The sequence below is a fragment of the Pontibacter saemangeumensis genome (assembly GCF_039541895.1).
In the GTDB taxonomy this organism is placed as follows: domain Bacteria; phylum Bacteroidota; class Bacteroidia; order Cytophagales; family Hymenobacteraceae; genus Pontibacter; species Pontibacter saemangeumensis.
Genome location: NZ_BAABHC010000014.1, coordinates 344,936 through 402,606, shown reverse-complemented (window position 1 = coordinate 402,606; position 57,671 = coordinate 344,936). Strand labels below are relative to the sequence as shown.

49 protein-coding genes (2 of these 49 running past the window's edge) are annotated in these 57,671 nt (G+C 55.0%); 24 read left to right on the top strand and 25 right to left on the bottom strand.

Going from position 1 to position 57,671, the window contains the following annotated elements; genetic code table 11:
• The 3 genes from ABD920_RS12365 to recO all read left to right on the top strand — a co-directional run.
• Positions 1–366, top strand: the 3' portion of a protein-coding gene (locus ABD920_RS12365; protein ID WP_345159404.1) for a thymidine kinase. Its footprint begins 228 nt before the window's first position; 366 of the gene's 594 nt are visible here — the last part of the coding sequence; the start codon falls outside the window, past its left edge; the stop codon is at positions 364–366.
• Between the two features lie 61 nt (positions 367–427).
• Positions 428–2,758, top strand: a complete 2,331-nt coding sequence (porZ, locus tag ABD920_RS12360) for a type IX secretion system anionic LPS delivery protein PorZ (protein WP_345159403.1) — start codon at positions 428–430, stop codon at positions 2,756–2,758.
• A 157-nt stretch (positions 2,759–2,915) separates the two neighbouring features.
• Positions 2,916–3,629, top strand: coding sequence for a DNA repair protein RecO (recO, locus tag ABD920_RS12355; RefSeq protein ID WP_345159402.1), 714 nt, complete (start codon positions 2,916–2,918; stop codon positions 3,627–3,629).
• A 79-nt stretch (positions 3,630–3,708) separates the two neighbouring features.
• On the opposite strand, the gene bamJ is transcribed toward recO, so the two are convergent.
• Genes bamJ through ABD920_RS12340 form a run of 3 tightly spaced genes read right to left on the bottom strand, consistent with a single transcriptional unit; the run spans position 3,709 to position 6,257 of the window.
• Positions 3,709–4,233: a BamJ family beta-barrel-assembly machinery protein gene (gene bamJ, locus ABD920_RS12350; protein WP_345159400.1), complete on the bottom strand. Its 525-nt coding sequence runs from the start codon at positions 4,231–4,233 to the stop codon at positions 3,709–3,711.
• Between the two features lie 14 nt (positions 4,234–4,247).
• On the bottom strand, positions 4,248–5,213 hold the full coding sequence (locus tag ABD920_RS12345) for an FKBP-type peptidyl-prolyl cis-trans isomerase (protein WP_345159399.1): 966 nt from the start codon (positions 5,211–5,213) through the stop codon (positions 4,248–4,250).
• Positions 5,214–5,234: 21 nt separating this feature from the next.
• Positions 5,235–6,257 carry a DHH family phosphoesterase gene (locus tag ABD920_RS12340; protein WP_345159398.1) on the bottom strand — a complete coding sequence of 341 codons (1,023 nt, stop codon included), beginning with the start codon at positions 6,255–6,257 and terminating at the stop codon, positions 5,235–5,237.
• Between the two features lie 229 nt (positions 6,258–6,486).
• Between ABD920_RS12340 and ABD920_RS12335 the strand changes: the two genes are divergently transcribed.
• Positions 6,487–6,906, top strand: a complete 420-nt coding sequence (locus ABD920_RS12335; RefSeq protein ID WP_345159397.1) for a nucleoside-diphosphate kinase — start codon at positions 6,487–6,489, stop codon at positions 6,904–6,906.
• 420 nt (positions 6,907–7,326) lie between these two features.
• On the opposite strand, the gene ABD920_RS12330 is transcribed toward ABD920_RS12335, so the two are convergent.
• On the bottom strand, positions 7,327–7,638 hold the full coding sequence (locus tag ABD920_RS12330) for a LysM peptidoglycan-binding domain-containing protein (RefSeq protein WP_345159395.1): 312 nt from the start codon (positions 7,636–7,638) through the stop codon (positions 7,327–7,329).
• 216 nt (positions 7,639–7,854) lie between these two features.
• Between ABD920_RS12330 and ABD920_RS12325 the strand changes: the two genes are divergently transcribed.
• Positions 7,855–8,280: a lipocalin family protein gene (locus ABD920_RS12325; protein ID WP_345159394.1), complete on the top strand. Its 426-nt coding sequence runs from the start codon at positions 7,855–7,857 to the stop codon at positions 8,278–8,280.
• 69 nt (positions 8,281–8,349) lie between these two features.
• Here the strand turns inward: ABD920_RS12325 and ABD920_RS12320 are convergent, their stop codons facing one another.
• The 3 genes from ABD920_RS12320 to dxs form a co-directional block, all read right to left on the bottom strand.
• Positions 8,350–9,537 carry an MFS transporter gene (locus ABD920_RS12320; protein WP_345159392.1) on the bottom strand — a complete coding sequence of 396 codons (1,188 nt, stop codon included), beginning with the start codon at positions 9,535–9,537 and terminating at the stop codon, positions 8,350–8,352.
• Positions 9,538–9,618: 81 nt separating this feature from the next.
• On the bottom strand, positions 9,619–10,392 hold the full coding sequence (locus tag ABD920_RS12315; protein ID WP_345159391.1) for an alpha/beta fold hydrolase: 774 nt from the start codon (positions 10,390–10,392) through the stop codon (positions 9,619–9,621).
• A gap of 399 nt (positions 10,393–10,791) precedes the next feature.
• Complete coding sequence (gene dxs, locus ABD920_RS12310; protein ID WP_345159389.1) at positions 10,792–12,714, bottom strand: 1-deoxy-D-xylulose-5-phosphate synthase; 1,923 nt, start codon at positions 12,712–12,714, stop codon at positions 10,792–10,794.
• A gap of 393 nt (positions 12,715–13,107) precedes the next feature.
• Here dxs and ABD920_RS12305 point away from each other — a divergent pair, with 393 nt between their 5' ends.
• The 4 genes from ABD920_RS12305 to ABD920_RS12290 all read left to right on the top strand — a co-directional run bounded on the left by ABD920_RS12305 (position 13,108) and on the right by ABD920_RS12290 (position 16,893).
• A complete protein-coding gene (locus tag ABD920_RS12305; RefSeq protein WP_345159387.1) occupies positions 13,108–13,881 on the top strand; it encodes a segregation and condensation protein A in 774 nt (257 codons plus the stop codon).
• 117 nt (positions 13,882–13,998) lie between these two features.
• Positions 13,999–15,060 carry a lysylphosphatidylglycerol synthase transmembrane domain-containing protein gene (locus tag ABD920_RS12300; RefSeq protein WP_345159385.1) on the top strand — a complete coding sequence of 354 codons (1,062 nt, stop codon included), beginning with the start codon at positions 13,999–14,001 and terminating at the stop codon, positions 15,058–15,060.
• A gap of 70 nt (positions 15,061–15,130) precedes the next feature.
• Positions 15,131–16,273: an FAD-dependent monooxygenase gene (locus ABD920_RS12295; protein WP_345159383.1), complete on the top strand. Its 1,143-nt coding sequence runs from the start codon at positions 15,131–15,133 to the stop codon at positions 16,271–16,273.
• Positions 16,274–16,368: 95 nt separating this feature from the next.
• On the top strand, positions 16,369–16,893 hold the full coding sequence (locus ABD920_RS12290) for a hypothetical protein (protein WP_345159382.1): 525 nt from the start codon (positions 16,369–16,371) through the stop codon (positions 16,891–16,893).
• Between the two features lie 173 nt (positions 16,894–17,066).
• Here the strand turns inward: ABD920_RS12290 and ABD920_RS12285 are convergent, their stop codons facing one another.
• A complete protein-coding gene (locus tag ABD920_RS12285; RefSeq protein WP_345159380.1) occupies positions 17,067–17,426 on the bottom strand; it encodes a hypothetical protein in 360 nt (119 codons plus the stop codon).
• Between the two features lie 321 nt (positions 17,427–17,747).
• Positions 17,748–18,737, bottom strand: a complete 990-nt coding sequence (locus ABD920_RS12280) for an aspartate-semialdehyde dehydrogenase (RefSeq protein ID WP_345159379.1) — start codon at positions 18,735–18,737, stop codon at positions 17,748–17,750.
• 400 nt (positions 18,738–19,137) lie between these two features.
• Here ABD920_RS12280 and ABD920_RS12275 point away from each other — a divergent pair, with 400 nt between their 5' ends.
• A complete protein-coding gene (locus ABD920_RS12275) occupies positions 19,138–20,238 on the top strand; it encodes a polysaccharide deacetylase family protein (RefSeq protein WP_345159378.1) in 1,101 nt (366 codons plus the stop codon).
• Positions 20,239–20,345: 107 nt separating this feature from the next.
• The gene (locus tag ABD920_RS12270) at positions 20,346–22,892 is read left to right on the top strand and encodes a lamin tail domain-containing protein (protein ID WP_345159376.1); all 2,547 of its coding nucleotides are present in this window, start codon (positions 20,346–20,348) and stop codon (positions 22,890–22,892) included.
• 270 nt (positions 22,893–23,162) lie between these two features.
• Here ABD920_RS12270 and ABD920_RS12265 read toward each other — a convergent pair whose 3' ends face one another.
• Positions 23,163–24,380 carry an alpha/beta hydrolase family protein gene (locus ABD920_RS12265; protein ID WP_345159374.1) on the bottom strand — a complete coding sequence of 406 codons (1,218 nt, stop codon included), beginning with the start codon at positions 24,378–24,380 and terminating at the stop codon, positions 23,163–23,165.
• Positions 24,381–24,594: 214 nt separating this feature from the next.
• Here ABD920_RS12265 and ABD920_RS12260 point away from each other — a divergent pair, with 214 nt between their 5' ends.
• Entirely contained in the window at positions 24,595–25,434 is an 840-nt protein-coding gene (locus tag ABD920_RS12260) for a sulfite exporter TauE/SafE family protein (RefSeq protein WP_345159372.1), read from the top strand.
• A gap of 122 nt (positions 25,435–25,556) precedes the next feature.
• Here ABD920_RS12260 and ABD920_RS12255 read toward each other — a convergent pair whose 3' ends face one another.
• Genes ABD920_RS12255 through ABD920_RS12240 form a run of 4 tightly spaced genes read right to left on the bottom strand, consistent with a single transcriptional unit; the run spans position 25,557 to position 30,824 of the window.
• Entirely contained in the window at positions 25,557–26,996 is a 1,440-nt protein-coding gene (locus ABD920_RS12255) for a TolC family protein (RefSeq protein WP_345159370.1), read from the bottom strand.
• Positions 26,997–27,004: 8 nt separating this feature from the next.
• Complete coding sequence (locus ABD920_RS12250; RefSeq protein WP_345159369.1) at positions 27,005–28,372, bottom strand: HlyD family secretion protein; 1,368 nt, start codon at positions 28,370–28,372, stop codon at positions 27,005–27,007.
• 6 nt (positions 28,373–28,378) lie between these two features.
• Positions 28,379–30,118, bottom strand: a complete 1,740-nt coding sequence (locus ABD920_RS12245; protein ID WP_345159367.1) for a peptidase domain-containing ABC transporter — start codon at positions 30,116–30,118, stop codon at positions 28,379–28,381.
• Positions 30,111–30,824 carry a TetR/AcrR family transcriptional regulator gene (locus tag ABD920_RS12240; RefSeq protein WP_345159365.1) on the bottom strand — a complete coding sequence of 238 codons (714 nt, stop codon included), beginning with the start codon at positions 30,822–30,824 and terminating at the stop codon, positions 30,111–30,113. Before ABD920_RS12240 ends, ABD920_RS12245 begins: the two co-directional genes overlap by 8 nt.
• A 491-nt stretch (positions 30,825–31,315) precedes the next feature.
• Here ABD920_RS12240 and ABD920_RS12235 point away from each other — a divergent pair, with 491 nt between their 5' ends.
• The 3 genes from ABD920_RS12235 to ABD920_RS12225 all read left to right on the top strand — a co-directional run bounded on the left by ABD920_RS12235 (position 31,316) and on the right by ABD920_RS12225 (position 34,278).
• A complete protein-coding gene (locus tag ABD920_RS12235) occupies positions 31,316–32,581 on the top strand; it encodes a DEAD/DEAH box helicase (RefSeq protein WP_345159363.1) in 1,266 nt (421 codons plus the stop codon).
• Positions 32,582–32,899: 318 nt separating this feature from the next.
• A complete protein-coding gene (locus ABD920_RS12230) occupies positions 32,900–33,130 on the top strand; it encodes a hypothetical protein (RefSeq protein ID WP_345159362.1) in 231 nt (76 codons plus the stop codon).
• Between the two features lie 239 nt (positions 33,131–33,369).
• Complete coding sequence (locus tag ABD920_RS12225; RefSeq protein ID WP_345159361.1) at positions 33,370–34,278, top strand: SMP-30/gluconolactonase/LRE family protein; 909 nt, start codon at positions 33,370–33,372, stop codon at positions 34,276–34,278.
• A 72-nt stretch (positions 34,279–34,350) separates the two neighbouring features.
• On the opposite strand, the gene ABD920_RS12220 is transcribed toward ABD920_RS12225, so the two are convergent.
• From ABD920_RS12220 to ABD920_RS12200, 5 genes are all read right to left on the bottom strand, one after another.
• The gene (locus ABD920_RS12220; protein ID WP_345159359.1) at positions 34,351–35,310 is read right to left on the bottom strand and encodes a DUF4380 domain-containing protein; all 960 of its coding nucleotides are present in this window, start codon (positions 35,308–35,310) and stop codon (positions 34,351–34,353) included.
• Between the two features lie 177 nt (positions 35,311–35,487).
• Positions 35,488–35,964 carry a hypothetical protein gene (locus ABD920_RS12215; protein WP_345159357.1) on the bottom strand — a complete coding sequence of 159 codons (477 nt, stop codon included), beginning with the start codon at positions 35,962–35,964 and terminating at the stop codon, positions 35,488–35,490.
• 84 nt (positions 35,965–36,048) lie between these two features.
• A complete protein-coding gene (locus ABD920_RS12210) occupies positions 36,049–36,579 on the bottom strand; it encodes a dihydrofolate reductase family protein (protein ID WP_345159355.1) in 531 nt (176 codons plus the stop codon).
• 141 nt (positions 36,580–36,720) lie between these two features.
• The gene (locus ABD920_RS12205; RefSeq protein ID WP_345159354.1) at positions 36,721–37,080 is read right to left on the bottom strand and encodes a c-type cytochrome; all 360 of its coding nucleotides are present in this window, start codon (positions 37,078–37,080) and stop codon (positions 36,721–36,723) included.
• 4 nt (positions 37,081–37,084) lie between these two features.
• Entirely contained in the window at positions 37,085–38,542 is a 1,458-nt protein-coding gene (locus ABD920_RS12200; RefSeq protein ID WP_345159352.1) for a PQQ-dependent sugar dehydrogenase, read from the bottom strand.
• A 72-nt stretch (positions 38,543–38,614) separates the two neighbouring features.
• Between ABD920_RS12200 and ABD920_RS12195 the strand changes: the two genes are divergently transcribed.
• Together ABD920_RS12195 and ABD920_RS12190 are read left to right on the top strand one after the other, a co-directional pair.
• The gene (locus ABD920_RS12195; RefSeq protein WP_345159350.1) at positions 38,615–38,956 is read left to right on the top strand and encodes a DUF2752 domain-containing protein; all 342 of its coding nucleotides are present in this window, start codon (positions 38,615–38,617) and stop codon (positions 38,954–38,956) included.
• Positions 38,957–39,037: 81 nt separating this feature from the next.
• Complete coding sequence (locus ABD920_RS12190; protein WP_345159349.1) at positions 39,038–39,385, top strand: TM2 domain-containing protein; 348 nt, start codon at positions 39,038–39,040, stop codon at positions 39,383–39,385.
• A 219-nt stretch (positions 39,386–39,604) separates the two neighbouring features.
• On the opposite strand, the gene ABD920_RS12185 is transcribed toward ABD920_RS12190, so the two are convergent.
• The gene (locus ABD920_RS12185) at positions 39,605–41,563 is read right to left on the bottom strand and encodes a M1 family aminopeptidase (RefSeq protein WP_345159347.1); all 1,959 of its coding nucleotides are present in this window, start codon (positions 41,561–41,563) and stop codon (positions 39,605–39,607) included.
• Positions 41,564–41,898: 335 nt separating this feature from the next.
• Between ABD920_RS12185 and ABD920_RS12180 the strand changes: the two genes are divergently transcribed.
• The 6 genes from ABD920_RS12180 to ABD920_RS12155 all read left to right on the top strand — a co-directional run bounded on the left by ABD920_RS12180 (position 41,899) and on the right by ABD920_RS12155 (position 52,845).
• A complete protein-coding gene (locus ABD920_RS12180; protein ID WP_345159346.1) occupies positions 41,899–42,720 on the top strand; it encodes an MOSC domain-containing protein in 822 nt (273 codons plus the stop codon).
• A 581-nt stretch (positions 42,721–43,301) separates the two neighbouring features.
• Positions 43,302–46,421, top strand: a complete 3,120-nt coding sequence (locus ABD920_RS12175; RefSeq protein WP_345159344.1) for a SusC/RagA family TonB-linked outer membrane protein — start codon at positions 43,302–43,304, stop codon at positions 46,419–46,421.
• A gap of 30 nt (positions 46,422–46,451) precedes the next feature.
• Complete coding sequence (locus ABD920_RS12170) at positions 46,452–47,903, top strand: SusD/RagB family nutrient-binding outer membrane lipoprotein (protein ID WP_345159343.1); 1,452 nt, start codon at positions 46,452–46,454, stop codon at positions 47,901–47,903.
• A gap of 21 nt (positions 47,904–47,924) precedes the next feature.
• Positions 47,925–48,353: a hypothetical protein gene (locus tag ABD920_RS12165; RefSeq protein WP_345159342.1), complete on the top strand. Its 429-nt coding sequence runs from the start codon at positions 47,925–47,927 to the stop codon at positions 48,351–48,353.
• A gap of 283 nt (positions 48,354–48,636) precedes the next feature.
• Positions 48,637–50,313, top strand: a complete 1,677-nt coding sequence (locus ABD920_RS12160; protein ID WP_345159341.1) for an amidase — start codon at positions 48,637–48,639, stop codon at positions 50,311–50,313.
• A gap of 111 nt (positions 50,314–50,424) precedes the next feature.
• Positions 50,425–52,845 (top strand): prolyl oligopeptidase family serine peptidase, encoded by a 2,421-nt coding sequence (locus ABD920_RS12155; RefSeq protein ID WP_345159340.1) that lies wholly within the window; start codon positions 50,425–50,427, stop codon positions 52,843–52,845.
• A 205-nt stretch (positions 52,846–53,050) separates the two neighbouring features.
• Here ABD920_RS12155 and ABD920_RS12150 read toward each other — a convergent pair whose 3' ends face one another.
• Positions 53,051–53,860: a phosphatase PAP2 family protein gene (locus ABD920_RS12150; protein WP_345159339.1), complete on the bottom strand. Its 810-nt coding sequence runs from the start codon at positions 53,858–53,860 to the stop codon at positions 53,051–53,053.
• 265 nt (positions 53,861–54,125) lie between these two features.
• On the opposite strand from ABD920_RS12150, the gene metK reads away from it, so the two are divergent.
• On the top strand, positions 54,126–55,430 hold the full coding sequence (metK, locus tag ABD920_RS12145) for a methionine adenosyltransferase (protein ID WP_345159337.1): 1,305 nt from the start codon (positions 54,126–54,128) through the stop codon (positions 55,428–55,430).
• Between the two features lie 124 nt (positions 55,431–55,554).
• Here metK and hpf read toward each other — a convergent pair whose 3' ends face one another.
• The 4 genes from hpf to ABD920_RS12125 all read right to left on the bottom strand — a co-directional run.
• Positions 55,555–55,854 (bottom strand): ribosome hibernation-promoting factor, HPF/YfiA family, encoded by a 300-nt coding sequence (gene hpf, locus ABD920_RS12140; protein WP_345159335.1) that lies wholly within the window; start codon positions 55,852–55,854, stop codon positions 55,555–55,557.
• Positions 55,855–55,878: 24 nt separating this feature from the next.
• Positions 55,879–56,757 (bottom strand): tyrosine-type recombinase/integrase, encoded by an 879-nt coding sequence (locus tag ABD920_RS12135; protein WP_345159334.1) that lies wholly within the window; start codon positions 56,755–56,757, stop codon positions 55,879–55,881.
• 72 nt (positions 56,758–56,829) lie between these two features.
• A complete protein-coding gene (rpsU, locus tag ABD920_RS12130; RefSeq protein WP_345159332.1) occupies positions 56,830–57,024 on the bottom strand; it encodes a 30S ribosomal protein S21 in 195 nt (64 codons plus the stop codon).
• Between the two features lie 148 nt (positions 57,025–57,172).
• Positions 57,173–57,671: the final stretch of an acyl-CoA dehydrogenase family protein gene (locus ABD920_RS12125; RefSeq protein WP_345159329.1), read on the bottom strand. It continues 641 nt past the right edge of the window; only the last 499 of its 1,140 coding nucleotides appear in the window; the start codon falls outside the window, past its right edge; it ends in the stop codon at positions 57,173–57,175.

Here is a 57,671-nt window from a genome sequence, read left to right as displayed (position 1 = left end):
ATCGACTTTGCCCAGGACATGCTGCTGCTGGGCGGCAGCTGCGATGTGATAGGCGTGGACGAGGCCCAGTTCTTCGATGAGGGGCTGGCCGAAGTATGCGTAAAACTCGCTAACAGCGGCGTGCGTGTGATCGCCGCCGGCCTCGACATGGACTACCTGGGCAAGCCATTTGGCCCGATGCCGGCGCTGATGGCCGTGGCCGAGTACGTCACCAAGGTACACGCCGTGTGCGTACAGTGCGGCGATATTGCCACCTACTCTTACCGCAGCGCCGCCTCAGCGCAACAGGTGCTTTTGGGCGAGACCGACTCCTACGAGGCCCGCTGCCGCCACTGCTTCGTCGAAGGCATGAAAAACAAGAAATAAGCGTTACAGTTTGCAGCGTGCCGCCGTTTCGCGCAACGCCAAAAGCAGCCTATATAAATCCATGAGCCCAGCGCCCATCTTCCGTCAGCAGCTATATATGACCTGCATCTTTCTGATCGCAGTGCTGGTGCTAATTAGCGGGCAGGTATATGGGCAGCGCAACCTGGCACTCGGCAACTGGCAGGTGCACGTGCCGTACCAGCAGGCCATGGCGGTGGCCGATGCCGGAGACAGGGTGTATGTGGCGACCGCCAACGGGCTCTTTTATTACGACAAGGAGTTCAACACGACGCAACCCATTTCGAAGGTGGATGGCCTGCAGGAGCAGCAGATCAGCGCCATTGGCTATGATGCCGCTACCGGCACGCTTGTGATCGCTTACGCCAGCACGCAGGTCGATCTGCTGCGCGACAACACCATCTACACCATCCGTGACATCTTCCGGAAGGCCCTCCCCGGCGAAAAAAAGATCAACCACATCCATATAGCGGACAAGCTGGCTTACCTTTCCAGCTCCTTCGGGGTGGTGGTGGTGGACCTCCAGAAGCTGGAAATAAAAGACACCTATGGCAACCTTGGCCCGCAGGGTGCGGCCGTGGATGTGCAGGCAGCCGCCATCCTGCGCGACAGCATCTATATCGCCACCAACCTGGGCGTGCTGGCGGCGCAGCGGTCCGGGGCAAATCTGCAGGACTTCCGCCATTGGGCAAGCCTGAATGCCGGTTTGCCTGCCGCTGGTGCCGCTGCCAGCCTCGCGGCCTTCCACGAAAAGCTCTATGCCGGCACCGCGTCCGGCGGTTTATATACCCTGCGCGGCGGAAGCTGGCACCGCACCGCAGTGGATTCTACCACAGTTATCAACAGCCTGGCTGCCGCCAACGGCTACCTGACCATCGCGACAGCCTCCGGCGTTACGCTGCTGGACCAGCGGCGGCAGGTGCAGGCATTGGCGCACGAGCTGCTCCCCGCGCCGCAGGACGCCCTTGTGGGTGCTGACGGCAAGGTGTGGGTGGCGGATCGCGTAAATGGGCTGGTGCGGCTAAATACGGATGGCACTGCCGCCGCCGCTTTCGCCCCGAATGGCCCTTACTCGATCAATAGTTTCCAGCTATACACCCACAGGGGCAAAACCTATGTGCTGAGCGGAGGCTATTCTGAAAGTTACCTGCCCGCCCATATCCGCGACGGCTTTTTTGTGCATGAGAACGGCAGGTGGTCGAACTACAACCAGTTTCTGTACCCCGACCCGCAGGCGTATATACCCACCCGGGATCTTGTGACGGCGGTATATAACCCGGTCACCGGAAAAATGTATTTCGGGAGCTACGGCAATGGCGTGCTGGAATGGGGCGGCGTAGGCAGCGCCGTGCGCCACAACAACAGCAACAGCACCCTGGTGAGCGCGCTGTCACCGGAAGACCGGGAGAGCGTGCGCGTGACAGATATGGCGGTGGATGCGGCGGGCAACCTGTGGGTGGTAAACCCCAGCCAGCAGGCTGGCGCGCCGGGGCTGCACACGCTACACCCGGACGGCACCTGGGAATCATCTGTGCTGCCGGGAGTGGCTGACGGAAACAACCTGAGCCATATACTGATTGACGATGTCGGGCAGAAGTGGCTGTCCGTCTCGCGCCGCAAAAGCAACGGCGGCCTGCTGGTGTATGACGACGTGCAGAAACGGGTGCTTTCTCTTTCTGTGGGCGAGGGGAAAGGCGGTTTGCCGGACGGCTCCGTGCACAGCATGGCCAAAGACCTGAACGGGGATATATGGGTAGGCACCGCCAATGGCGTGGGCATCTACTACAATACTGACTTCGTTTTTGAGACGCAGCCATATGATGCCCACCTGCCCATTATTGACGGGCGCCCCCTGCTGAACGGGCAGACGGTGCGTGCGATTGCCGTAGACGGTGCCAACCGCAAGTGGGTGGGCACCGACAGTGGCCTCTGGCACTTCGGCCCGGACGGCGATGAGCTGCTACGGCATTACACCGCCCAGAACAGCCCGCTGCCTTCCGATAGTGTGCTGTCGGTGGCGGTGGAGCACCAGACGGGCGAGGTGTTCGTGGCAACTACGGCCGGCCTTGCCTCTTACCGCGCAGGCGCCACCGTTACTGAGGGGGAGCCGGAGTGTGCCACCGTGTTCCCGAACCCCGTGCGCCGCGACTATACCGGCCTGGTGGGCGTGTCGGGCCTGCCGAACAACGCCCACGTGCGCATCACCGACATCGCGGGCACGCTGGTATATAAAACCAGGGCCACGGGCGGCACCCTCGCCTGGAACGCCCGCGACTACAACGGCAAACGCGTCAGGGCGGGCGTGTACCTGGTGATGAGCTCGGACGAAAGCGGGAAGCAAACCTGCATCAGCAAAATCGCCGTACTGGAATAGGGGAGGGCCCGCCGCCAAAGGAGCTGATTGTTAGCTGCTGATAATTTTTAGTGGTTATTTATTTGCAAGCCGATACGTAAAACTCATGTGGTTCAATCATACAGCCAGTTAATATGCTATATAGCAAAGCGTTATCCTTCTTGCGAAAGTCCTCTATATGTTAGTTAAAACGCGGGGTATCGTACTCAACCACATCAAGTACCGCGAGTCGTCGGTTATTGCCCGGATCTATACCGAGGCGCTGGGGGTGCAGTCTTATATTGTGAACGGCGTGCGCAAGAAAGGGCCCGGCTCCCGCGTGGCCCTGTTCCAGCCCTTCACGCTGCTGGAGATGGTGGTGTACACCTCGCACAAAGGCGGCCTGACGCGCATCTCCGAATTCAAAATAGCGCACCCCTTTTCCTCCATCCCGTTTGATATCCGAAAGAGCAGCATTTTGCTGTTCCTCTCCGAGATGGTGTCGCGCACCATAAAGGAGGAGGAGGAGAACCCGGTGCTGTTTCATTTCCTCTACAACGCGATTATTTACTTTGATGCGCAGGAGCGGGGCTTCGAAAACTTTCACCTGGTGTTTCTGCTGCAGCTCAGCTACCACCTGGGGTTCGGACCGGGCTCCGGGGCGGAGATAGTGGAGCAGGTCGCTTTTTCAGCCAATGCGCAGTCGGCCACGTCGGCGCCCACGGTGCTGGCGCTGCAGGCGCACGAGCAGTATTTTGATAAGCTGCTGGGCGAGCCGGCGCCGGGCATTGTGCCCAATGGCCGCGTGCGGCGCGAGCTGCTGGACGTCCTCATCCGCTACTACCAGCTGCACGTGGACAAACTGGGCGAGATAAAATCCCTGGCGATCCTGTCGGAGGTGCTCTCGGAATAAGCGGGCCTCAACAAAGCCCAAGGGCAAAAAAAAGGCCGGGGCTATATATAGCCCCGGCCTTTTCAGGTATTCTCAAAATTTACTTGATGTCCACTATTTCCACATCAAAAACCAATACGGAGTTTGCGGGGATGGTGCCTGCCGGTCTCTGGCCATAGCCAAGACGGGACGGGATATATAACCGCGCGTTTTCGCCTTCGTGCATCAGTTGCAAGCCTTCGTCCCAGCCCGCAATAACCTGCTGCGCACCCACCATAAACTCAAAAGGCTTGGTGCTGTCGTAGTTTGAGTCGAATTCGGTGCCGTTCAGCAGCCAGCCTTTGTATTTCACCTCCACATTGTCGCCGGATTCAACCTTGGCGCCTGTGCCTTCCTCCAGCTTCAGGTAATATAACCCGGAGTTTGTGCGTGTCACGGCGGCCATATCCACGTTGTTGTTCTTCAGGTATTCCTGAATCAGCTGTTCATCCGTCTCGCGCTGTTTTACTGGGTCAAACGGCTTGTACTCCTCTTCGCAGGAGGTAAAGGCCCCGAGCGCTACAAAGAAGAGAAGCGCCTGAAGCAGGCCGCTCCGCTTCTTTATATATGATTGAAAATATCTCATACGCTATATAAAATTTATTGCTGTTTCTCCACATCCACCAGCTCCACGTCGAAGCGGAGGATGGAGTTGGCAGGCATGTCCGGTCCACGGTCCTGCTCGCCGTACGCCAGCGTGGAAGGCACAAGCAGGGTAGCCTTGCTGCCTTCTTTCAGCTGCTGAATGGCATCATCCCATCCTTTGATCACACGGCCCTGGCCCAGCGGGAACTGGAACGGCTCGCCGTTGCCCATCGGGTTGCTGCGGGAGTTCTCCACTTCCTTGCCGTCCAGGAAAGACAGCTTGTAATGCACCGAAACCAGGTCGCCGGTGGCGGCCTGCGGCCCTTTGCCCGGCTCCTGTACCACGTAATACACGCCTGACTCCGTCTTCTGCACGTTCTCCAGGTTGTTTTCCTTGATGTATTCCTGTATTTTCTGATCGTCGATCTTAATCTGCTCGGCCGCGTGCGCCTGGGCATCTTTCATCTGCTGCTCCATCATCTTCTGCTGGTCCACCATCGCCTCTTCTTTCGACTGTACTTTCTCAGCTTTGATGAAGAAGGTCAGCTGGGAGCCTGGCTTGATGAAAGGAGGCATCGGCTGGGCGAATGTTTTCGCGAAAAGCGAGTCGGCGTTTACTTTAAACACGCCGCTGTCGCCGGGGGAGAGCATCATCAGGGCCTGCTCCAGGCTTCCTTTGAAGGTGGGCTCCATCACTGGGATCATCACCGGCTGCTTCTGGGTGCGCGAGTCGAAGAGCACGGAGTCTTCCGCGTTCTGGTAAGACATCTGCATGGTGACCACCTGCCCGATCTTGGCGCCGGTAGAATCCGCAGGGGCAACTTCGCCCTTGTTCTCGTACTCACCGTCCTCTGTTTGCTCATATATTTTATAGGTCAGGCCATCGGCTGTCGTATAAAATTGATCTTTGTTTTTGTCGCATCCTTGCAACAACAGCGCGCCAGCTACTACCGGCAGCAAAAATTTAGTTTTAGATAGCATGAATATAATTTGTGATAGATTTTACTTGGTTGTGGCTTGCTGCAGCTGGTCTTTGTACTGCGGCAGCAGGCTTTCGAATTTCTGAACGGTGGCCTCCAGCGTGTCCATCGAGATGCCGCCGGCTGCGTTTTTATGGCCTCCGCCGTTAAAATGAGCCCGCGCGAACTCATTGGCAGAGAACTCACCCACCGAACGGAACGACATTTTCACCGCCTGCGTGCGGTCGATGATCAGGGCTGCAAAAACTATGCCTTCAATAGAAAGCGCATAATTCACAAGCCCCTCAGTGTCACCTGTTTTAGAGTTGTAGGCCTTCAGTTCGTCTGCCGTGATGGCGAAGTAGGCGGTTTTGTACTCCGGCAGCACCACCAGCTTTTCTTTCAGGGCATAACCCAGAAAACGCAGACGCAGTTCCGTGGAGCTGTCATATATGAGGCGGTGTATGTCGGAGGTCTTCACCCCGATCTGCAGCAGGTCCGCGATGATCAGGTGCACGTTCTGGGAGGTGTTCGGGTGCCGGAAAGAGCCGGTGTCCGTCATGATGCCCGCATACAGGCACTCCCCGATGCTGGTGTCGATGAGTGCGGCGTCGCCCATTTCCTTGATCAGGTCATATACGATCTCGGCTGTGGCGGCGGCGCTGGTGTTGGAGAAGCTAAGGTCCGCGAAATCCTCGGGCTGCAGGTGGTGGTCTATCAGCACCTTGGTGCCATTGGCCTGCCGGATGTACTCGCCCATCTCGTGGATGCGGGAGAGCGTGTTGAAGTCGAGGCAGAAGATTACCTGCGACTCGGCGATGATCCGCTGCACCAGGGCATCGTTCTTCTCGGTGTACACGATCACCTCGTTGTTGCCTTCCATCCAGTTCAGGAAGTCCGGGTAGTCGGAGGGTGTGATAACCGTTACCCGGTGGCCCTTCTTTTTGAGATAGCCTGCCAGACCCAGCGAGGAGCCAAGGGCATCCGCGTCCGGTTTGTGGTGAGTGGTGATCATCACCTCTTTAGGCTCCTGAAGAAGCTCTTTCAGAGCATTAATATTGTGCATACCATCGTTTTAAATCCTCTGATAGATAAGGATATAAGGCGCGAATTTCAGCATAAAATACTTCTTAAGCAATAAAATAGGCTCCGGCTGTGGGCCAAAGCCGCCGGAAACGCCTGCAGCGAACCAGCCAGCCTGTGAAAGTATAAGGGGAAAGTGTGCTGATTTTTCGCAAAATGCCCTACTTTTGCAGTCCAGAAACAGACCTATAACCCATAAAGATTTAAAAGAGATGGCCGGAAACATCACATTCACTATGATTAAGCCTGATGCTGTGGCTGAAAACCACATTGGCGGCATTACCCAGATGATTGAGCAAGGCGGGTTCCGTGTTGTGGCGATGAAAAAAACAAAGCTGACAGCCGAGCGAGCCGGCAAATTCTACGAAGTGCACAAAGAGCGCCCGTTCTACGGCGACCTCGTGAAGTACATGTCTTCCGGCCCGATCGTGGCGATGATCCTGGAGAAAGACAACGCAGTGGAAGACTTCCGCAAACTGATCGGGGCCACAAACCCGGCGCAGGCGGAGGAAGGCACGATCCGCAGGAAGTACGCGAAATCCATCGAAGCCAACGCCGTGCACGGCTCTGACTCTGACGAGAACGCGCAGATCGAAGGTGATTTCTTCTTCGCTGCCGACGAGCGTTTCTAAGCCAGCGACCTCACTTATTGATGTAAAGCCGCCCAGCCGTAAAGGTTGGGCGGCTTTTGTTTTACAGCTGTTTCGAATAGGTGAATCTTATACCCATATCCGTGGGTTCATACGCCTTGCATTTAACCTGTCTGCGGATTATTCAGTTAATAGAGGTGGGATATTATATATGGTTTCATAGAAAGCAACTTATTTATCCTTTGGAATTCTGCCATGGTAAGGGCATTGCCAGTAGCTGCTTTTATTTACAAGTTAAGTATATGATCAAGGAGTCCGCTTCAAAAGCATCTGTCACCTCAATTGTTTACCCTTATATATGACAGCGCAATTGCAGCGTGAATGTCGGGGCTATATATAAAAACAGTGGCGGCGGGCATTTAGATGCCCGCCGCCACTGTTTTTATATATAGCCTGCTCTGTTTAGTCTCTCGGAATCACAAGCCGTTGGCCTGGGTGTATAAGATCCGGGTTGGCTCCTATAAGCGCCTTATTGGCCTCATAAATGCGTTTCCAGGCATTGGCGTCGCCGTAATGGTTCTTGGCAATTTTCGAAAGCGAGTCGCCGCTCTGCACCGTATAGGTATCCTGGGCCGGGGCAGCTGGCTTTTTCAGGTTGTCGTTGCCGGCAGCTGCGTGCGTGGGGCTAACCGGTGGGGTAGCTGCGCGCTGCGTGCTTTTAGGGACTGCAGCCGGCTTGGCTGGCTCCTCTTTCCCTTTTTTAAAAAAATCCATTAATCCCATATCAATAAAAAATTTAAGTCGGTTATAAATTATAAGGCGGCATATGGTATTCAACACAAGCCGATTCAAGTAAAATACGCTTGCTGTGTGAGTTAGTTGTGCCGCACTAATTGCAACGGCAAGTTGCCGGAGGCCGTAAGCAACTTGCATGCATGCCCTTGCCCGGCAGGGGCGGTATTAGAAATGTACTATATAAACTTTAAAACTATGATCAGAACAGAAAAAAAGTATATCGGAAGAAGCACGCTGCACACGTTGCTGGCCATGCTGCTGGCAGTGGTGCTGGTAAGCTGCGGCGGGGAAGACAAGGTGGGTACGGAGAACATGATTTCCGGGCCGAGCAGCAAAACCTGGGTAGCCGATGAGGAAATGAACGCAGCCGGAGACGAAGTGGAGCAGGTAGACAAAGATCAGCAGGGAGGTATGCAGTTCTATTCCGACGGCCGCTTTGCGCTCGGCGAAAGCGGGCAGCTCCGCACCGGCACCTGGTCTTTTGACCAGGCCGCGAAGCGCCTGACACTGCAGTTTGAGAACGAAAACACAACCGAAAACTTTGAGGTGACGAAGCTAACGGATGATGAAATGAACCTGAAGGTGCCCGATGGCTCTGAGATGAAGCTGAAAGCCAAGTAAAACAGCAACTCTTTCAGCTATTTAGAGTACATAATAGGAGAAGTTTCGATTTTTTAGCGGCAGCCTGCGTCACAGCAGGCTGCCGCTTTCTTTTTTAAGCAGGAGCCGCATCGCGCGCAAACCAATTACAGGCCCGATGGCCAGCGGCACGAACACCAGGTGGGGCGGCAGCAACGTAAGCAGGAAACCTGTTAACTGGATGCTGCCGATGGTGATGGCAAAGCCGATGGAGGTCACCACCGTCAGCGCCGTCCCTACCAACTGTGGCGGGGCCGTTTTGGCCGCCAGCGCCGAGAACTGGGGTGAGTCGCCAGCCACCACCATCCCCCAGAACAGCAGAAATGGCAACAGCAGGGCAGGTAACTGCAGCACCCACGCCGACAGCAGACAGCAAAGCCCCGACAGCAGCAACTGCCCAAAAGCCACCCGGCCGCTGCCCTGCCGCTGCGACAAATAGCCGCCCCCGACACAACCCAAGGCCCCGGCCCCTATCACCCAGAAGCTATATATAGAAAGCTGCCCCTGGGGCAGGTGCGGAAAACTGTGAGCGAGTATATAGGGCACAAAGGCCCAAAAAGCATATAGCTCCCACATGTGCCCGAAATAACCAAAGGCTGCCGCCCGGAACTCCCGCACTCTGAATACCTTCAGCATGTTCGTTAGGTCAAACCGGGTGCCTTTGCTGTGATAGGGGCCGTCGGGCACCAGCAGGTACATCAGCACACCCCCCAGCGCCGACAGCGAGCTTATGCCCAGCAGCATGCTTTGCAAGGGCAGCGAGGCGCCGAGGCCGCGCAGCAGGTGGGGGAAAGCGGTGCCCAGCACCAGCGCCCCCACCAGGTAACCGATGGCCTTGCCCAACCTGCCGCTGTACCAACTGGCGGCTATTTTCATGCCCACCGGATAAATGCCCGCCAGCAAAAAGCCCGTGATGCCGCGCAGCAACAATACGCCCGCCACGCTGGTAGCTGAAAAAAGCACCAACGCATTGGCAGCGGCACCTAACAGGGCGCAAAGCAGGAACAGCAGCCGCGGCGACATGCGGTCGGCCAGCGAGAAGAAGGCGAAGCAAAGGGTACCGATGATAAAACCCAACTGCACCGCCGATGTCAGCAAGCTAAGCGCCCCCTCCTGCAACTGCAGCGAAGCCTGCAACTCGGGTAGCACCGCATTGCCTGCAAACCACAGCGAGGTGCCCGCAAATTGGGAGAACACGATAACAGGCAGAATTCTGGAGGGCGCTGGGGCGGGCGGCATTGGTAGTTTTGAGTTAGGTAATTATCAAAATAGCAAGGTGCAATTTAAACCCTTTAAACCTTCAACTTTCTAACGCGCTACTTATTCATATACCGTTCTGGCAAAGTTCTGCAGTGCCTTCTGTGTTTCGTTCTTGCGCTCAAACATGCCCATATGGCCGGTGTTGCCCAGAAAAAGCACTGTGCTGTTGTCAGGTAGGTGGCATTGCTCCAGGGCTTTTTCCAGTGGCACGGCACCGTCTTCTTTCCCGAAGATGAACAGCACCGGAAACCTTGCCTGCTTCAGTACAGCTGTACGGTCGGGGCGGTCGCGCATGGCGGTCAGGGCACCCACCACGGCCTCTTTCGGGGTGCGGCGGCCGATCTCTTTCATCAGCTCGATCTCCTGCTTCAGTCGGTCCCGGTTCCCGGCGTAGAACAATGGTTCTATGAAGGGGTTGATAAATGCCGTAACCCCGTTGCGTTCCACAAAGTCTATCGTTTTATTCCGGTTCTCCTTCTTCTCGTCCGTGTCGGGGAGGGCGGAGGAGTGGAAGAGGCACAGGCCACCGAGCATATGGCCGTATTTCTCTGCAAAGGCCATCCCCACATAGCCTCCCATCGAATGGCCTACCAGGATGCAGCGCTTCACTTCCAGTTCATCCAACTGGCGCCTCACGTCCTCTGCCTGGTTTTCTATGCTGAGATTGCCGCTGTTGCCAGTATTACCTCCGTGGCCGGGCAGGTCCAGCGCTATTGTTCTGAATTGATTCGCAAGCGGCTTCACAAAATCAGCCCACACCTGCTTGCTCTCACAGAAGCCGTGCAGGAAGACCAGGGTATCGCCGGAACCCGCGTCAGTATATATGTTTCCCATGTTGATAGATGTTAAGTAGTGGGCACAAGATGTCTGTCGTTCCCTGAATCTTAAACGGAATTATAGTTTATATGATTTTTGTATCTGAAGGTCAAACCACCCCTGTCCCTCCTTGTCCAAGGAGGGGAGCTTTCCTACTCCTTCTTCTCTCTTCCGTACCGCAAGCGCAGGCTATATATGGTTACATAGGATGAGTTTACTTTACAGCTATACCTTTAACTATATTCCTTAAGGTTTAAGGAAACAGAAGCCGACTCCCCTCCTGGGGGTAGGGGCCCTCGAAAGGACAAGGAGGGGCAGGGGTGGTTGGATACCGAGTGCTCAAGACAAAACAGTAGAAACAAAAAAACCTCACAGGTTAAAGAAACGCTGTGAGGTTTTATATATGAGTTTTGTATTCTAAATCCTGACTTTTACCGGTGTCCCGATCATCTCGCGCGCAGCGAGCTCAATGGCTTCCGGGTCAAAGCCCGCCTCTTTGTGCAGCTCCAACTGTGAGCCGTGCTCGAAGATCTGGTCCGGGATACCGAGGCGCTTTACCTGCGAGGCATAGCCATGGTCCACCATAAACTCCAGCACGGCGCTGCCAAAACCGCCCTGCAGGCAGCCGTCTTCTACAGTAATCACTTTATCATACTTGCTGAAGATGTGGTGCAGCAGTTCGGCATCCAGCGGCTTTGCAAAGCGCATATCGTAGTGGCCGGGGGTAATACCGTCATATTTTAGCTTCTTACACACCTCCACCGCATAGTTGCCTATATGGCCGAAGGTCAGCAGTGCCACTTCCTCGCCTTCCTGCACGGTACGCCCCTTGCCGATTTCGATGAGTTCCAACTTGGTCCGCCAGTTCGGCATTACGCCTTCGCCGCGCGGGTAACGGATCGTAAACGGCCCGGCGCCATCCTGTGAAGCAGTGTACATCAGGTTGCGCAGTTCCCGTTCGTTCATCGGGGCCGACACCACCATGTTCGGGATGCAGCGCATATAGGCAATGTCGTAGGCGCCGTGGTGCGTGGGGCCGTCCGCACCTGCGAAACCGGCGCGGTCGAGGCAGAAAACCACCGGCAGGTTCTGCAGGCACACATCGTGTACCACCTGATCGTAGCCGCGCTGCATAAACGTGCTGTAGATGTTGCAGAACGGAATCAAACCCTGCGTGGCCAGCCCGGCTGAGAAAGTGACCGCGTGCTGCTCGGCAATACCCACGTCAAAGGCGCGATCGGGCATGGCTTGCATCATGATGTTGAGCGAGCAGCCGGAGGGCATGGCGGGCGTTACGCCCATGATCTTCGGATTCTGCTCAGCCAGCTCCACCATGGTGTGGCCAAACACATCCTGGTACTTCGGCGGCTGCGGCGTGTCGTAGTGCTTTTTATATATCTCGCCCGTGATCTTGTCAAACAAACCCGGCGCGTGCCACTTGGTCTGGTCTTTTTCGGCGAGCGCAAAGCCTTTGCCTTTGGTGGTGAGGCAATGCAGGATCTTCGGCCCCGGTATATGCTTCAGGTCTTCCATCACCGACACCAGGTGGTCGATGTCGTGGCCGTCGATCGGGCCGAAGTAGCGGAAGTTCAGCCCCTCAAACAGGTTGCTCTGCTTCAGGATGGCCGCTTTCACGCCGCTTTCTATTTTCGAAACGATGGCGCGGGCATCCGGGCCAAACTTGCTGATCTTGCCCAGTATTTTCCACACTTCGTCGCGCATCTTGTTGTAGGTGCGGGAAGTGGTGATGTCGGTGAGGTATTCTTTCAGCGCGCCCACGTTCGGGTCGATGCTCATGCAGTTGTCGTTGAGCACCACCAGCAGGTTGGCGTTGGCCACGCCCGCATGGTTCAGGGCCTCGAAAGCCATGCCGCCCGTCATGGCACCGTCGCCGATCACGGCAATGTGCTGGCGCTTGTCTTCGTGCTTGTATTTGGAGGCCACCGCCATGCCGAGCGCCGCCGAGATGGAGGTGCTGGAGTGGCCTACGCCGAAGGTATCATATTCGCTTTCTTTTCTTTTCGGGAAACCGGAGATGCCGCCGTACTTGCGGTTGGTGTGGAAAATGTCGCGGCGGCCTGTGAGTATTTTGTGCCCGTAGGCCTGGTGGCCTACATCCCACACCAGTTGGTCGTAGGGTGTGTTGAAGACGTAATGCAGCGCCACCGTGAGCTCCACCACGCCGAGGCTGGCGCCAAAGTGGCCGCCGTGTATCGACACGACATCGATGATGTACTGCCTCAGCTCCTGGCATGCCTGCAACAGTTGGGCCTCCTTCAGCTTCCGAAGGTCGGCAGGGGTGTTGATAGAGGCCAGTAGCTCTCCGGGTTGAATCATCATAGAATTGCCTTTATAGACCTCTAACAAAATAATTTACCGAAAGTTTATATAGGGCTAAGGTGTACACTTCCGGCCAACGGGCAAAGTTAACAAATTTATGCAACACAAGCTGTCTCTCCGGCCCTGCTGTTGCATACGGAGCAGTAAAAGAAAAGGCTCTTTTATATATAGCTGTCTATATATAAAAGGAGGCAAGGGGCAAAGACGGCTTTGCCTGCCCCGCGCCGCAGGGGCTGGCAAAAGGGGGTATACTGGTGATTTGTGCCGGAGGTTCTGAACCTTGCCCGCCGCCGATTTGGTTGTAGCAGGAACCGGCATGCCCGGCATCTGCCGAAAAATCATTAATTTTGTCAAACAGCCTGCCCCGTGCGGCTAAACCATAGATGAGAACAGGTGAGTTTCGAAATTAAATTACCGCTGTTTGAAGGGCCCTTCGACCTGCTGCTCTTCTTTATTGAGCGCGACGAGCTGGATATACACGATATCCCGATCTTCCAGATCACGAACGAGTTCCTGGGCTACCTGCAGCAGTTGGAGCAGCTGAACATCGAGGTGGCCAGCGATTTTATCCTGACGGCTGCCACGCTGATGCGCATCAAGGCTAAAATGCTGCTGCCCCGGGTGGAGAAAGACGCCGAGGGCAACGAGATTGACCCGCGTGAGGAGCTGGTGCAGCACTTGCTGGAGTACAAGAAGTACAAGAGCGCCATCCCGGACCTGACCGCCATGGAAGAGCAGCGCCTGGCGCAGGAGAGCCGGGGCAACATACACGAGGAACTGCAGCAGATCGCCAACGCCAACCACTTCGAGTTTGAGCTGCAGGACCTGAGCCTGTATAAGATGATGCGCGTGTTCGAGCGGGTGATGGTGCGCTACGAAGAAGAGCAGAGCCGCCCGAAGCACACCGTCATCACCTACCCCTATACCATCGAAGACCAGCGCGACCTGATCATGCGCATGGTGACGGAACGCAGCCAGCTGGCCTTCTCGCAGCTGATCGCCGAGTTCCCGGATAAGATCGGGATGATCTTCAACTTTCTCGCCATCCTGGACATGCTTCAGCTCAACCTCATCGGAGTGGAAGTGGGCGAGGGCTTTAATGATTTTACCATCACCGTGGCCGAGGGCCAAGCGGCGCAGGTGATGCAGTTGCTGCTGGAAGAATAACAGGTGTCGCGGCACAAATTTGCGGATCAGGCCAACCGTTTGGCCTGATAATAGTTAATAGCTTTACGTGCCGCTGTGTAGCATTGCCGTGCGCGGCTTAAGCGCCTTAACACCCACATGGATCAAAACAAGAAGACAATACTTAAAAGTTTTAGCCCGGTCAAAATCCTGATACCTGTGTTGTTGGGGCTGGCTGCCACGGCGTGGCTTTTCATACGTGACGATAAGGTCAGTGAGCTCAAAGGCATTGCCCAGGCGAACGTGTGGTGGCTGGCGGCGGCCCTGCTGGTGCTGGTGGTGCGCGACGCCGGCTATATGTACCGTATCCGCAGCCTCACCGACAAGTTCCTGACGTGGCGCAACAGCATTGATGTGATCATGCTCTGGGAATTCGCCTCTGCCATTACGCCCTCCGTGGTGGGCGGCACCACCATCGCCACCATTATCCTCAACAAAGAGGGCATCCCGCTGGGCAAGTCGCTGGCGTACGTCATGCTGACGGCGGTGCTGGACAACATGTTTTTCATCGTGGCCGCGCCCATTGCCCTGCTGCTCACGCAGGGGGAGGTGTTCCCGACTTTTAACCTGGATGCGTCGGATGTGGCGAAGCTGAAGTCTGCGTTTTACATCAGCTACAGCCTGATTGCGGTCTACACCTTCGCGATGATCTATGCGCTGTTCGTGAAGCCGAGGGCGTTTAAATGGCTGCTGCTGAAAGTGACTTCTATCGGGTTTCTGCGCAAGTGGCGCGTCAAGGCGTTCCAGCATGGCAACGAGATTGTGTGGGCATCGGAGCAGCTGAAAGGCAAAGACTTCAATTACTGGGCCCGCGCCATCATCTCCACCGTCTTTGTGTGGTGTGCCCGCTATTTCCTGCTCAACTGCCTCATCGCCGCTTTCGTGGATGTGGATTTCGGCGAACATATGCTGATTATCTCGCGCAACCTGATTTTCTGGATCGTGATGCTGATCGCCATCACGCCGGGCGGCGCCGGTATTGTGGAGATGGCCTTCCCGAGCTTCTTCGGCTTGTTTCTGGGGGGCTTCAGCAGCATTGTGGTGGTCCTTTACCGCCTCATCACCTACTATCCTTACCTTATCCTGGGTTCTGTTTTCCTGCCCAAATGGATCTCAAAGGTATTCGGTCACCATCCGAAAAAGAGCGAAGTGCGGGTATAGAGACGCCAGGGTTTGCGTCGCTGCTACTGTGTTCCAAGGTATATAAAATCTTTCCCTGCAAGTCCGCTATATGAACGTCATTATCATCGGAGGGGGAATCGGGGGGCTGTGTGCCGCCATCGCCCTGCAGCAAAACGGCATATCCGCCACCGTCTATGAGGCCGCGCCCGAGCTGAGGGCGGTGGGCGCGGGCGTGGGCCTGGCGGCCAATGCCATGCAGGGGCTGGCGCGTTTGGGCGTGGCGGAGGAAGTGGTGGCGCGCGGCAAGCAGCTCGAAGCCCTGGTGATGTATGACGGGAAAGGCAGGGTGATCCGGAACCTCGACACCCGGCCCCTGAGCCGCAAGTACGGCATCAGCAACTTCGTGATACACCGGGCCGACCTCCACGAGGTGCTGCAAAACCACCTGCAGCCGGGCACGCTTGTTTTAGGCAAGCGCTGCGACCATATATACCAGCAAGCGCATCAGGCAAAGGCGAAGTTTACCGATGGCACACAGGCCTCCGCTGACCTGCTTCTGGCATCTGACGGAATCAATTCTGTGGTGCGGCAGCAACTGTTGCCGCAGAGCAAGCCGCGTTATGCCGGCTATACCTGCTGGCGTGCGGTCATCCAAAATCCGGGGGTAGACCTAAACAGCATGGTCTCGGCGGAAACGTGGGCGCCGCAGGGGCGGGTGGGCATCGCGCCGCTGCCCCACGGCAGCATCTACTGGTATGCCTGCATCAATGCCCCCGAGAACGACACGCACATGCGGCAGATGACGCCGGAGCAGTTATCCCGGCACTTCGCCGGTGTGCATCCGCCGGTAGCCCAGGTGCTGGCCGCCGCAAAACCCGGGCAGCTCCTCTGGAATGACATTGCCGATCTGAAGCCGCTCAGGCAGTTTGTATATAACCGGGTGGTTTTGTTAGGCGATGCAGCCCACGCCACCACGCCCAACATGGGGCAGGGCGCCTGCCAGGCCATCGAAGACGCCGTGGTGCTGGGCCAGTGCCTGCGGCAGGAGCCTGTTCTGGAAATCGCCTTAAAGCAGTATGAGCAAAGGAGGCTGGCGCGCACTGCCAAGGTTATCCGGCTGTCGCGGCTGCTGGGGCAGGTGGCGCAATGGCAGCAGCCGTTTTTGGGGAGCTTCCGCAACAGCCTTTTCCGGATGATGCCGCAGGGGATCACACAAAGGCAGATGGAGTGGCTGTACCAGGTGGATTTTTAACGTGAAAAGCGCTAAATTCGGGATTGGGCCGCTTCCGCAAAAAAATAGCCTTTAAATTAGAGATTGCACGTTTCAGTGCGCTAAAACAACAGTATATGCTACGAAAGCTACTCCTGCCATTCACCGCCCTGATGTTCCTGATGGGCTGCTCCGACAGCAACGACGACCTGCTGGAAAAACTGCAGGAATCCGTGGAGCAGGAAGAGGTGGGCACGGATGGCTACCAGGTGATCGCGATGGACAGCCTGACGGATTTTGAATGGGAAACGATGTACTTCTTCCAGGCCTCGGAGGACAAGAAAGCCATCAGCGATGCCATCGGTTTTAAGTGGGAGGGGGCCACGGTGCCGGAGCTTAACCGTCGGCTGCTCTTCGTGAACGAGGGGAAGGTGGTGTCATATATGGATTATGACTACACCGAGTTCCCGCTGTTCGTCTATGGCTGCAACACCGACAGGTGGGTATACCCCCGCAGCCGCTCCCGGTTCGCCACCTTCAAGTACTGCGCCAACGACGAATCCATATATCCCTTCATCCCCGTGGAATGCATCAGTAACCTGAAAGAGATGGTAAAAGCCGGTTGCCCGGAGGAAACGGAGGCCACCGCAGCGGTAAACTAAACAGAGACATTCCTCCCCTGCAAGCGCTCACCAGCGGGCTTTATATAGTTCAGGTTACCCAACGCTTTTCAACAGGTTTAAACCAACAACGGCCATATAACGGCCATATATACCGGACTGCATAGGAAGCTCCGGTATATATGGCCTGATTTATTTGCGTTGATATATGCTGTTTAGTTGAGCGGCGCCCCCACCGGGATCGCGCAGCTGTGGCCTGGCTGGCCGTGCGGCGGGTTTGTTCCGGCTGCTACCGCGCCTTGCGTTACCGGCGGCGTGATCGTTGGCTGTGCGTTCAGGTTAGGCTGTACGGGCAGGCTCAAGGAGGCCCCAACCGGGATATCGCAGCGGTGGTTTGGCTGGCCGTGCTCCGGGTTCAGGGCTGCTACTGCGCCTGGCGATGCCGTATCTGTTGCCGGTGCTGCCGTCGGCAGGTTCAGGGGCGTGGTGGTGATGGTGTCCTTCTCTTGTTTCTGGGAACAGGCCACGGTGCTTAAAAGAGCGGCAGAAAGTACGAAGCGTGTAATGATTTTCATGGGAAAGCAGGGTTAAGGTAAGGGCGACACGACAGTAGAAGTGCTTTTACTTCAGTGCAATAAAGCTGCTAAAATATAAAAAATTTTTTTTCTTAAACCTTGTTTTAGGCGCCTTAATTTGGATTAACAAAAAAATGGGCTTCTGGTTCCCGGCCGCCTGCGGTTTCTTGCCTGCAGGGATATGGCTTTTTCAAAGCTATATATAAATCCATATATAAAAAATGGGGGCTATATGGCCCCCATTAAATTGTTTGCGGATACGATGATCCGGAATAGATGCTCTCTTGTGTATGATAGCCTGAGCTTGTGAAGCAAAAAGGACTAGACCAGCTCGTGCTTCATCAGGTACTCCGCAATCTGCACGGCATTGGTGGCCGCGCCCTTGCGCAGGTTATCGGCCACAATCCACATGTTCACGGTGCGGGGCTGCGTTTCGTCGAGGCGTACGCGGCCTACCAGCACCTCGTCTTTGCCGTGCGCGTCTTTCGGCATCGGGTACTGCAGGTTTTTTACGTCGTCCACCACCAGCACGCCTTCTGTTTCGTTCAGGATGCGGTATATATCCTCCAGCGAGAAATCCTTCTCAAACTCCACGTTCACCGACTCGGAGTGGCCGCCCATTACCGGGATGCGCACTGCGGTGGCCGTTACCCGGATCGAGTCGTCGCCCATGATTTTCTTCGTCTCGAGGATCATTTTCATTTCCTCTTTGGTATAGCCGTTGTCCTGGAACACATCGATGTGCGGCAGCACGTTGAGGTCGATCTGGTACGGATATGCTTTCTCACCGTCTCTGCCGGCGCGCTCGTTCATCAGCTGATCCACTGCCGCCTTGCCCGTGCCCGTCACCGACTGGTAGGTGCTCACCACAATGCGCGTCGCCTTCAGTTCCTCGTGCAGCTTGTTCAGGGCCACCACCATCTGGATGGTCGAGCAGTTCGGGTTTGCAATAATCTTGTCTTCCCGCGTCAGCTCGTCCGCGTTTATCTCGGGCACCACCAATTTCTTGCTGGGGTCCATGCGCCAGGCCGAGGAGTTATCTACCACCGTGATGCCTGCGGCTGCGAACTTTGGGGCCCACTCCGTGGAAGTGCCGCCGCCAGCCGAGAAAATCGCAATTTGCGGGGCGGCCGCAATCGCGTCCTGCATCCCGATAACCTTTATCTGTTTACCCTTAAACTCCATCTGTTTCCCAACAGACTTCTCTGAAGCAACCAACAACAGCTCATCCACCGGAAAATTACGCTCTTCCAGCACTTTCAAAATTTCGCCGCCAACCAATCCTGTGGCGCCTACAACTGCTACTTTCATTGTTTTTAGGTATAGATAAATGTTTTGTATTATTCGCAAAGTAACTAAGTTTTATTCAGAATAATGCAAATCAAACTGACTTTCCCCGCAATATTTCTAATTATCCCGCTCTTTTTCGGGTAATCACCCTACAACACCGGCCTGTGGGGCCATTTATATAGGAGACGGTTGTGACGGAGCAGCCTGCACAACGCGCTGCATTTCAAACAGCCCTGTACTGTGGCGGGCGCTGCTTCTCTCAGGCTGGGCAAGGGTAAGGGTATATGGCGTAGTGCATGGCAGACGGCATCAAAACGGCTCGTTTTAAATCAATTCCATCAACTTTATAACTAAAAATTGCATTTTTAAGTTAGTGAGGCTGTTAAGGCATCATCTGTCAATTTGCAAAAAATCTGACCTTATGAAAATAGCTCTGCTCCTGCTCAGTTTCATTCTCCTCTTGCCTGGCAACACCATTGCCCAGCGAAAAAAGCCGCAGCCAACGCCTGCGGCACCGGCAGCGCAGACGTACGCCGAGAAACTGGGGTGGAAGAAAGGTGACCGGGTGGTGATGCTGCACATCGACGACGCAGGCATGTCCTATGACTCCAACCTCGGCACCATGCGGGCGCTGGAAGACGGCGTTGCGAACTCTGTCAGCGTGATGATGACCTGCCCCTGGGTGCCGGGTTTTGTGCGCTACCTGAAGGAGAACCCAGCTGTAGACGCCGGCCTGCACCTGACACTCACCTCGGAGTGGCGCGATTACCGTTGGGGGCCGCTGGTTGGGAAACCTGCCGCGCCTGGGCTGGTAGACCCGGAGGGAGCGCTCTGGCCGTCGGTGAAGCAGGTCGTGGAAAGCGCCTCGGCTGATGAAGTGGAGCGGGAGATACGGGCGCAGCTGGAGCGGGCCAGAACAATGGGTTTTGAGCCGTCGCACCTCGACTCGCACATGGGCACGCTTTTCGCCACGCCGGAGTTTTTGGAGCGCTATATTAAGGTGGGCGTGGAGGAAAAAATACCGGTGATGTTCCCAGGCGGGCACAACAGCTTCCTATCCAGGCAATACCAGGAGGAGGCCAGAGACCAACTGATCCGCGAAGGTAACTACACTGCCGGGCAGGCGCTCCCCACTCCTCCCATGCTGGCGCAGGCGCAGGCGGTTGGGCAAATGATATGGGAGGCCGGTTTGCCTGTGCTTGATGATCTGCACAACACCTCTTATGGCTGGAAGCTGCCAGCCGGCACGCCCGCCACGCCCGAAAACCTGCAAAAAATGAAAACCCAACTCTATATAGAAGCCCTGCGGAATATGAAGCCGGGGCTGACGATGGTAATCATGCACTGCACAGACCCCACCGAGGTGTTTGAGAAAATATCGGACTCGGGCGCTACCCGGCAAGGGGACTTACTGGCCATGCTGGACCCCGCGCTGCGGGAAACGCTGCAACAGGAGGGCATTATCCTAACAACCTGGCGTGAGGTAAAAGAGCGACGGGAAAAGCTGGCAGCCACAAAATAAAACGCGTCTCACCAGGAGTCGGTACCAGTCCTTTTATATATAGCTAATAATATATAGCCAACACAGCACGGCAGCCTATGCATCTCCGGTTACTCGCAATATTACTGATGATCCCGCTTTTTGCGCACGCACAACTGCGGGAAAGCTTCGCTGACGGCGATTTCACGCAAGACCCTGCCTGGTCAGGCGATGCAGGCAGTTTCATGGTTACGGAGCAGGGGCAGCTGCAAAGCAGCGGGCCGGCTATAACCGGCACCACGCTGCAGCTTGCTACGTCCTCCCTGGCTGTAACGGGCACCGTGTGGGAGTTCTGGGCGAACCTGAAACTCGCCACTTCCTCCGGCAACTACGCTGATGTCTACCTCCTTTCCGATGGGCAGGACTTAGGCAGCAGCAGCGGCTATTTCGTGCGGCTGGGCGGCACGGCAGATGAGGTCAGCCTTTTCCGGAAAGATGCCGGCAAAAGTCCGGTAGCTATCATTGACGGCGAGGACAAGACCCTCGGCAGCAGTACCGGGAATGTGGTGCGGGTGCGCGTCAGCAGAAGCGTGGAGGATATATGGCAATTGGACATCGACCTTTCCGGCAGCGGGCAGCATTACGCTCGGCAGGGCTCCGCCAGCGATGCCACTTATAAATGCTCCGCCTTTTTCGGGGTGCTGTTGCGCTACTCCTCCGCCAACAGCCAAGGCTTCTTTTTCGACGATTTCACCATCACCGACACAGAGCCGCCGCTGCCGGAAGCGCTTCAATTGATAAGCCCACGGGAACTGACGCTGCGTTTTAACGAGCCGCTGCAGCCGGCGCAGGCTGGGGAGGAAGCAAACTTTACGCTGAACAGCAGCCTGAAGCCCCTTAGTGCGGAGCTGACGGAGGCAAACACGGTGCGGCTGGTTTTCAGCCAGAATTTCAGTGGCGGCACTAATATTCTGAACATAGCGGGCCTGTCTGACCTATATGGCAATATGCTGAAGGCGCCCGTTGAGATGCCTTTTGATTTTGTGTCCCCTGCCGTGCTGCCGGGGTATAACCAACTCCTCATCACCGAAATTATGGCAGACGAAACACCAGCACTGGGGCTGCCGGCACAGGAGTACATCGAGCTGTATAACCCCACAGACCAGCCGCTTTCGCTGCAGGGCATCCGCTTTTCCGACGCCACCTCCACGGCCACCTTGCCGGATGTGCAGCTGCTGCCGCAGGAGTACGCGGTGGTGGTGCCAGGCACGCAGGCCGAGAACTTCAGGGGATATGGCAAGGCGATCGGGATCAGCAACTTCCCAAGCCTGAACAACAGCGGGGAGGTGCTGCAACTGCGGCAGCCAAACGGCACTCTTATATATGCCCTGAGCTACAGCGACACCTGGTACAAAGACAGCAACAAGCAGAGCGGGGGCTGGAGCCTGGAGATGATCGACGTAACCAACCCCTGCGCCGGCAGCAGCAACTGGGCAGCCTCCAGCGATGCCCTTGGCGGCACCCCCGGAAAGGCCAATTCCGTTGCCGCCGCCAATCCGGATCACACGCCGCCGGTGCTCACGGCTGTAACGGCCGTGGCGCCCACGCAACTGCTGTTGCGCTTCAACGAGCGGCTCGACAGTGCGCAGGCTGCCGGTATTGCCAACTACAGCCTCAGCCCAGTTGTCCCGATTACCGGTGTGGAGGTGGCAGGTCCGCTTTTTTCGGAGGTGACGCTGCAACTGTCGGAGCCGCTGCAGGAACAGCGGTTATACACCTTCACCGCTTCCGGCCTTACGGACTGCTCCGGCAACCTCGGCGGCCCGCAGCAACTCGCATTCGCGCTGCCTTCCGCACCGGAGCCGGGGGATGTGGTGATCAACGAAATCCTGTTTAACCCACGGCCCAATGGGGTAGATTTTGTGGAACTGGTGAACCGCAGCGAAAAATACATCGACCTCTGGAACTGGCAACTGGCCAACACCAGCAACGACAGCATTGCGAACCGCCGCCTCGTCACTCCTGACCACCATATACTGGAGCCGGGGCAATACCTCATCCTCACCACCGACCGGGACAACATCAGGGGAAACTATCCTGCCGCCCCGGAAAATGCGTTTCTGCAGATGAGTGCGATGCCGTCTTATACAAACGAGGCTGGCACCGTAGTTGTGCTGCAGCCGGATGGCCGTGTGGCCGACCGCTTCAGCTATGACGAGGCCATGCATTTTGAGCTGATCGATGACGTGAAAGGGTTTTCTTTGGAGCGGGTAAGGCTGGAAGGCCCGACGCAGCCGGGTAATTTCCATTCGGCGGCTACCCAGGTTTTCGCGACGCCGGGATATATAAACTCGCAGGCGCAGGAGGCGTTAGTGTCGCCGCAGCTGTTCCAGGTGCAGCCCCTGGTCTTCTCCCCGGACGGCGATGGCTACGAAGACTTCACCACCATCAACTACAGTACCGAGCAAACTGGCTTTGTGGCGAGTATCACCATCTTCGATGCCCAGGGGCGTGAAATCCGCAGGCTTGCGCGCAATGAGCTGCTGGCCGCCAACGGCTTTTTCCAGTGGGACGGCCTGCGGGAGGATGGCGCCAAAGCCTCCATAGGCTACTACCTGTTCTACATCGAGCTGTTCGACCTGAACGGGCAGAAACGGGAGTATAAGCAGAATGTGGTAGTGGGCGGGAGGTTCTGATAGAGTATATGACATATATAGCTGCAATGCCGGGTCCAACCACCCCTGCCCCTCCTTGTCCTTTTCGAGTGGCCCTACCCCCAGGAGGGGAGTCTGTTGCTGCTCCCTCAAACTTTTGATGACTATAGCTGGAGATATAGCTTTAAAACAAACTCAGCATACATAACTATATATGGCAAGGCGCCCGCGGTGTGGAAGGGAGAAGGAGCAGTAAGAAAAGCTCCCCTCCTTGGACAAGGAGGGGTAGGGGTGGTTGGATAAGCTATAGCCTTAGTTTCCCTGCTCAAACGACTGAATCCACGGGATCAGCGTCTGCAGCATCGGAATAAAAGTGCTGCCGTGGGTGCCGCCTTCTATCGGGATGAGCTCGGTTTGTGTGGCGCCTTGGGCTATAAAACGATCGTAGGTGATTTTGGAGTTCTCAAAAGGCACAATGTGATCAGCCGTGCCGTGGTAAAGGCGGGTCGGGCTCTTAGGCGCCCAATCCAGAAAGCTGTTCGTCTGCAGCGCCTGCTTCAGTTCCGTCTCTTTGCCGGCATCTCTGAGCCCGTTGAAAAAAACGGGCGCGAACAGTTTCTCCGGCTCTGTGGTCAGGTTCCGGTTGATGGCGCTCCCACTGTTCTCCCCGTTAAAAAGGGCCGGCAGCTTGCTCGCGTAAGGCTCCCGGAAGAAATCTGCCAACGGACGGTTCCAATTGTTGGTGTGTATATAGGACTGCAGCACATAGGCCAGGTAAGACGGGTACGCATATGCCTTGCCAGACGCCACACCCGCCAGCATGGCCGTCAGATCGTAGCCGCCTGCGCCGGCAGCAGCGGCCGTCACCTCCAGGCCGTGCGCAGGATTCGTCTCAATTTCCTTCTGTGCAGCCAGTGTTACATAGCCCCCCTCCGAGTACCCGACCAGGAACAGCTTCCCGCTCACAGGCACCTCCTGCTCCCCGGCAAAGGCCTTTGCGGCTTTAATCATGTCTACCACGGCCAATGCAGAGTGCTTTTGGTCGTAGTAAGGGTGAAAAATGTCCTTTGACTCCCCAAAACCGATGTAATCCGGGATTAGCGTGATGTAACCGGCTGCGGCGAAAAGCTCGAACCCGGAGAGGTTGGTAAAGTTAGTCGGCGCCTCGGCGTCCTTGAAGATGGTGCCATGCTGCGCGCTCAGGATGGGAGCCGGCGTGGTCATGTTCTGCGGCACACAGATCAACCCTGAGGCTATGATGGCCTTGCCCTGGTAAGTGGTGTTGTAGATAACTTTATATACCGAAACGCCATATTTGATCTGGTTGCTATAGATGGCGTAGCCCTGCGAGGTGGCAATAGACTGCAGCATCTGCTGCGGCACACTCGTCAGCAACTCCGACGACACATAATATTCTTTCTCCGGCGCTGCCACCACCAGGGGAGCGGCGGCAGCGGCCTCTTTTTCACAGCTGGTGTGCAGGAAAAGGGAGCTTAGTAAAATTGTATAACTAAGGATGGTCTTTAGCACGGGTCTATTCATTTAAAATGGCAGCAAGAGAACAGCGCCATCACACCGAAAGTGCCATTTATCCACGCAAACTCACCCTGTATCCTTTTTTATATCCTATGATGATTCCCATTGCACCGTTTTATATATCATATCGGGCCAGGATTAAATTGTGCTGATACCTGTTGCGGATTATCCTTATATCTGTTGCCGCCGCGTATCTTGCGCTTATTTCATGTTATATACTTGTCCGGTGGAGGAAATCATATACCTGTGCCTGTTCGCGTTTCTGGCGGGCTTTATCGATTCGGTGGTTGGCGGGGGCGGGCTGATTCAGCTGCCGGCGCTTTTTATCTTTCTGCCGGGCCTGCCGGTGCCCACCATTTTCGGGACAGGCAAGCTGGCTTCTATTGCCGGCACCACCGCGGCCATGCTGCGTTACGTGCGCAGCGTCAGGATCAACTATATCGCCATTCTGCCGGCGGCCGGGGTGGCGTTTGTGTTTTCTTTTTTAGGAGCCCGCGCCCTCAGCCACCTCGACGCCGGCCTGTTGAAGCCGCTCATTCTGCTGCTCCTCATCCTGGTGGCGATCTATACCTTCATCAAAAAGGACTTCGGATCATTGCATGCGCCGAAGCTGACGCTGGCGAAAGAGAAGCTATACGGCCTGGTAGTTGGGATGGTGATCGGCTTTTACGACGGCTTCTTTGGGCCCGGCACCGGCAGTTTCCTCATATTTGTCTTTATCGGCGTCTTCGGCTTCAACTTTCTGGCGGCTTCGGCGGCGGCAAAAGTGGTGAACGTAGCCACTAACCTGTCGGCGCTGCTTTACTTTGGCTACAAAGGCTATATCCTGTATGAGGTGGCTGTGCCAATGGCTGTCTGTAGCGTGCTGGGCTCCCAGTTGGGCACGCGCACGGCCCTGAAGCGCGGAACAGCATTTGTGCGGGTGCTGTTCCTGGTGGTGGTAACAGGCATCATCCTGAAATTCGGCTACGACCTCTACGGCTCCGGCGGCAGCGAACTCTCCAATCTGGCTACCTCTGTAAGGCAATGGCTCGGGCGCAAAGGATAAGATGAATGGCGGTAGGGTTGCTGTAACTGGTTTGATGTGAGGCTACTATGCCTTGCGATTCCATAAGACCTATATGCTCCAGAGAATGAAGACAGCGTAGTGCAACCATATAGCCATTCCCACTACTCCACCGAAATCTCTCCCGCAGCCCAGTACAGCAGCGTCTTCGCCTTGGCATACTTTGCTCTTAAGGCATATAGCTTTAGCTGCGACTCCATCATTTTCACCTCGCGGGCGTTTACCAGAAACAACGAACTTTCCCCGTTCTGAAATCGGATTACTTCCCCGTTGCGGAGCGTTTCTGCATTTGCGACCATCTGCTCCAGCAGCCTGATCTGCTCTTCCAGTGCCTGCCAATCGTTGAAGGCGGCTAACAGGTTGTTTTCCACCTCACGGGCCGTCTGTGCCAGCTCCAGGCTATTCGACTGCTGCTTGGCTTTGGTGAGTTGCAGCTTGCCCCGCTCCTCGCGCAGGAAAAGCGGCAAACTGAAGCTCACGCCTAACTTATAATTCGCGCCCAAATACTGGCGCTCCAGTACATCGGCATTCATATAGAAGTCGCTTTGCAGCACATTGTACTCCACATTCAGCTTTGGCTTGAGCTTATCGGCGGCGTAGCGCTGCTCTACCGCCAGTTGCTGCCCTTTCAGGTTGAGCTTCCGCAGGTCCGGGTGGTTTACCTTGGCTATCTCTAGTATCTGCTGCATGGAGTCCAGTGGCAAAGAGGTAAGCTCGCTGCCCGTTAAGGCCGGGATGGTGGTTTCCTGTAGTTCCAGCGGCACCAGGTTGGCTGCCCAGAGGTGTGTGGCCACCATTAGCCGGGCGTTGTTGTAGGCCAGCTGCGCCTGCTGCAGCATCACCTGGCGCTCCTGCACGGCCGTGAGCGCCTCCACGGTGTCGATGGCAGCCAGGTCTCCCTCCTGTACCCGGGCACGCACGGCCTGCAGCCTGAAATCAGCCAGCTCCAGCGCCTCCTGGTACAGCTGCACCTCGTTGTAGTACAGCAGCCAGTCCCAGTAGTCTTTGGTGGCCTGCAGCAGCAGCTTGTTCATGAGCTTTACGCGCTCCGCCTCAGCGATGCCCTGCAGCAGGTTTGCCTGCCGCACAATAGCCCGCCGCTCGTCTATAAACAGCCCCTGCCCCAGGGGCACCGAGATGCCGGCATAGCTCAGGCCTTTGTCAGGTGTGCCATTCTCCGGGTTCAGGTACTCTCCCTGCGTCTGGTCGTAGCCGGCTATCAGCTCCGGTCCGAACCAGGTGGGGATGCGGAGCGTGTTGTTCCAGAGGTTGTAATACTCTTTGCCGTTATACTCTTTGCGGTACACTTTGCTGCTGATCACAGGGTCGAAGGAGCCGCGCGCCATGCGCAGCTCCTGGCGCGCCTGCTCTGTGAGCAGAGCCGCCTGCGAGGCAACAGGGTGGTACTGCAGGATGAGCCTGTGAAAATCCTGCAGCGTGAGCACCTGCGCCGAATCCTGCAGCTGCGCCTGCACTGGCGGCACATAGATCACAAGCAGCAGAAGCACCACCAGTAGTTTTACAGAACTAATCTTTCGTTTCATGCTTCAGCTTATTCTTCGTAGCTCGCCTGGGCTGTCTTCTTATCTTCTTTTGCCCCAGCCTTTGTGTCGCCGGTGTAATCAGCGGGGAAGTTGTTCAGCTGCCGCCATATCTCGTACCAGATCGGCACGGTGTTCAGCATGGCCCAGCCCTGCACGCCGGAGCCCACGCGCAGGGCGTCCGGCCACTCCTCCTGCTCCGGGGCCTGCACCACCAGCAGGCGGTACCGCCCGTTGGTGCCTGTGTTGTCGATCACGGCCACTTTGCCGCCAAACGTGCCGAAGCTGGCGCCCGGCCAGCCGGAGAACACCAGCGCGGGCCATCCCTCAAACTGTAGCCGCATGTCATCGCCCGGCTCCAAGAGCGGCAGGTCCAGCGCGTCTATATATAGCTCGGCTGCCAGTTGCGGGTTGTTCGGCATAATGGTGGCCAGTGCCTCGCCCTCTTTCACCGTTTCACCTATTCCTGCTTTCAATGTTCTGACAAGGTACCCGGTCTGGGGCGCTACTACGTGATAGTACTGGCTTCTGACCTGTGTGCTGCTGAGCTCACTCTGTAGCTTTGCCACCTCCGCCTGCGTCCCGAACACATAGGATTGGGTCGCGTTCAGTTCCGCTTCTGCCTTCGCGATCTTGTCAGCGTACTCTGCCTGCAGGGAGTTCAACTCAGTGCGGGCGTTCTGGAGCTCTGCGCGCGCGGCGTCGTATTTGTTGATCACCGATAAGAGCTTTGCCTGTGCCTCCTGCAGCTTCAGGCGGCGCTGCTCCAGTTCCGTCAACGATTTCAGGCCTTGGTTGTACAGGTTCTCCTGGCGGGCAAACTGGGCTTCGGCTATGGCCAGATCGGTGCGCTGCGCCACTACCTCCATGCTGTCGCTCTGCAGCTTCAGGCGGCTTTGCTCTACCTTGTTGCGCCCTTTCTGCAGGCTGAACACCAGGCCCTCCCGCAGCGCCTGTATCTGCTCCTGCATCGCCTCGGCTTTCGCTCCGGTTGCTACCGCCGATCCGCGCTTCGCCTCCAACTGATCTCCCAGGTTGGCCAGCAGGTTCGGGTCCATGTACTTCTCTTTCACTTCGGACAGACTGGCAATGGTGTCGCCTTTGCTTACTAATGTGCCTTCCATGATATACCACTCCTCGATACGACCCGCTATCACAGCCTCCACGGTCTGTGGCCGGTCCTGTGGCGTAAGTGCCGTCAGTACGCCTTGGGAGTTGATGTTCTGGGTCCATGGCAGAAAAAGGCACAGCAGGATCACCAGAAAAATGCCTGTAATCCAATAGGTGAGGAGGCGGCCCTGGCGAGGCGTCTGCACCTGCTTCATCGCCTCCAGCTGCATATAGTCAGTTTTCCCGTCCTCTTTATATGTTGTTGACATGGCTTCTTAGGCTGTTACTTCCGTTAGTTCTTTCAATAGCTCGTGCTCGCTGATCTGCTCGTAATTACCGGAGGCCACGAGGTGCCCGTCCTGCAGCAGCAGGGTCTGGTCACAGAGCGCCATCACATCCAGGTCATTCGATACAATAATTATGGTCCAGTCAAACTGCGGGCCTGCTAGTATGCGCATTAAGCTCATCTTTTCCTTCTTGCTCATGCCTACCCAGAAATCGTCGATAATGAGCAGCTTAGGCCGCCGCACCAAGCTACGTGCCATCACTATTTTGCGGGCAACGCTGCCCGGCAGGCGCTGGCTTCCGCCAATCAGGTAAGACTGCAGCCCTTCCGGCAGCTCGTGCACGAAATCATTTAGCCTTACCAATTCGATTGCCCAGAGCACGTCCTGCAGCGGCAGGCTGCGGCCCAGGGTGATGTTCTCCAGCAGCGTGCCGTCAAAGAGCTGCTCTTTGGACATATTATCGCCGATAAGGCTGCGCAAATTGCCGATGTGCAGGTCGCGGAGCGATACGCCGCTATACACGATGCTGCCCTCGTAAGACGGGTACAGACCCAGTAAAAGACTGATGAGCGTGCTTTTGCCGGAGTTATTGTAGCCCGCCAGGCAGACGCGCTCCGATGGTTTTATATGAAAGCTGATGTCGTTGATGATCGTTTTCAGCGTTTCAGGGTAGCGGTAGCGGAGGTGCTGCACCTGTATGCTCAGGCCGCCATCCAGCGGGAGGTCTTCCAGTTTGATCCCCTTCACCTCCTCTATCGGCAGATCTGTTACATGCCCTATCTTATCCAGGCTTGTGAGCACGTCATATACCGTGTCCAGCTTTACGATGATCTTTTCCACCGCCGCCATGATCAGGATGATAACGATCTCAGAAGCCACAAACTGCCCGATGTTGATTTCCCGCTGCACCACCAGGATACAGCCCAGCACCAGCAGGCCACCCGTAATAAAGGTCTTGAAGCCCACGAAACTGAGGTACTGCGTCATGAGCACGCTGAAGTGCTCTTTTCGGACCTTCAGGTAGCTGCTCACATAGCCGTCGGTGCGCTCCATGGGCAGGTTGGTGTGGCCTACCAGCTTAAACGTGCTCAGGGAGCGGGCCATTTCCTCGAGCCAGGCTACCAGTTTGTACTTATACTTCGACTCCCGGATGCTGGTCTCCACGCCCCTTGGACCGGTTCTCCAGATAATGAAAACCAACACGATGACCAGAATCACGCCCAGGAAGATGAAGTACGGGTGGTAAAGCGAGAGCAGGATCAACCCGAACACGATCTGGATCACGGCATAGGAAAAGTCCAGCAGTATTTTAGCCAGGCCTTTCTGCAGCGACACCACATCGAAAAAGCGGTTCATCAGCTCCGGCGGGTAGTATTTGTTCAGCGCCTCGGCCTGGAACCGCGGGATGCGGTAAGCAAAATCGAAAGCGGATCTGGCAAAAATGCGCTGCTGCAGGTACTCCACCAGCCACAGTTGCATCACCTGCAGACCTCCCACAATCAGCAGCGCCAGCACGATCAGCCCGATCAGCACGATGATAGACACCGTTATCTGCCCACTGGACACAAAGCCGATGATGCTCTGGATGCCCAATGGCAGCGCCAGGCTGATGAGTCCTGCGGCAATGGCATAGACGTAGAGATAGATGATTTCGCGCTGCTCGATAGACAGCAGGTGCAGGAAACGCTGCATGGGCGTGGCGTGCTTCGGTGTGCCGGGCTTATTCATGTTCGTACAGTTTGCTTTGTTTCTGTGTGCAGTCTATGGCGGAAAAAAGCAGGTGCTTCAGAAAGAAAGTGGTTTCCTCCTCCGGGTGCTTGGCGTCTTTGACCTCTGTGAGGGAGGGCAGGTGCCTGGCGAAATACATCTGCTGGTGCGCCGCCTCCATGGCCGTGCTGATGAGCGCGTGCGGGTAAGGGTAAGCCGGGTTTATATCCAGCACCATCTGCGCCAGGTGGCGGCAGAGGCGCTTGAACTCCAGGAAGTAGCCGTCTTTGTTCTCAGCGTCCACCTCCTTGGTATGGTACACCTTTGCCGACTCCGCCACCACAACGCGGTACAGGATGCGCTCATCTATATGGCTCACGTTGGGATCGTCGTCGAGGCCGGCCTTTGCCAGCACCTCAATGGCGCGGCGCAGGCGCTGGCGCGGGTTCTGTATGTTGTGCGTCTGGAACGTGACGGTGAAGTGAAGCCAGGCCCAGTACCACGACACCAGGTACACCAGCAGCTTGTGCTTGTTCTCGAAGTAGCGGTAGATAGACGCCTCCGTGGAGCCGATCGCCGCTGCCAGCTTTTTAAAGGTAAACTGCTCAAAGCCCAGCGCATCCATCATGTTGATGCTCTCCGAGATTATCTTTCTGCCCAGCTCGGTGCTATCCGGCTCCCGCAGGTAAGACTTGTGACTAAGGCTGATATATAGGTTCGTAGACATGCTGTTTCGTTCGTTTTTGCTCCTGCTGCGTGGGCGATAGCCTTTCTTATATATACCCTCAGTAGCTATATCTCCTGAGCACAGGAATTGTTTATCCGGATCGAAGATACAGCTACTTTTATGTATAATAGTAATACTATCAAAAATGTTTCCGATACGGCTGTTTTTATTTTTAGGTCGGGAGCATCATGTTTACACATCATACATATACGCCTTTTCCATTCAATAGGCGAATATACCGGGCGAAGCGAATACGCCGCGCCTAGACACGCAGCAGTCGCCGTTGAGTGGGGTATAGATAACGGCAGGAAGGCTGGGGGCCAGCCGATCTGCGCCCGAGGTACAGGAAGGGCAGGGCTGTCGTGCAAACGCAAAGTGGTGTGTGCGTTGAGGGTATATAGGACGGAGAGGGGGGAGAAGCCAAAAAGATAAGCTACCTTTGCAACCCACTTTTACCGTATTAAAAGCAGGGCCCTGTAAACCATATCAGCATGAAGTTTGAAGATTACCGCATCTCTGAGGAAATAAAAAAGAGCCTGGAGAAACTGGGTTTTAAAAAGCCGACCGACATCCAGTTCAAGGCCATTCCCCCGATCATGAAGGGGGAGGATGTGCTGGCCATTGCCCAGACCGGCACGGGCAAGACGGCGGCCTTCGCCATTCCCGTGATCGACAAGCTGCAGTTCGGCAAGAACCGCCGCCGCGAGGATGGCATCAAGTGCGTGGTGATGGTGCCCACGCGCGAGCTGGCGCTGCAGATCACGGAGGTGTTCGAGCAGATCGGGCGCCACACCCGCGTCAAGACCTTCTGTGTGTACGGCGGGGTGGAGCAGGGGCCGCAGATCGCAAAGCTGGAGGCGGGCATTGATATACTGGTGGCCACGCCGGGCCGCCTGTTCGACCTCGTGAGCCAGGGCCATATACAGCTGCACCGCGTCGAGATCCTGGTGCTGGACGAGGCCGACCATATGCTGGACCTGGGCTTTATACACGACATCCGGCAACTGATCACAAAGCTGCCGCGCCAGCGCCAGACGCTGTTTTTCTCGGCCACCATCAACGAAACGATCAAGGACCTGGCCTACTCGCTGGTGAACAAGCCGGTGCGCATCCAGATCTCCCCGAAAGACCCGGTGGCTAAAAACGTGGACCACTCTGTGATGTACGTGGACATGGACGACAAGCGCTACTTCCTAGAGCGCGTGGTGAAGGAAAACCCGGACAAGAAGATCCTGGTGTTTGTGCGCACCAAGGTGCGGGCCGAGCGGGTGATGAAGGCGATGGAGCGTGTGGGCATCCAGAGCATGACCATCCACGGCGACAAAGAGCAGAAAGACCGCCTCGACGCGATGAAGAAGTTTAAGAAAGGCGACGTGAAGCTGCTGATCGCCACCGACGTGAGCGCGCGCGGCATCGATATCCCCAGCGTGGAGTACGTCGTAAATTACGACCTGCCGGAACAGCCCGAGAACTACGTGCACCGCGTGGGCCGCACCGGCCGCGGCACCGCCAAAGGCATTGCAGTGTCGTTCTGCAGCCCCGAGGAGAAGCCGATCCTGGACGAGATACAGACTTACCTGACCAAGGACATCAAAGTGCTGGAGGTGGACAAAGACGACTACGAAGCCACCATCGACTTCAGCGCCGCCGCCAAATACGACTGGAAAGCGCTGCTACAGGAAGCGGACGAAACAAACGACAAGATAAAGGCCTCTAAAGCCAAGAAAGCGAAAGCAAAGGCGAAGAAGAAGAAATAAGTCACCGGCACGGCCCAATAAAAATGCCTGTGCAGCCTCCGCCTGTGCAGGTATTTTTATTGGGCCGTGCCGGTAAAAAGGAGTTTCAGGCAAGCATTTCATATATCCCTCTCTAAAACCCTGGCACGAGCTGCTACAGCGCCTGTCGTTCCCTTGCCGGTTGCTCTGCCGGAGGGCATTTTGCTGCAGCACCGGTACGGTTTAATGCACCTCTCCTGCACCACTTTTTAGGATCATTTACGTATAAAATATTGTAAATTAATTAGTTAACCGAGTGCCGTCTGCCAATGGCACGTATTATAGAAAGGAGAGTGTGTGATGAGACGAAATCGGAGAGATTACAACCCGGGTTTAATATCCAATACCTGGAATTACAACCTGAGGACAGTGGAGGATAGCCTGGGATTTACCAAGGATTTCACAAACGCGGTGAACCAGGAGATGCTGGATGAAGAGAGAATACAAATGGAGCATAAAAGAAGAGCGGAGCAGGGGGGGGAACCACTTTACCCAAGCTGCGACCTCGCTGACAAGCCAAAGGATATATAAAACTTTGCCTCTTGTATCAATTCCAATAAGCACCTGACATTCTTTCACCTAAGAGTTAAAAGAAGCTTATTGTTTCTTTTAAAGCAGCGGCCACTCAGATAGGCATGGGTGGCCGCTGCTGCTTTACCTGGCTCCACTGCCTCCTTGCCCGCACACCTGCACTTGCGTAAGTCCGATATAAATCCAATCTTTCCGCATATAAACTGTTATCGCCTTTTAGCCTGATATTGTGCCTGCTTATGACGGAATCCTATATACATGACCAAAACCTGACGGCGGAGCTGGTGCTGGACGCCAACGCAACCTTAGGTGAGGGCGCTATCTGGCACCCGACTGAAAAGAGACTTTACTGGATAGACATAGAAGCAGCGGAACTGCATCTGTACGACCCCGCCACCGATAAAGACACTCTGTTCCACACGGGTGAGAGACCGGGTACGGTCGTGCCAGTGAAAGGGGGAGGCGTTTTGCTGGCCACGCAGAACAGCATCCGCAAGCTGGATACCGAAACCGGGGAACTCACCCTTGTCGCAAAACCGCTCCATGATCCGCAGCTCCGCTTCAACGACGGGAAAGTGGACCCGTCCGGCAGGTTCTGGGTAGGCACCATGGCCTATGATGTTCAAAAAGGAGCCGCCGCCCTCTACCGGATGGACATAGACAAAAGCTTTCACCAAGTGCTGGATAAGGTCACCATCTCGAACGGGCTGGTGTGGTCGGCAGATAAGAAGACGATGTACTACGTAGACTCGCCAACCTTAACCGTGCAGGCTTTTGACTACAATGATGCGTCGGGTGCAATAAGCAATGGCCGGGTAACGGTGAGGATACCAGAGGCAGTAGGAGGCTCTCCTGACGGCATGGCCATCGACACAGAAGGCAAACTGTGGATCGCCCTATGGGGAGCGGCCGCCGTGATACGCTGTGAGCCCGGCACCGGCGAGGTGCTGCAGCGCGTGGAAGTGCCCGCTTTACACGTTACCTCCGTTGCCTTCGGAGGCGAAAACCTGGATGTGCTCTATATAACGTCGGCCCGGGAAGGGATGAGCCCGGAGCAGTTGGAAACTTACCCGAAGAGCGGCGGCTTATTTGCCGTGAAGCCCGGCGTACGCGGCGTACCGGCAGAGTTTTACGCAGGGGATATATAGGCGGTGTTGCTTCTCGGCCCCGGCTATAGGTAAGCCCTTATATGCCTCGCGCCTGTATAGGAATAGCTGAGGTTAAAGCCTTTCCCGCACGAGTTGCCGCGCCAGTTTCACCAGCGCCGGGTTGGCTGGCTGCATTAGTTGCGGGTCCTTCAGTTCGCGTACGTACCACTTCACCGTCCAGGTCAGCTGCCCGTCTGGCTGCAGGGCCCGGTAGGCGCCTTGCGGTTCCAGCTCGGTAAAGTTCAGGGTTGATTTCCCTATATAAATCTCCACATCGCCTTCGCCCGGCGCCTGTTGCTGCGGTGCCACATCCTCGAACTGCATTACCAGCAGCAGGCCGTCAGTCGCGTAAGCCAGCCAGCCTTCCGCCCCGTCTGTTACCAGTTTTTCCCCCTCCGAATGCATGCCTGGCCGAAGCGTTATCCACACCACGCCATCTGTTTCCTGTGTGGATATGTTCCTGAAGTTCTTTCCCTTTACGGGAGCCTGTTGCCCTTTCGGGAAAAACACCAGCCCCTTTGTAGGCACTCTGGAGTTTTGCCAGGGCGCTACGTGCTGTACCGTGTCTGCGGTATTATGGATGGTGTAGGTGATGGAAACGGCGGTATCCTCTGGCAGTAGCGAGACTTCCTTCTCAAACTGCCAGCCTGTTTTCTCGTCCCGCTGGCTCACCATGCGCAGCGTGCTGCCGGAAGCGGTGGCCATATAGGGGGCAGCGTCCAGCAGGTACGGGGGCGGCCAGCCCCACGCGCTTTGCGGACTGGGCCAGAACGTGGAGCCGAAACTGAGGGTGTCGATGCCGGCAAAGAGTTCTTTCCCGGCCATGCGCAGCGACGTGATCCGGCCGCCTTTCTGCGGCGCCACCGCTACCTGCAGCCCGGCGAAAGTCAGCTGGTAGGTGCTGTCCTGCCGGCTTTGCAGCAGGGCTGCCGGGGCGTTCACTTCCTCCGTGGTAGTAGCAGGCTGGCCGCTGCACCCATATATAAGCACGGCCGCCAGAAACACGCTGCCCACACCAAAATATTTCTCCATAGCTGATTTGCTGTGTTGTTCCGTCGGTGCTTGCTCCGGCGGCCTGCGTGTTTTATCCCGAGCCGGCCTTCCGCCCAACGCAAGGTAAATATGTTAAGGCTATATATAACCTGCTTTAACCCGTGCCTTTCGCTCCGGATGATTCTCCAGCGTGTGAATACGAAGGTGGCAAAATCCTTACTTCCCCGTCTTCACCTGCTCCAGCAGCCGCTCTGCCCAGAAAATCAGGAACAGCGCGACGAGGTTGATGCCGATGAACCGCTGGCCGGTGTCGGTGCCGAGGTCGAACTGGAAGGAGGAGAGCGCCACGCGGAACTTGAAGGTCCAGGAGCCGGTCATATCAAAGCCGAAGCCGATGCGCAGGCCGGCCACGTACTGGAAGCCATAGGCCCCGAAGGCAAAGTAGATAACCTGCAGCACCTGGTTGAGGAGCGAGAGCACGAGACCGCGCGGCGTGTTGCGGAACAGCATGCCGCCGCACACAATGGAAAACACGAACAGTGCGCCGGCAAAAAGCGAAATGCGCAGCACCTCCTGCGTCAGCACCATCTCCCCCCTGAACATGACCCAAAGCGTCAGCACGATGCCTAAAATGCCGCCCACGATCTGGTACAGGGCCAGTATGGTAATCTGTTTTCTCAGCTGCTTCTCCAATGGCTACATGTCGTTTTTAGATACAAGAATGCGGCAAAGGTAGCAAATCTGCCACGGAGTTGCGGGGAAGAAGCATGGCGGGCGCTACTTATATAGCCTCACCTGCACAAAACCGTTGGGGTAGTGCTGGCTGCTGCTTACGTGCAGCTTCGTTTCCTGCGCCCCGGCAGCAAAGAGCGGAATGCCGGCGCCCAGCACACGGGGGATATAGGTGAGGATGATCTCGTCGATGAGCCCGGCATTGAGAAAGAGCGTGTTCAGCTGGCCGCCGCCCATGAGCCAGATCGCCTTGCCTGGCTGCTGCTTCAGTTCCTGCGCAAACGCGACGGCATCGGTAGAGATGAACTTCACCTGCGCCGTGTCGGTGTGCCCGGCGGAACGGCTGAACACAAAGTTGGTCTCGGTCGGGAGGGGGAACGGCTTTTCAAAGCTAAGGATGGCTTCGTAGGTGCTGTTTCCCATCAGGGTGGTGTCGATGGTCTGGACGAATTCGCTGTAGCCGTAGTCTTCCCCCTCTATCGCATAGGCCTTGTCTTCAAGCCAGTCGATGCTGTCGTCGGGGCGGGCAATGTAGCCGTCTAAGCTGGCGGCAATGTAGAGAATTATTTTCCGCATGGCATATATGATTTAGAGCGAACTGATAGTTTACAGGTTTTCTCTTGTCTCTGTTTTGGAGGGTGGCAATTCATTCTTTTTCAATTCTCAGCCTGCTCCCCTTGCAGGGGAAGTAGCGTTCCCGTTCGCTGTTGCTGCGGCTCACGGTGTTTCTGCTTCCTTCGCTTTGCGGAGCGTCTTCAGATAGGCGACCATGTCATGTAACTCCTCCTCCGAAATCACCGCCTCTTTGAAGGCAGGCATCACGCCCACGCCGTTTCGCACCTGGAACTTGATCATGAAGCCCGGCAAAGGCTTGTTGTTGATGGCAGGGCCCAGGCCCGCCTCCCCGCCCGGGTGGCACTTGTGGCAGAAAGTGTCGAAAACCGCCTGCCCCTGCACTGCGTCCTCACTGGCAAGCGTGACAGGCGCAAAGGCAGGCGCGCCGCGGCGGGCGGTGCCGCAGTAGCAGAGCAACAGCAGGAGCAGCAGGAGCGAGGCAAGTTGTAAGGGCTTTTCCATGGGCTTAGTTCCTCGTTTTCGTGATCTTCCAGATAACGCCTGTGCGTGGTTGTGGCCGCGCTTCATCCCCGTTCATTTCCATTACACCAAAATCCACAATGTAAAGGCTTTGCCCGTCCGGCGCGAACTTAACCGCCACCGGCCTTTCCAACCCGCCGGATTTTAATTTGGAGGCAGGACCTGTCTTCTTGCCCTTGTTGGCTGCAAAGTCGGTGACGGTGCCGTCCGGTACATCCACCCGCACCACTTTGTAGCCCACAGGCGCCAGCACTTTGCCCACGCCGGGAGCCATATCTCCGAACTGAGCGATAAACGCCTGCCCCTCGTAGCCAAAGGCGCTGCTGCGGGAGAAGTCGAGGCCGTTGGAGGAGGAATGCACCCCCAGCGTGGCGGCCGGCTTGGGCGGCAGGTCAGGGTGCTGTGCCAGCAGCGGCTGCGGCGCCTCCTTACCCGGCGGGTCGAACCGGTTGCCGTTGAAGGCGAGGCCACCGGAGTAATCGGGCCAGCCGTACCAACGCCCCTGCTGCACCTGCCACAGGTAATCGCCGTTGCCCCACACCGGGCGGCTTCCGCGCACATCGTAGCCGTTGTCGCTCACATATAGGTTGCCGTCAGGGGAGAAGGCCAGCCCGAACGGATTGCGAAAGCCCCAGGCCACCAGTTCCATCTCCCCACCCTCCGGCGTTACCCGAATCACGGCGCCGGAGCAGGGGAGGCTGCCCGGGATCACCTGCCCTGCGGTGGTTGGCGTACCGTAAGAGACATAAGCGCCGGTAGTTTGCTTCCCGCTTTTGGTGCCAAGCGGAATCTCGCTGGCATAGTTCTGGCCCGAGAGCGTCACGTCCTGGCACGGGATGTCATGAAACTCGGGATGGCGCTCTAACCAGCCAAAATCGTAGTTATCCGGGCCTACCACGCCCGAGTTGGTGGCGGTGCCCAGGCCAACGTAAAGCTTTCCGTCGGGCCCGATGGCCGGGCCGTTGGTGTGATGGTCGCCCATAGTCGGCAAATCCTCAAGAATTGGGGTGATGTTGCCTTCGGGGGAAATACGCAGGACCTTGCCGCCTTCCAGCGCTCCGCCCTCTGCCACATAAAAGTGGCCGTTGTGAAAGGTGATGCCCGTCCAGGGGCCGTTCTTCTGGCCGGTAGCCACAGTGGTGAGACCTCCATCCGGGTCCACGCGCAGCAGCTTCGGCTCCAGGAACACTTCGCCATAGGAATACCCCGCCTCAATCACGTGCAGCCGCCCCTGCGCATCAAACGCCACGCTGGTCGGGAAGGTGAGGCCGGTGGCCACCGCCTCTGCCGTGTACCCTGCGGGCAGCGCAATATCCTTTGGGTCGATGGGGCGGGTTTCGGTGCGGATCGCGCCCTGGCCACCGCCCTTGGAGGGAAGCAGGCGATAGCAGCCGCACAGTCCCATCAGCAGGAGCAGGGGCAGCAGGCGAAGGTTTGTCTTCATAGGTTTTTGATTCTGGGAATATTATTCTATATTATATCCTGATCATTCAGTACGCCTTATAATCTGCTAAAGTTGAAGCCTGACTCGCCCCATCTGTACATGACGCAATACCTGAAGCGGAAGAACAGCCTGCTCGAGGTTGGGGCCTGGCTGCTGGGGCTAAGTGCGCTGGCGCTGATGGAGCCAACAGCGGAGCACCTGTTCAGTTTCTGCCCCTTCAGCTGGGTGTGGGCGGAGGGCTGCTGGGGGTGTGGCCTGGGCCATGCGATTGCCTACCTGTGCCGGGGCGAGTGGCAGGCCTCCTGGGAGGCGCACCCGCTGGCGCTGCCGGCCGTTTTAATCCTCCTGCGCCGTTGCTGGCAACTGCTGGCGTGGCAACAGCTGCCTGAAGTTAAAGGTACAGCGCTTCCATAAGCGGGGCTGGCGAACCCGACGAGAATGCTGCACGAATGCAATTGCCTCTCACATCTATAAATCAAAACCTAACATAAAACTATGGCTAATATTTTGAACCTGATGCCGGAGCTGGAACCGGACGAGATGAGTTTTGTCCAGTCGCTGGTGAAAGACATGCCGGAGCACGAGGCGCAGCAGTTTGTGAACATCTACCGCGCCCGCCGCAAAGAGCCGCAGCTGGTGCTCATCACCACCCTGATCGGTTTTATCGGGCTTGCTGGTTTGCACCGCTTTATTCTGGGCCAGATCGGGATGGGACTGCTTTATTTCTTTACCGGCGGCCTCTGCCTGGTGGGCACCATCATCGACGTGATCAACTTCAGGCGGCTTGCTTTTGAGTACAATGTGAAACAGGCGCAGCAGGTAATTACCATGATGCGGTACTGAAGGCAGTTCTGAATGAGCGGTGGCGTGGCGGTGTAGCAGGCAGCCTGCCGGTAAGCGCCTCGGCTTTGGCCTTAGGGTATACCAGGTCCCCCGCACCTTCTTCCATATATAGCTCCACCCTTTTGAATGAAAAGGCAGGTAGTATTCTTATTATAGCTATGGATAGAAGTGAATATGCTCTATCCAGTATTCTGCGCCTGACATCCTGCCTGTAACTGCTTACCTCCCCGTAACTTTGATGAAACCGGCACGGTAGCGTTGGGTACTATTGCGCAGTTGCAGTATATAGTAGCCGGCGGCCAGGTCTGCCACACGGATGCTGACCTGCAGGGTCTGCCCGAGCGGCAGGTGTTTCACACGCTGCCCCGCTGTGTTATATATATCTGCAAAGCTGGGGGCAAAGTGAAGCGAGGCGATGTTGATGTCTCCGGAGGTCGGGTTTGGGTACAGCACGGTGGGTAGCAGTGCCGGCACTTCCAGGAAGGGATTCTGTTGGGCTGGCCGCACCGCGTTCAGGATCCAGTTCTGCGGGTCCACCTCCACGCTGGTCACGGTGCCCTGTACCTGCAGCAGGTGCTGCTCCAGCGGCTCGTCCTGCGTCACGCGCACTGTGGTGGTCCCGGCGCTGGTCCGGACCAGGTACTCCACATCCGTTTTGAAGAAAGGCGTGGTGCTGCTGGTGCTGCCCTGGTTGCTCAGGATTAGCAGCCTGTCGTCCTGCTGGTTCCACTCCACGCTGAAAACAGGATAGCCCTCGCCGCTGTACCACTGGTTAAAAAAGTAGTCCAGATCCATGCTCGCCGCCTCCTCAAACACCCGCTGCAGATCGGCGGTAGTGGCTGTTCCCCCGCCGTACTGTTGCTGGTAATCGCGCAGCGTCTGGAAGAACAAGGCATCGTTGTTCAGGGCAAACCGCAGCATGTGCACCACCGCCGCCCCTTTCTGGTAGGAGAGCCGGTAGCTGAAGATGCGCCTGACACTGGTGGTGTCTGTCACTTTTACGCTGCCGTCGGGGCGCTGCATGGCCGCCCGGTGGGCGTCTTCCATCCAGTCTTTCGCCTCTGAAGGGATGTAGCGCTCCAGGGCGAGGTATTCCGCATAAGAGGCAAAGCCCTCGTTCAGCCATATATCCTGCCAACTGGCGCAGGTCACGTTATCGCCAAACCACTGGTGGGCCAGCTCGTGGGCAGTCAGGATAAAATAGAAGGCGCTTTGCGTGGTCATGGTCTGGTGTTCCATACCGCCGTTGATGGGAGCCATGCTGTGCCCGTACTTTTCCCTGTGGAAGGGGTATAGCGAGAACAGCTCCGAGAAATACTCGATAAATGCGGCCGTGCGGTCTATCTCGGGCCTGTAATAGGCAAGCGCCCCGTCTTTGTATACATAGTTCAGCACGGGTACAGGGGCTGCGGCTCCTGCGGGGTTGGCATATAAAAGGTATTCCTCGTAATCCGACACGGCCACCGAAACCAGGTAGTAGGAGATCGGGTAGCGCGATTTCCACTCAAAGCGCTTTTTGCCGCCGGGTAAGTCCACCACGCGGGTGAGCAGGCCATTGGAACCGACTTTGTTCTCGGCGCTGGTCGTGACGAACACGTGCACGGAATCTGCTTTATCGGTGAGCACCTGCTTGGTAGGCCACCACTCGTACGCTGCATATGGCTCACTCAGGCTCCAGGTTACCTCGTTGCCCCAGGCAGGCTCAATGTCGCTCTCAAAGCCGTTGCCTATGGCAGCGCTGGCCCCGGCTGGTGCAGTTCCTTTGTAATAGATGGTGGCAGCCACGCGGTCTCCTGGCGCTGCCGCTGTGGCGAGCCGCACGGTTACGTCGCCTGCGTTCCGGCTGATGGCGGTCTCCCGTTTCCCGTTTACCAGCACAGAGTCTATCCCGAAATCAGGGTGCAGCTCAAAAGCAAAGGCAGGAAGCGGGGAGGCTTTAACAGTGGCAGCCAGCGTCACATTGCCGGCTATATAGGTGCTGTTGCGCTCCAGTTGCAGGTCCAGCCTGTAGAAGGTGATGTCATACTGGTCCATCAGGCGCTGGTGCTCCGGGGTGGCTGCCGCCTGCCGCTGCATTGCCCGAAGCCTGCTTTCGGCGCAGCTGCTCAGGGTCTGTGCCACGGCGCTGCCAAAGCCGAGGCAGGCAAAGAGTAGAAGGAGCAGGTTCCGGATGCGCATGGACTTGTTATATATGTTATATATAAATGTTATATATAAAGGATGTTTTTAGACACGTAGGGTAAGGTTCGGCATTAAAGGAACATACGATGCAGACAAGAAGACGCTGCCCTTGCTGCGCTATATAATTTATATATTCAAGAATTCATTTAGAAAAGTCAGGTATATAAATGGGGTGTCTCGAATGCTCCTCGGTAACTTATCTAAGACTTGCTTGGCTGACAGCCGTCAGAAATAAACCTGGTTGCCTTGAATAAAACCGGGCAAACGATAAATTTGCAACGCCGCCGCAGCTTTGAACGCTGCGGCGGCGTTGCGCCCCTTTAAAAATCCACATGGCTGATCTGTACCTTTCCGATATTTATATATACCCGATCAAATCGCTGGGGGGCATACGCGTGCAAACGGCGGAGGTAGAGGCCCGCGGCCTGCGCTACGACCGGCGCTGGATGCTGGTGGACGGGAAGGGTCTGTTCCTGACGCAGCGCCAACACGCACAGATGGCCCTGCTGCAGGTGTCGCTGCAACCGGAGGGGCTGGAGGTGCACCACAAACAAGGCAAACTGAAACCGTTGTATATCCCCTTCGCCGAAAGCGAAGGGAGCGGCCATGAACTGCAGGTAACGGTGTGGGACGACACAGTGCCGGCCCTGGAGGCAAGTCCCGGCATAAGCGCCTGGTTTACGGACGCACTGGGTATGCCGGCGCGCCTGGTGCATATGCCGCCCCAGACCCGCCGCCTCGTTGACACCGCTTACGCGGCCAACGGAGAGGTGGTGAGTTTTGCTGACGGGTACCCTTTTCTGTTGATCGGGCAGGCTGCCCTGGATGACCTGAACAGCCGCCTCGCGCAACCCGTGCTGATGAACCAGTTCCGGCCCAGCCTCGTGTTCCGGGGCGGGGCACCCTTCGCGGAAGACGGCTGGGGCGAGTTCACCATCGGCAATCAGTCTTTTCGGGCAGTGAAGCCCTGCGCCCGCTGCGTTGTAACAACCATCAACCAGGCAACAGCCGAAAAAAGCCCCGAGCCACTCCGTACGCTGGCAGCTTACCGGCAACAGCGCAACAAAATCATGTTCGGGCAAAACCTGCTGCCCAACGGCACCACGGGCACCCTGCAGGTGGGCGATAAACTGATCGTGCTTTCGCAGAAGTAATGTATAACCACGCACTAAGGGTAAATTCTAAAATTTGTGCGAGGGCTGTTCAGAAGGCTGTTTCGATCTACAGATTTTCCTTGTGCTTCCTCCTTTTTCTCTTTCAAGCCTCTCTGTTTGGTGCAGGGTAAACTATAGCAGCTGTAATTTAGTTAGTAATTGCTTTTTTAGCTGTTCGTTTATTATTAAAAATAATTGGGTTTTGATGCTATTGTTGTATTAATGAGTCAATGTATTTGCAATTTAATTAACATAAGGTGTATGTGGTGTTTTTAGATCTCTAAAATAGGAAATACACTGGATAGTGCCTTGTGCAAAGTTGACTCATTTATGTATATAAAATATTAATGCTGCTCCGGTGGTGTGTATTTGTTGTGTATAATGCGGGAGGCAGCTCAATCTAAGGAGATATGCATGTAGGTACAATTATTATTATCTTTAAACTTTTGCACCTATTATAGTATACTCGTGATTTATTTTTTTAATAAGTATAGTAATTTTTTGGTTTAAAGGATAATGGCCTATATTTGGATTTATAAACTATACAAATATACCATTTCAACCAACTTTAATTTTCTAAAATGAAGAAGAGTTTACTACTCAGTGTCTTCTTTGTGCTCGCGCTTGTTGTACAGGTGTTTGCTCAGAGCAGAACAGTGTCTGGAAAGGTGACAGACCAATCGACAGGCGAAGGGCTGCCCGGAGTGTCTGTTATTGTGAAGGGATCAACTGTGGGGACTGCTACAGGAGCCGAAGGATCTTATACTATAAATGTGCCAAGCGACGGTAGCACTCTAGTCTTTAGATTTATTGGATATCAGGTAATAGAGCGGCCTATTGAAAATTCCAATGTAATCGACATTTCCATGAGTGTTGATTCCAAACAATTGCAAGAGGTGGTGGTAACAGCCATTGGTATTGAGCGCGAAGCGAAATCCCTCGGTTATGCCGCATCGAAAGTAAGTGGAGAAGAACTTACCAAAGCACGCGCAACAAACGTGGTAGACGGAATTGCCGGTAAAGTTGCCGGAGTACGTATCACGCAGGCCTCTGGCTCACTGGGCGGTTCTTCTAAAGTTGTAATTCGGGGAACAAACAGCTTTGGAGGCTCAAACCCCCTGTTTGTAGTGGACGGCCTTCCTATCAGCAACAACGCTCCGGGCGGCAACACTCCGACTGGTAACGGCGCTGTTGACTATGGGAACAGGGCTAGCGATATAAACCCCGACGATATCGAGAGTATGACCGTGCTGAAAGGTGCGGCTGCAACTGCGCTATACGGTGCTCGTGCAAGAGACGGTGCCATTATCATCACTACCAAGAAAGGTGCAGAAGGCAGAGTGAAAGTGACGCTGAACTCTTCTACTCGCTTTGATGAGGTGCTGCGCTTGCCTGATTTCCAGAATGAGTATGCACAAGGTAACTATGGTAAATATGACCTGAAGAACACCAACGGCTGGGGACCTAAAATAAGTGAAGTGCAGGATGTACCGGTGAAAAATTTCTTAGGCGAGGATGTTGCATTGCAGGCGTACCCGGACAATGTGGAAGATTTCTTCCAGACAGGTATGACTTACATAAACAATGTAGCGTTTGAAGGAGGTGGTAAGGAAGGCGATTTCCGTTTAAGCCTTGGTTCTACTAACCAGACTGGTATCATCGAAAATCAGGGCCTGGACCGTTACAATGTTGGCTTGAATGCGGGCAGAAGCTTTCAGGATAAGCTGACTGTGCGCACAAGCATCAACTACGTTAAAACAACAACAGAAGGTCGTCCGGTACAAAGCTCTAACAGCCCTAATGTCCTGACCTCTTCTATCTTTGGTTTGCCGAGAACTGTTGATATCAATAGATTGAGAGATAACTATGTTGATCCAGTAACAGGTGCACAAATTGCCCTGACTCCAGATAAAACAGGTAATAACCCATACTGGATTATCAACAGGAATACGAATGATAGTGATTTGGAGCGTATGTACGGAAATGCTGTCATTTCTTATAAGCCACTAACTTGGTTAACGATCTCGAACAACGCCGGTGTGGACTTTTATACAGAGGACCGCTTTAACAGGACCAGCAAAGGTACTTTTGGGGCTCTGGAAGGAGAGTTTTATAAAGCAACGATCCAGAACCGTGTCATCAACAACGACTTCATCGTTACAGCTGAGAGAGATATAACTTCAGATTTAAACCTGAAAGTTATGGCTGGCCATAATATCTACTCAAGCCTTTACGAAACACAGTCTGTAACAGCCAGAAACCTCACAATTGACGGATTGTACGACTACGCAAACGCTACCAGCACTGTACCGGGGCAGACAATCTCCGAAAGAAGAGTGGTAGGGGTTTGGGGAGACTTAGGCCTGAGCTTCAGGGATTATTTGTTCCTTAACATAACTGGCCGTAACGACTGGGCCTCAACGCTCCCCGTAGACAATCGATCGTACTTCTATCCTTCAGTAAGCACGAGCTTTGTATTTACAGACGCTTTGAATATTCAGTCTGATTTCCTGAATTATGGTAAAATCAGAGCCAGTTGGGCTAACGTAGGTAGCGCTGCAGATCCTTACGGCCTTGATTACAACTATAGTCCGGCTACTACTTACTTTGTGCAGTATAGCTTGAGCGGTACTTTCCCCCACAACGGGTTATTAGGTTTCTCTGCGCCGCGTACATTGCCTAACTTTGGCCTAAAGCCACAGAACCAGAATAACATAGAGATTGGTGCAGACTTCCGGTTCTTAGACAACAGAGTAAACTTAGGGGTAACATATTATGATACTAAGACAAGTGACCAGATAGTTAGCCTTGATGTGCCTCTTTCAACGGGCTATTTCGCTAAAAGAGTAAACGTGGGAGCTGTACTGAACAGCGGTGTGGAAGTTGAACTGGGTGTTACCCCCTTACGAACTTCCGACTTTGACTGGACCACTACTTTTAACTTCTCCAGAAACGTGCAGTCAGTAGAAGATCTTCCGGAGTCATTAGAGTTTTATGGCCTGGCGAGTGGCTGGAGCGGTCTGCAAATCAAAGCTGAAGAAGGCAAATCATTTGGACTATATGGCACTGCTTGGCAGAGAGATCCGGAAGGAAACCTTATTATCAATCCTAACACTGGGTTAAGAGAGGTGGAGCAGGGCAAGCGCCTGGGTAGCATCAATCCGGACTGGATGATGGGTATCAACAACTCTTTCTCCTATAAAGGTATTAATATGGGCTTCTTGGTGGATATTCGCCAGGGAGGAGTATTCTACTCAGGTACGGTTGCCAGTCTTCGTTCTTCAGGGCTAGCCGAAGAAACATTGGAGAATCGTGGCAGCATTTTCGTTGACCGCGGGGTAAACAAAACGGCTGACGAAACTTTTGTGCCTAATACGACACCGGTACAAAGCATGCAGGACTTCTGGGGTAAATACTCTGCTACTGCCAATACAGAGGGTAATGTGTTTGATGCTTCATATGTGAAGCTGAGAGAGGTAAGGCTTTCGTACACATTGCCAAGAAGATGGTTAGAAAACACATTCATAGGTGATGCTCAATTTGGCGTGGAGGGCCGTAACCTCTGGATTATACATTCAAATGTCCCTCACATTGATCCGGAATCCAACTTCTTTGGAGCTGGTTCAGTGGGCGAAGGTGTTGAGTTCAACACAATGCCGACTACAAGAACTCTAGGTTTTAACCTGAGAATCACTCTTTAATTAGTTGTTGTAAATATTAACAATATTAACATGTTTAAGAACATTAGGAAATATGCAGTGATAGCAGCACTAGGCCTAACGGCCGTTGCTACCACTTCTTGCGAGGAGTACCTCGATATAAACACTGACCCTTATGCCAGTACAAAGGTAGAACCTAAGTTGTTGTTTAACTACGCAACAACGGCTTGGGCTGCAAACCGTGCAGGCGGGGATGATTATGTGCCGATTGCACTTGCCGCGCAGACAATAGCAAGTGGTGGTAACTATGGCTGGGGGAAAGGCGATGTTTACGATATCAGCCCATACAGCACGGGCAACACCTGGAAAGTCTACTATGCAACGGCGGGGCTAAACCTGAAGCAAGCTATTGCAGAAGCTGAGAAAGCTTCGCCTATGAACAATAATGCAGCTGCACAGGCTAAAATAGAACTAGCGGCCATGATGTATGAGGCAACACTCATCTGGGGTGATGTTCCTTTCTCGGAATCTTGGCAGGAAGACATTTCATACCCAAAGTTTGATGAACAGAAATCTGTGCTTGAGCAGGTGGTTGCGCTACTGGATGAGGCAATTGCACAAATCGATGAGAGCAGCTCGCTGAAAATCTCAGATTATGACCTGATTTATGCAGGTGATATGAGCAAGTGGAAAAGCTTTGCTCGTTCAATGAAGTTCAAGACTTACATGGTGATGGTGGATAAAGATCCTTCCGTGGCTAGTAAAATTGGCCAACTTCTCTCTGAAGGAGGGATGATTTCTTCTTCGGCACAAAATTTCTCCTTCCCTTTTTATAATGTGCCTGACAAAGAGAATCCAAGGTATAAGCTTCTGAAGCGCTACGCTGGCGGCGAGAATATATTCTTCTTTGCAAACAATAATGTGCTCAGCTATATGAAGCAGTTACAGGATCCACGGATTCCGATTTACTTCGATAAGCCTGAAGGGGTGGGTTCTTATAATGGTGTAGATACAGAAGCAGAAGCAGATGAGAATACTGCTACTATCAGCATGTACCTCTACAGGCCTGATGCACCAGAAGTAGTTTTTTCTTATCAGGAGCAACTTTACCTCGAGGCTGAGGCTTATGCCAGAGGCTTAGGAGTAGGGCAGGATATTGGAAAAGCAAATGAGCTATTCAAAATGGCTACTTATGAAGCTTTGGTTTTCAACGGCATCGGCACCGAGACAGCCCAGCAGTATGTAACATCTACGCTGCCTGATCTGACTTCTGTTGCTAATCCGGTTAGTCAGATACACCTGATGCAGTGGATTGACCTAATGGATAGACCCCTGGAAGCATGGACACAATGGAGAAGATCCGGATCAGAAGGCAATGAAGTACCGAGCTTGGTTCAGCCAGAGGGCACACCTGCAGGCGGGTTGATCAGAAGATGGGTTTACTCACCTGATGAGACAACATCTAATCCTAATGCACCAAGCCCGGCGCCAATTCTTACTGAAAAAATGTGGTTCGACTTATAGTCCTCAAAAAAGAACATCACCATGAAAAATATATTTATTTTCCTAGCCCTGATGGGTACAACGTTCTCTTTCACTGCTTGTGAAAAGGACATGGACACGTATGAGTTTTCAGACCCAAAGCCTGCTTACGTAGAGATTAAGTCTAAAGCAGCGATCACTGTTGAAGAAGGAAAAGAAGCGGAGATAACGTTTCAGTCAAGAGAAGCATTCCAAGAAGTAAAGTCTCTGCAGTATGAGATAAAAGGCGCATATACTATTACTGGCAGCATTGATTATCCACGTAACTCCACTTCTTATGTGTATTCACTCGCAGTTCCAGATGGCATAGTGCCCGAAGGCACTGAATCTGCCGCTGCTACTTTTACACTTGTAAGCGCTGATGATTTAACCGTAGGGTATAAAGGCGCTGACAAAGAAGTTGTAAATATCACAATCACTGCAGCAGAATAACATCTTTATTCTTCTAAGTTTAAAAAAGCCGCCTAAATTTATAGGCGGCTTTTTTTATTAATCTTATATGTTTAATGTGGATAGGTAGTAAAGGGTGCTATTATGCATGCGGTTTTATGTTGACTACCGGAGGGAAAGGAAGCAGTTTATAAACAATTGATGGCTTGGTAGATTTAAAAACCGGAAAGCATGTTATAAAGCTAAAGTGTAGTAGTATTATCAAATATGTCTACCCGTAGTCGATTGTTTTCGGGTTAGATTATTAAAACAAGTAGTTATAAGCATGAATAAAATTTATAAATCCTTGGCATTAGGTGTTGCCTGCTTTATATCAGGGGCATTTGTGAGCAGGGTGGCAGATGATAAAGTAACGGTAGCCGTGCTGCAGGACGCGCAGAAACTGATGGGGCTGCATTTCTCCGACGCCAAGCTGGACTCCACGCTGTCGGAGATAGCGGATTTTAAGGAGAGCTACGAAGCCATCCGGAAGGTGCCTTTGCCAAATGAGGTGGCGCCCGCGCTGGTGTTTAACCCGATCCCGGTGGGGTACCAGTTTGAGCAGCAGAAAATACCGTTTGAGGTAGCGCGGCCGGCGAAAGTAAAGCTGCCGAAGAACCGGGACGAGCTGGCCTTTTACTCCGTGCCGCAACTGGCGGAACTGGTGCGCAAGCAGCAGATAACCTCAGAAGAGCTGACGAAATTTTTCCTGGCACGCCTGAAGAAGTACGGCCCGACGCTGGAGTGCGTCACGACCCTCACCGAGGAACTGGCGCTGCAACAGGCCCGGCAGGCCGACCAGGAGATCAAGGCCGGAAAATACAAAGGTATGCTGCATGGCATCCCGTTCGGGGTGAAGGACCTGCTGGCCACGCGCAAGTATAAGACCACCTGGGGCGCCACGCCTTACAAAGACCAGCTGATAGACAAGGATGCGACCGTGGTGCAGCGCCTGCAGGATGCCGGGGGCGTGCTGGTGGCGAAAACCACCTTGGGCGCGCTGGCCATGGGCGATGTGTGGTACGGTGGTAAAACTCGCTCGCCCTGGGACATCACCCAAGGCTCCAGCGGTTCATCGGCGGGTTCGGCGGCGGCGGTGGCGGCAGGCCTGTTGCCGTACGCCATCGGTACGGAAACGCTGGGTTCTATCGTTTCGCCGTCCACAGCCTGCGGCACCACCGGCCTGCGCCCGACGTTTGGGCGCGTGAGCCGCGACGGCGCGATGGCCTTGAGCTGGTCGATGGACAAGATCGGGCCGATTGCCCGCTCTGCCGAGGATTGCGCTATCGTGTTTAACGCCATCTACGGCCCGGACGGGAAAGACCAGTCGGTATATGACGCGCCGTTCAATTACAACCCGAACATCGACGTGAAGAAGCTGCGCGTGGGCTACCTGAAAAACGACTTCGGCGGCGAGTACGGGTTCAAGAAAAACGATGAAGCTACATTGGAGACGCTGCGAAAGGCAGGCGTGGAACTGGTGCCCCTCGAGTTGCCGGAACTACCGGCCAGCGCCCTGACGCTCACCATATCGGTGGAGGGGGCCGCCGCCTTCGACGAACTCACCCGCAGCGGACGCGACAGCCTGCTGGTGGCGCAGCACAAGAACGCCTGGCCAAATTATTTCCGGGCGGCCCGGTTTGTGCCGGCCGTGGAGTACCTGCAGGCGCAGCGCGTGCGTACCCTGCTGGTGCAGAAGATGCAGGAGAAGCTGAAGGATGTGGATGTCTATATCAGCCCCTCGTTTGCCAGCAGCAACCTGGTGGTTACCAACCTGACCGGTCACCCGTGCGTGGTACTGCCGAACGGCTTTCAGGAGAACGGCATGCCCACCACCATCACCTTCATGGGCAAGTTGTTCGGAGAGGCGGAGCTGCTGAGCTTCGCCAGGTTCTACCAGGGCCTGACAGACCACGAGGAGAAGCACCCGAACCTGAACTTCGGGAAGAAAAAGAAATCTTAACTACCAGCACCGCCGCCTGAAGCCATGGGAATCAGGCGGCGGTTTTTGCTTTATGGGAGCCGACCTTTTAATTTTGAGGATCTACAGAAACATCACCCTACATATATAAACATGCTACTTGTTAAAAAGAAAGCCGTAGCCCTGCTGGCTTACCTGCTGCTGGGGGCCGGTGCCCTGCTGGCGCAGGAGAAGAAGACGGAGCTGAGCGTTGAGAAAATCATGCGTGATCCCAAGTGGATGGGCACTTCCCCGAGCAATATTTTCTGGTCAGAGGATGGAAAGAAGATCTACTTCAGCTGGAACCCGGACAGCAACAAGGCCGACTCCCTCTACAGCGTAGCCGCCGACGGCAGGAACATCCGGAAAGTGAGCCCGCAGGAGCGCCGCAGTCTGCCGTCGCCTGAAGGGGCCTATAACCGCGCCGAAACAAAGAAGGTGTACGAGAAGAACGGCGACATTTACCTCTATGACATAAAGGCCGGGAAGCCGCAGCAGATCACTAATACCGTGGAGCGGGAGAGCAGCCCCTCGTTCAGCCACAGCGGGCAGAAGGTGGTCTATATAAAAGACAATAACTTATATGCCTGGAGCATCGGCAGCGGGCAGACGGTGCAGCTCACCGATTTCAGGAAGGGCAGGAAGGCCCCGGCAGAAGGCAAAGACGCGCAGCGTGACTGGCTGAAGCAGCAGCAACTGGCCCTGCTGCAGATCGTGCGCGACCGCGAGGCGGAGAAGGAGGCGCAGAAAAAGCAGGAGAAGCTGGATAATCCCAACCGCCCGAAAGAGATCTATATCGAGGAGAAGGCCGTCAGCAGCATCAACCTGAGCCCGGACGAGCGCTTTATCTCCTACCAGTTGGTCAACCGCCCGAAGAACGCGAAGGTGGCGATCGTGCCGAACTACGTCACCTCCTCCGGCTATACCGAAGACATCAACACCCGCACCAAAGTAGGCGATGCGCAGGAGACTTACGCGACTTATATATATGACACGCAGCGCGACACTGCTTTCGCTGTCTCGATGAAGGAGGTGGAAGGCATTTATGAGCAGCCAGACTATCTAAAGGAGAAGACAGCCAAGGCCAGCGCGGCAAAAGACACCGCAGACAGCAAAACGAAAAAGCCGGAAGCCCGCGCCACGGTTATATATGGCCCTTACTGGTCGGACAACGGCAGACAGGCGGTGGTAGTGGCCCGCTCCCAGGACAACAAGGACCGCTGGATCCTGAAGCTGGACCCGGCCACCGGCAAGCTCACCCTCCTGGACCGGCAGCGCGACGAGGCCTGGATCAATGGCCCCGGCATCGGCTACGGCCCCGGCGACATTGGCTGGATGCCCGACAACGAGCGCATATGGTTTCAGTCGGAGGAATCGGGCTATTCGCATTTATATACCGTGGACGTGCGCAGTGGCCAGAAGAAAGCCCTGACCAATGGTAAATTCGAGGTGTCGGAGGTGCGGATGTCGGACGACAAAAAGCACTGGTATTTCATCGCCAACAAAACCCACCCCGGCGAGCAGCACTTTTACCGCATGCCGCTTAACGGGGGCGAGATGGTGCAACTGACCGCCCTGCCCGGTGCCCAGGAAGTCACGCTGTCGCCGGACGAGAAGACGCTGGCCATCCGTTCCTCCACCAGCAACAGGCCCTGGGAGCTGTACGTGATTGATAACAAGCCGCGCGCGAAGCCGAAGCAGGTGACGCAGTCGCTGACCGACGAGTTTAAGGCCTATGACTGGCGCGAGCCGGAGGTGATCACCTTCAAGGCCCAGGACGGCGCGGAGGTATATGCCCGCGTGTACCGCCCGGAGAAGCCGGAGAACAACGGTCCGGCGGTGGTGTTTGTGCACGGGGCAGGGTACCTGCAGAACGCGCACAAGTGGTGGAGCAGCTATTTCCGGGAGTATATGTTCCATAACTTCCTTGCCGACCAGGGCTATACCGTGCTCGACATCGACTACCGGGGCAGCGCCGGCTACGGCCGCGACGTGCGCACCGGCATCTACCGCTTTATGGGCGGCAAAGACCTGAGCGACCATATAGACGGGGCGAAGTTGCTGGTGGAGAAGTACAACGTAGACCCCAGCCGCATCGGCATATATGGCGGCTCGTACGGTGGCTTTATCACGCTGATGGCCATGTTCACGGAGCCGGATGTGTTTGCCGCCGGGGCCGCACTGCGCTCTGTCACCGACTGGGCGCACTACAACCACGGCTATACCGCCAACATCCTGAACATACCGCAAACCGACAGCACCGCCTACGCTAAAAGCTCGCCTATTTATTATGCGGAAGGCTTGAAAGGCGCGCTGCTGATCTGCCACGGCATGGTAGACACCAACGTGCATTTTCAGGATGTGGTGCGCCTGACGCAGCGCCTGATCGAGCTGGGCAAAGACAACTGGGAACTGGCCGTGTACCCGGTGGAGAGCCACGGCTTCACGGAGCCCGCCAGCTGGACCGATGAATACAAGCGGATTTTCAGGCTCTTTGAGGAGAACCTTAAGAAAGCGCCCAAGACAAAAAGTTAACTCGCTTTCAGTATATATAATAGAGCCGGCCGTTTATGATAAACGGCCGGCTCTACTATATATATAAGAATAAGCCCATTTAGGAGGCAAAGGATATATGGTTTTTACATCCAGTTTTTCCATATAAAGAATGCCGGGACGTAAACCTTAGAGTAACCTGTACTCCCTTACGAGGGGTAGCTAGGAGTTTCTTCATCTATATCATCTAAAAAGTATAGGTGAGCAAGGCCCCGCTGTAATCGCGCCCGGAAACAGGGATAAGGCTGATGTTGGTTGTATTCGTCTTCTTGTGGAGCTGTGGCACCAGGATACCCGCGGCGGCACCCATCGCATACCCTAACATGTTGTCGCTCAGGAAGTGCTTGCCCGCGCGGAGCCTGAGATAGCCCACCCCTGCAGGCAAGGCAGCGGCGGCGGCCCATACGTAAGGTCTTGCAGGTGAGTCGGGGTGAAAGTCGTGAAATATCTTGGCGGCAAAGAAAGTGGCGCTGGCAGCGGCAGCGGTGTGGCCCGCATAAAACGAATTCTGGGCATTTGCCCTCGTCTTGTCAGAGAGCGGTACTTCAGGGCTGTACGTCAGAGGGCGGTCGCGGGGCACGAGGCCGTTCGTCATGGTGAAAAAAGCACCGGTAATGGCCATCGTCTCCACATACAGCACAAACACCTGGCCGGCTTTGCCTCTTACGTTGTCGTTGAACAGCATAAGCGCCGGTGCTAAGGCAAACGAGCCGTAGAAGGGGATGTCGCTGGTCTTCTTTGCCGACTCGGAGTGCCAGCCGGCCGAGAAGCGGTCGAAGCGGTTTACTTCGTTTTTGTTCTGCAGCAGGGCCTCCTCCTCCGTCAGCCCTTCCTTGTCCTGCATGATGGTCAGGCCATAGTAACTGAGGCCCATGCCGGCCGCAATAATGGGCGCGTCTACCTTTAAGCTGGTTCTGTAAGGGGAGTCGTTGTCCTGGCCAAAGCTGTTACCTGTCAGGAAAGTCAGTAAAGTAAAAACAGTTAATATGCGTTTCATATATAGGTATATCGTGTGATGTGATTTTATCTTCAAACGAGCCGTGATATCAAAAGTTTTGGCCTTCAGGAGAGGTATTTTAAGCTTTTGCTGGTCAACAGCTTACTATTTAATTGGAAGGCAGTCTAATTGCTATTGAAATATTGCCCGCAAAGAAGCTCTTCTCCTGCAGCCCTTTATTTTAACTATGGCAGAATTGTTTTAGCTTTGCAGCCGCTGCCAACGCGGGCAGCCGGTTTATACTTTGTACCTAAACCCATACATAATGCCTTATTTATTTACGTCGGAGTCTGTATCAGAGGGACATCCCGATAAAGTGGCGGATCAAATCTCGGATGCGTTATTAGATGAATTCCTGAAGCAGGACCCACAGTCAAAAGTGGCTTGCGAAACACTGGTGACCACCGGACTGGTAGTGCTGAGCGGCGAGGTGAAAACAGAAGCTTACGTGGATGTGCAGAAGGTGGCCCGCGAGGTGATCAAGCGCATCGGTTACACGAAATCAGAATATAAATTTGACGCGGATGCCTGCGGCGTGATCTCGGCGATCCATGAGCAGTCGCCAGACATTAACCAGGGCGTGGAGCGCACCAACCCGGAGGACCAGGGCGCCGGCGACCAGGGCATGATGTTCGGCTACGCCACCAACGAAACAGACAACTACATGCCGCTGGCGCTCAGCATCTCGCACCTGCTGCTGCAGGAGCTGGCCGCTATCCGCAAAGAGGGCAAAGAGATGACGTACCTGCGCCCGGATGCCAAGTCGCAGGTAACCATTCGCTACAGCGACAACCACGTGCCGGAGAAAATCGATACCATCGTGATCTCCACGCAGCACGACGAGTTTATCCTGCCCGAAGGCGACAGCGCCGACGCAAAGAACGTGGCGGAGGCAAGGATGCTACAGCAAATCAAAGAGGATGTGGGGGCTATCCTGATGCCGCGCGTGCTGAAGCAACTGCCCGAGCGCATACAAAAGCTGTTTAACGACGGCATCACCTACCACATCAACCCAACCGGTAAGTTCGTGATCGGTGGCCCGCACGGCGACACCGGCCTGACAGGCCGCAAAATTATCGTGGACACCTACGGCGGCAAAGGCGCGCACGGCGGCGGGGCCTTCTCCGGAAAAGACTCCTCTAAAGTAGACCGCTCGGCAGCCTATGCGACCCGCCATATCGCCAAGAACCTGGTGGCTGCCGGGGTGGCAGACCAGGCGCTGGTGCAGGTGGCCTATGCCATCGGCGTGGCAAAGCCGGTTGGCCTGTACGTAACCACCTATGGCTCCACCAAGGTAAAGGACAGCAACGGAGGCATCATGAGCGACGGCGAGATATCGGAGCGGGTGGGCAAGTTGTTTGATATGCGCCCTTACGCCATTGTGCAGCGCTTCGGCCTGCAAAACCCGATCTTCGCGGAAACGGCGGCTTATGGCCATATGGGCAGAACCCCCTCTCTAAAACGGGTGGAGGTTGTGACAAACGGCCAGAAAGAAGTGAAGGAGTTCGAGACCTTCACCTGGGAGAAGCTGGACTACGTGGACAAGATCAAGGCCGAGTTTGGCCTGTAAGGCGCAGTCCGACACACTGAAACTATATATAAACAGAGCGGCCAGCTATTGATAGCTGGCCGCTCTGTTTATATATAGGGACCCTAACACAGAATGCGTGCTTGGGATGGAAGCGCAGCTTCCGTTAATGTGCCGTTTGCTTCTGCTTGTGTTTCTTCAGCTGGCGGCGCATCGCATCCACGGCGGCATCGGCGGCTGCCTCAAACGACGGCGCGTCCTCCTGCGAGAAAAGCGTTGAGCCCGGTACAAACAGCCTGATCTCTACCGTCTTATTATTAATCCCATCGTTGTTGTTATTCTTCAGGAATACCTCCCCGTCTACTATCCTGTCATAGAATGTCTCCAGTTTATTCACCTTCTGCTGAATAAAGGAATTCAGCTGCTCATCAGCTTCGAGGTTAACGGAATGCATTTGTAGCTTCATAGTTATTACATTTAATGATTAAACTTATGCTTTTGGATGGGCTTTCTCGAATATCGATTTAAGCTTCTCAATTGAATTGTGCGTGTATACCTGCGTTGCCGCAAGGCTCGCATGCCCCAACAGGTCCTTGATCGCGTTCAGGTCGGCCCCCTTATTCAGCAGGTGCGTGGCAAACGAATGGCGCAACACGTGCGGGCTGTTATGTTCGGAGGTAGTGATCAAGCTGATGTACTTTTTAACGACGCGGTAAACGAATTTTGGGTATAGGGGACGAGCCTTATTAGTAACGAGCAAGTTTACCGAATTGTTATCACCAAAATAGTGCTTCTTCTGCACCTCGTAAGTGCCGATGCTGGCCAGGAGCGAGTCGTTGAGGGGCACGATACGCTCCTTGTTACCCTTGCCCAGTACCCGCACTGTTTTGGCACGGTGGTCAATGTCAGTATGTTGCACGCCCAGCAGCTCCGCCAGCCGGATGCCGGTGCCATACAGGAACTCCAGGATCAGGCGTTCGCGCTGGCCCTCGAAATTTTCCTCAAACGTGAAGCTGTCGAGCAGGGTGTTGAAGGGCTCCTCCAACACGAAGCCCGGGAGTTTCTTGGAGGCCTTGGGCGCCTTAATGCGCAGCATGGGGTTCACCTCGATGCGCTGCTGCGCCAGCAGGAAACGGTAATAGGAGCGCAGGCAGGCAATCTTGCGGTTAATGGAGCGCGGCTGTATGTTCTGCTGCACCAGTGTCAGTATCCAGGAGCGGATGATGGAGTGATGGGCCTCGGCGGCGTCGGTGATCTCGTACGTTTGCTGCAGGTACTGGGCAAACTGGCCGAGATCAGTGTGATAGGAGGTAAGGGTGTGCGGGCTGTACCGCTTTTCGTACTGGAGGTACTTAAAAAATAAATCCATAATTTAGTATACCTGCTGTTGTGGGAGCAGGTATACTAAATTATGGAAAAATAGAGTATGTTGTTAGAAAGACTAGTAGTTTTCGCCAGCGAAGAGCTGCTGCTTATATACTGCTCTCTCTTTTTGCTTTCTCTTGGAAACAGACGGCTTCTCGAAATAAGCTCTGGATCGAAGCTCTTTCAAAACGCCGGTTCTCTCGAATTTCTTCTTGAATCTCTTTAATGCGCGGTCTACTGACTCGTTATCTTTTACGTTAATAATAATCATGTTTATCTCGTTTCTCTTTGAGTTAGGGTTGCAAATTTAACTAAGCTTATACTTAAAAATCAACAGATTGGCTGAATTTATTTCTGCCAAAGCCGGATTTTCTGTTGAAAGCAGGGCAAAAGGCGATTTTCACCGCCCCAACAGGCCTTTACTTCAGTATCGCTCTTGATATAACAAGTTTTTGTATCTCACTTGTTCCCTCCCCGATAGTGCAAAGCTTGGCGTCGCGGTAATACTTCTCGGCCGGGTAGTCTTTGGTGAAGCCATATCCGCCAAAGATCTGCACCGCTTCGTTTGCCGCCCGCACCGCCACTTCTGAGGCATAGTACTTTGCCATGGCAGACTCCTTGTTCACGTTCAGGCCCCGGTTCTTCATATCCGCCGCCTGGTACGTCAGCAGCGAGGCCGCCTCAATCTCAGTGGCCATATCGGCCAGCTTGAAGGCAATGCCCTGGAAACTGGAGATGGGCTTGTTGAACTGGCTGCGCTCCTGCGAGTACGCCAGCGACACGTCGAAGGCCCCTTGCGCGATGCCCAGCGAAAGCGCGGCAATGGAGATGCGGCCGCCGTCCAGCACTTTCATGGCCTGCACAAAGCCTTCGCCCACGTTGCCCATCATCTGGCTTTTGTGCACGCGGCAGTCTTCA

Coding starts and splice junctions, on each gene's coding strand:
- porZ (WP_345159403.1), top strand. CDS start 428: ATGAGCCCAGCGCCCATCTTCCGTCAGCAGCTATATATGACCTGCATC.
- recO (WP_345159402.1), top strand. CDS start 2,916: ATGTTAGTTAAAACGCGGGGTATCGTACTCAACCACATCAAGTACCGC.
- bamJ (WP_345159400.1), bottom strand. CDS start 4,233: ATGAGATATTTTCAATCATATATAAAGAAGCGGAGCGGCCTGCTTCAG.
- ABD920_RS12345 (WP_345159399.1), bottom strand. CDS start 5,213: ATGCTATCTAAAACTAAATTTTTGCTGCCGGTAGTAGCTGGCGCGCTG.
- ABD920_RS12340 (WP_345159398.1), bottom strand. CDS start 6,257: ATGCACAATATTAATGCTCTGAAAGAGCTTCTTCAGGAGCCTAAAGAG.
- ABD920_RS12335 (WP_345159397.1), top strand. CDS start 6,487: ATGGCCGGAAACATCACATTCACTATGATTAAGCCTGATGCTGTGGCT.
- ABD920_RS12330 (WP_345159395.1), bottom strand. CDS start 7,638: ATGGATTTTTTTAAAAAAGGGAAAGAGGAGCCAGCCAAGCCGGCTGCA.
- ABD920_RS12325 (WP_345159394.1), top strand. CDS start 7,855: ATGATCAGAACAGAAAAAAAGTATATCGGAAGAAGCACGCTGCACACG.
- ABD920_RS12320 (WP_345159392.1), bottom strand. CDS start 9,537: ATGCCGCCCGCCCCAGCGCCCTCCAGAATTCTGCCTGTTATCGTGTTC.
- ABD920_RS12315 (WP_345159391.1), bottom strand. CDS start 10,392: ATGGGAAACATATATACTGACGCGGGTTCCGGCGATACCCTGGTCTTC.
- dxs (WP_345159389.1), bottom strand. CDS start 12,714: ATGATGATTCAACCCGGAGAGCTACTGGCCTCTATCAACACCCCTGCC.
- ABD920_RS12300 (WP_345159385.1), top strand. CDS start 13,999: ATGGATCAAAACAAGAAGACAATACTTAAAAGTTTTAGCCCGGTCAAA.
- ABD920_RS12295 (WP_345159383.1), top strand. CDS start 15,131: ATGAACGTCATTATCATCGGAGGGGGAATCGGGGGGCTGTGTGCCGCC.
- ABD920_RS12290 (WP_345159382.1), top strand. CDS start 16,369: ATGCTACGAAAGCTACTCCTGCCATTCACCGCCCTGATGTTCCTGATG.
- ABD920_RS12285 (WP_345159380.1), bottom strand. CDS start 17,426: ATGAAAATCATTACACGCTTCGTACTTTCTGCCGCTCTTTTAAGCACC.
- ABD920_RS12280 (WP_345159379.1), bottom strand. CDS start 18,737: ATGAAAGTAGCAGTTGTAGGCGCCACAGGATTGGTTGGCGGCGAAATT.
- ABD920_RS12275 (WP_345159378.1), top strand. CDS start 19,138: ATGAAAATAGCTCTGCTCCTGCTCAGTTTCATTCTCCTCTTGCCTGGC.
- ABD920_RS12270 (WP_345159376.1), top strand. CDS start 20,346: ATGATCCCGCTTTTTGCGCACGCACAACTGCGGGAAAGCTTCGCTGAC.
- ABD920_RS12260 (WP_345159372.1), top strand. CDS start 24,595: ATGTTATATACTTGTCCGGTGGAGGAAATCATATACCTGTGCCTGTTC.
- ABD920_RS12255 (WP_345159370.1), bottom strand. CDS start 26,996: ATGAAACGAAAGATTAGTTCTGTAAAACTACTGGTGGTGCTTCTGCTG.
- ABD920_RS12250 (WP_345159369.1), bottom strand. CDS start 28,372: ATGTCAACAACATATAAAGAGGACGGGAAAACTGACTATATGCAGCTG.
- ABD920_RS12245 (WP_345159367.1), bottom strand. CDS start 30,118: ATGAATAAGCCCGGCACACCGAAGCACGCCACGCCCATGCAGCGTTTC.
- ABD920_RS12240 (WP_345159365.1), bottom strand. CDS start 30,824: ATGTCTACGAACCTATATATCAGCCTTAGTCACAAGTCTTACCTGCGG.
- ABD920_RS12235 (WP_345159363.1), top strand. CDS start 31,316: ATGAAGTTTGAAGATTACCGCATCTCTGAGGAAATAAAAAAGAGCCTG.
- ABD920_RS12230 (WP_345159362.1), top strand. CDS start 32,900: ATGAGACGAAATCGGAGAGATTACAACCCGGGTTTAATATCCAATACC.
- ABD920_RS12225 (WP_345159361.1), top strand. CDS start 33,370: ATGACGGAATCCTATATACATGACCAAAACCTGACGGCGGAGCTGGTG.
- ABD920_RS12220 (WP_345159359.1), bottom strand. CDS start 35,310: ATGGAGAAATATTTTGGTGTGGGCAGCGTGTTTCTGGCGGCCGTGCTT.
- ABD920_RS12210 (WP_345159355.1), bottom strand. CDS start 36,579: ATGCGGAAAATAATTCTCTACATTGCCGCCAGCTTAGACGGCTACATT.
- ABD920_RS12205 (WP_345159354.1), bottom strand. CDS start 37,080: ATGGAAAAGCCCTTACAACTTGCCTCGCTCCTGCTGCTCCTGCTGTTG.
- ABD920_RS12200 (WP_345159352.1), bottom strand. CDS start 38,542: ATGAAGACAAACCTTCGCCTGCTGCCCCTGCTCCTGCTGATGGGACTG.
- ABD920_RS12190 (WP_345159349.1), top strand. CDS start 39,038: ATGGCTAATATTTTGAACCTGATGCCGGAGCTGGAACCGGACGAGATG.
- ABD920_RS12185 (WP_345159347.1), bottom strand. CDS start 41,563: ATGCGCATCCGGAACCTGCTCCTTCTACTCTTTGCCTGCCTCGGCTTT.
- ABD920_RS12180 (WP_345159346.1), top strand. CDS start 41,899: ATGGCTGATCTGTACCTTTCCGATATTTATATATACCCGATCAAATCG.
- ABD920_RS12175 (WP_345159344.1), top strand. CDS start 43,302: ATGAAGAAGAGTTTACTACTCAGTGTCTTCTTTGTGCTCGCGCTTGTT.
- ABD920_RS12170 (WP_345159343.1), top strand. CDS start 46,452: ATGTTTAAGAACATTAGGAAATATGCAGTGATAGCAGCACTAGGCCTA.
- ABD920_RS12165 (WP_345159342.1), top strand. CDS start 47,925: ATGAAAAATATATTTATTTTCCTAGCCCTGATGGGTACAACGTTCTCT.
- ABD920_RS12160 (WP_345159341.1), top strand. CDS start 48,637: ATGAATAAAATTTATAAATCCTTGGCATTAGGTGTTGCCTGCTTTATA.
- ABD920_RS12155 (WP_345159340.1), top strand. CDS start 50,425: ATGCTACTTGTTAAAAAGAAAGCCGTAGCCCTGCTGGCTTACCTGCTG.
- ABD920_RS12150 (WP_345159339.1), bottom strand. CDS start 53,860: ATGAAACGCATATTAACTGTTTTTACTTTACTGACTTTCCTGACAGGT.
- metK (WP_345159337.1), top strand. CDS start 54,126: ATGCCTTATTTATTTACGTCGGAGTCTGTATCAGAGGGACATCCCGAT.
- hpf (WP_345159335.1), bottom strand. CDS start 55,854: ATGAAGCTACAAATGCATTCCGTTAACCTCGAAGCTGATGAGCAGCTG.
- ABD920_RS12135 (WP_345159334.1), bottom strand. CDS start 56,757: ATGGATTTATTTTTTAAGTACCTCCAGTACGAAAAGCGGTACAGCCCG.
- rpsU (WP_345159332.1), bottom strand. CDS start 57,024: ATGATTATTATTAACGTAAAAGATAACGAGTCAGTAGACCGCGCATTA.